Consider the following 57,671-nt stretch of genomic DNA (forward strand, 5'->3'; position numbering starts at 1 on the left):
TATTGTGGTGAATCCGGTTAAGCTCCGTGAGACAAAGCGGCCAATTGCGGAGGCTCGACCGCTTCTGCGTTCAGATACCAGGTCATCGGCTTCGTGATCCGAACCTGCATGAAGTGCCCGACCCAGTCCTTCGGTCCTTCGAAGTGAATCAGCTTGTTCGAACGGGTCCGTCCGGAGAGGACGTTCGGATTGTTCTTGCTCTGGCCTTCGACGAGAACCTCGACCGTCTCCCCGACGAGCTGCTGGTTGCTCTTCAAGCTCATCTCGGCAATCAGCGCGTTCAGACGGCTCAGGCGCTCCTGCTTCACGGACATCGGAACGTTGTCCTCCATCGCGGCAGCCGGCGTGCCTTCCCGAGGGGAGTAGATAAACGTGTACGCCATGGAAATTCTGGTTTCGCGCACGATGGACAGCGTCTCCTCGAACTGCTCCTCCGTCTCGCCAGGGAAGCCGACGATGATGTCGGATGTTAGAACCGCGTTCGGGATCGCCTCTCGGATCTTGCGTACCAGCTCCAGGAACTGCTCTCTCGTATACTTCCGGCTCATCCGCTTCAGCACCTCGGTGCTCCCCGATTGGAAAGGCAGGTGAATCGCCTCGACCAGATTGCCGCCCTTCGCGAGCACCTCGATCAGATGATCGTCGAAGTCGCGGGGATGCGAGGTCGTGAAGCGAACGCGCGGAATGTCGATCGAACGGATGTCTTCCATCAGGTCGGCGAACCGGTATTGGCGATCCGCGAAGTCTTTGCCGTAGGCGTTCACGTTCTGTCCCAGGAGGGTAATCTCCTTGAAGCCTCGTCTAGCCAGGTCCCGCACTTCCGCGATCACGTCCTCCGGAAGCCGGCTTCTCTCCTTGCCTCTCGTATACGGCACGATGCAATACGTACAGAATTTGTCGCAGCCGTACATGATGTTGACCCAAGCTCTCATTCCGTCGCGTTTCTTCGGCAGGTTCTCGATGATGTCGCCTTCCTTGGACCACACCTCGATGACCATCTCCCGGGAAAAAACGACGTCGCGAAGAAGGTGCGGAAGCCGATGGATGTTGTGAGTCCCGAAGACGAGATCCACGTGCGGGTGCTTGCTCATCAGCCGGTTCACGACCGCCGCCTCTTGGGACATGCAGCCGCAGACTCCGAGAATCAAGCCCGGCTTCTCCTGCTTTAAGGTCTTGAGATGGCCGAGCTCTCCGAACACCTTGTCCTCCGCGTTCTCGCGGATCGCGCACGTGTTCAGGAGGATTACGTCCGCCTGCTTCCGGTCCTCGGTAGCGGCGTAGCCCATCTCCTCGAACAGGCCCCGCATTACCTCGGTATCGTGCTCGTTCATCTGGCAGCCGTAGGTCATGATGTAATAAAATTTATCCCTGCCGAAGTCCCGCATGTCTTCGGGAATGGCATTATCGTAATGAATCCGAATCTCTTCCTTGCCCCGCTTCTTCTCATCCTTGTAGTCAGGGGCGGACTGGATCTGGATATGGCGGCCGTTCAGTCGGAGTGTCGTCTTGCCGTCCTCTTCCCGAATCACCTTGGCATCGCTGAAGTCGAAGTACTTCGAATAATCCTTGGTCTCCTTCTTCATCTCGGTTACGCTTCCCCCTCATCAAGCTGTCAGCGTTGTCATCCTTGCAAAGCGTTGCTCCGAAAAATTATACCATTAGAGCGGCGCGATTGCCATTGCCTGCCTTCTATTTGACGGCAAAAAGACGAGCTCTCGCTCGCCTTGACCGTTCTCTGCGTCGGTTCGCTGCTCCGATTACTCGATGATCTCGCCGAAATCGCCCGTCGACACGCCCGCCGCGTTGCCCTCGTCGGTATCGATATGCATGTCCAAAGCGAAATCGGGCGATACGCGCGCGATGACGTTCTCGAACACTAAGCCTCGCTCTCCGCCTACCCTGACTTTAAGCAGCTGCTTGTCCGAGATGCCCCAACGCTCGGCGTCCGAGGTGTGGAAATGAATATGCCTTGCGGCGATAATGACGCCCTTCTCGACCGTCACTTCCCCGGCGGGACCTACGATCCGCATGCCGGGGGTGCCTTCGATATGGCCGGATTCGCGAACGGGCGCGGGAATGCCGAGCGAGAACGCGTCCGTCTTGGATACTTCGAGCTGGGTTGCCTTTCTGGCCGGACCGAGAATCCGTACCTTCGGGAAGGAGCCCTTCGGTCCATATACCGCTACCGTCTCGTTCGCGGCGAATTGACCGGGCTGGGAGAGAGGCTTCATCTCCGTCAGCTTGGCGCCTTGGCCGAACAGAATCTCGATATGCTCCTGGCTGAGATGGATATGGCGCGCCGAGACGCCTACGGGTATTTGCCGGGTTTCGTTCATGGTAATCCTTCCTCTCTTCTGTCGATACGCTAGGAATCGTCTATACGAAGCCATTATAACCCAAACGGCGGGCTATGGTTCAAGCGGCGACAACTATTCACATGCCGTCCATAGAGTTGTCGGGGATTTGCCTTATTCTCCGCAAAAAACAGAGGAAGGATCGCTCCTCCCCCTCGGTTTCTCGGTCGATTCGATTATTTGAATTCCGCCAGCAGCTTGTCGAAGTCGCCCGCGGACAGCTTCAAATCCTGCTTCGCCAGCGCTTCCTGCCTGAAGCCGACGGCCAGATCCTCGTACGATTTGCGTCCCTTGTCCTGATAGATCAGACCGGTCAGCATGCCGCCCGTCTCCATGATCTTGTTCATGGCGGCGACGCGGTTCGACGGGTCGTAATCCTCGAATTGGTCGAGGTTGACGATGTTCTCCTTGAACCAGTCGTACGTGTTGATCTTGTTGAAGGTCACGCAAGGGCTGAATACGTTGATCAGCGAGAAGCCCTTGTGCTGCAGCCCGGCTTCGATCAGAGCCGTCAGCTGCTTCAGATCGCTCGAGAACGACTGGGCGACGAACGTTGCGCCCGCGGACAGCGCGATCTCCAGCGGAGACAGCGTGGACTCGATCGAGCCCTCCGGCGTCGACTTCGTCTTGAAGCCTTCGGCGCTGCGCGGGGACGTCTGCCCCTTCGTCAGGCCATAGATCTGATTGTCCATGACGATGTAGGTAATGTCGAGGTTCCGGCGGATCGCGTGAACCGTGTGGCCCATCCCGATCGCGAAGCCGTCTCCGTCGCCGCCCGAAGCGATGACCGTCAGCTCGCGGTTGGCGAGCTTGACGCCTTGGGCGATCGGCAGCGCGCGGCCGTGAATGCCGTGCAGGCCGTAAGCGTTGATGTAGCCGGAGATCCGTCCCGAGCAGCCGATGCCGGAGATGACCGCGAGCTGCTCCGGCTCTAGGCCGACGTTCGCCGCCGCGCGTTGAATGGCCGCCTGAACGGAGAAGTCTCCGCAGCCCGGACACCAGTTCGGCTTGACGTTGTTGCGGAACTCTTTGAATGTCGCCATTTTATCTCAACTCCTTGCAGGCTTTTTCGATCTCGGACGGCAGGAACGGCGTCCCGTCGTACTTGAGCAGGTTCTCGATCTTGTCGTGATAGCCGACGTTCTGCTTGATCAGGTTCGCCAATTGGCCGGTCGCGTTGTTCTCCAGCACGACGACCTTCTTCGCGCTCTTCAGATGCGGCTCCAGCAGATCGGAAGGGAACGGATGCAACTGGCGCACCGTGACATGATTCGTCGAGATGCCTTCCCGATTCAAGCGGCCGCGCGCCTCGTCGATCGTGCCGCCGGTCGAGCCCATGGCCACGATCAGCAGCTCCGGAGCTTCGTTCGGCGCATCCGCCTTGACGGCGTTCGCGATGCGCAGGTTGGCGAGCTTGCCGAGGCGCTTCTCCATCATCTTCTTGCGATTGATCGCGCTCTCCGACGGACGTCCTTCCTGGTCATGCTCGACGCCGGTCACGTGATGAATGCCGTTCTTGGCGCCGGGAAGCACGCGGGGAGATACCCCGTCCTCCGTGAATTCGTAACGTTTGAACAGCGCGTGCTGCTCCAGCTGCGGGAGCTCGTCGGTCACGAGCTTGCCGCGCTCGATTTGGATCTTATCGTAGTCGAGCGGTTCGCACGATTGCTTGCCGAGCGACAGCTGCAGGTCCGTCGCCACGATGACCGGAACCTGGTATTTCTCCGCCACGTTGAACGCCTCGATCATGTCGTAGAAGCATTCCTCGATCGTGCTCGGGGCGATGACGACCTTCGGAATCTCGCCGTGCGTCCCGTAGATGAGCGCGTTGATATCGGATTGCTCCTGCTTCGTCGGCAGGCCCGTCGAAGGGCCGCCCCGCTGCGTATCGATAATGACGAGCGGCGTCTCGGTCATGCCGGACAGGCCGATCGCTTCCATCATCAGGGACAGGCCGGGTCCGGCGGAAGCCGTCATCGTGCGCACGCCCGCATAGTTCGCGCCGATGGCCATCGTCACCGCGGCGATCTCGTCTTCCGTCTGCACGACCGTGCCGCCGAACTTCGGCAGCTTCTTGATCAGATACTCCATGACCTCGGACGCCGGCGTGATCGGATAGGCCGACATGAGGCGGCAGCCTGCCGCGAGAGAGCCCAAGCCCATCGCTTCGTTGCCGATCATGAACAGCTTCTGCTTGCCGTCGGCCGGCTCCAGACGGAATTCGTCAAGCGGTCCTCCCGCTTGCTCCAGTACGAATTCCGCTCCGCGTTTGACCGCTTCGACGTTCTTCTCGACGACGGCCGGACCCTTGCGTCCGAATTCCTCTTCCACCGCTTTATTGAATACCTCGAGCGGCAGCCCCAGAAGAGCCCAGGAAGCGCCGGAGGCGACCATGTTCTTCATGAGCGAAGTGCCCAGCTCTTCCGCGATCGCGGTGATCGGAACGGCGAACAGCCGCGCTTCGACGCCTTCGGGAACGGTCGGCGAGAACTTCGCGTCCGCCACGACCACTCCTCCGGGTCTAAGCTCCTTAGCGTTCAGATCGATGCTCTCCTGATCGAATGCGACCAGGATGTCCAGATCGTCCGATATCGCCCGAATGGGCATCGTGCTGATCCGGATCTTGTTATTTGTATGTCCGCCCTTTATACGCGAAGAAAAGTGACGATACCCATAGAGGTAATAGCCAAGCCGATTAAGCGCGGTCGAGAAAATCCGGTCCGTACTCTCTACCCCTTCCCCTTGCTGGCCGCCAATTTTCCATGACAATTGACTGATCACAGTGTCATCTCCTCTTGAACTCTGCTTCGACAACGGATAAATAAATATTTTAATCGATACTTAAGTTTGTTATCAACCAAATAAATTTTATGATTCCGTCCCATAAATTGCAAGCGTTTCGATGGAAAAGCAACGATAGCTCTTTCGCATGAAATCCATGTATTTGCGGTATGAATCAAGCCTGCAATCATTACCTTTTCGGTAGATTGTCGCTCAGATATCGAGTCGCGTTCCCGCTCAAGAATCCGTTTACAAGAGACTCCGGATATCGCTTCAAGAGCGCGTCCGCCAGATCGGGATATTGGCCGGGATGGGCTAGTCCGTCTACGTAAAGCTCGATCCCGTCGAAATCGGATCCGAACGCGAGATGGTTCGCTCCGCCTAACCCGCAGATATGCTCGACATGCCTCAGCACGTCGTCGATGCGAGCCACCGGCTCCTTCGTGAGAAAATAAGGGACGAACGTGACTCCGATCAGCCCGTCCGCTTCGATCAAGGCGCGAAGCTGCTCGTCCGATAGATTCCGCGGATGGTTCAAGATGGCTTTGGCGTTCGAATGGGAGGCGAAGAACGGCTTCGTCGCAAGCTCCTTCAGCTCCCAGAAGCCTCTCTCGGAGAGATGGGACACATCTATCAAAATGCCCAAACTCTCGCATTCTTTAACAAGCTGCCGGCCCGCCTTCGTCAATCCTCCGCCGCGGGGCTCCATCGCTCCGTCCGCCGCCCAATTCGCGCGATTCCAGGTCATCCCGAGCAGACGCACGCCAAGGCGGTGAAGAAGCCGCAAGCTCCACCATTGCCCTCTTAAACAGTCTACTCCTTCGAGGGATAGCAGGGCTCCCATGGCCCCCGTCCGGCGAGCCTCCTCCAAGTCCGCCGAGCTGCGAATCAGCTTAACTCCCGGCTCCGTGAGCACCTTAGACCAGAACAGCTCAGCCTGATGAAGCGCGGTCTGAGGCTCCATGGGCTCGTCCTCCGGAACGAAGATAGCGAATACCTGCGCGGCTACGCTCCCTTCCTCCAATCTAGCCCGCGTTACATCCAGCTTGCCTTGCCCCTCGGGATGCATGTTCAGCTTCGGATCCTTCTGAAGTTTATACAACACGTCGCAATGCAAATCCAGCACTCTAGGCATTTTTCCATCCTCTTCCTTCATCTTACGGATAAAGTGATCAACAAAAAACCTGTTGCCATAGATCCGACCGCAAGGAATCCGTCTTCCTTGGATCGTCTCCTCTAGAACAGGTTGAAAAAGCAGCGATCTTCATGGACTTAGCGAGGTTCTACGATCAGCTTGATTGCCGTCCTGTCTTCTCCGTCGATTACGATATCCGTAAAAGCCGGGATGCAAATCAGATCCACTCCGCTAGGAGCGACGAATCCGCGTGCGATTGCGACCGCCTTGATCGCCTGATTAAGCGCACCTGCACCGATGGCCTGCAATTCCGCGCCTCCGCGTTCGCGTAAGACGCCGGCCAGAGCGCCTGCAACAGAGTTTGGATTGGACTTTGCGGAAACCTTAAGAACTTCCATGACGAGTTCCTCCTCAGGCATCAAAGGATGGGCCCACTAACGGATACATATTCGGTGGAGATGACAATAATTCCTGCTGCTTAAGAACCGCATCGGTCACTAATATGCGAATTATTCAGAATGTTTGCACGAAAGTCCTAAGCGATCCTATGTTCTCCATGACCCAAGACCCCCTGAAACGCCAAAACGCGATCGCTTTCGCGTCGCGTTCTGCTTGCTGCCTCAAATAGAGGGATTCGTTATTCGGCAATCCAAGTATCCTCGTCCACTCGGATCTTCTGGATCTTCGTCGCTTTGCCCGTGGTTTCGTCGATCTCCACGCACAGGCCGCTCAGAATCCACTTCGTATCGGCAACCTGGAACCTCGTCGGAAGGCCGGTCAGGAATTTATAAAGCACGTTCTCCTTCTCCATTCCGAGAACCCCGTCGCGAGGTCCGGTCATACCGGCATCGGTCAGATAGGCCGTCCCCCCCGGAAGGATGCGATCGTCGTTCGTTTGGACGTGGGTATGAGTTCCGACGACAAGCGACGCCCGTCCGTCCAAGTGCCAACCCATCGCGATCTTCTCGCTCGTCGCTTCCGCATGGAAGTCGACCAGGACGCACTTCGTCTTCTTGCGTACTTCTTCGAGAATCTCGTCCGCCGCGCGGAACGGGCATTCGGACGGCGGCAGGAAGGTGCGGCCGATCAGATTCACGATCGCCAGCTCCTTGGAGCCTGCCTTGATGTAAGTATAACCTCGTCCGGGCGTTCCGGGAGCCAGGTTCGCCGGACGAATCATGCGCTTCTCGTCGTCGATGAATTCGAAAATCTCGCGATTGTCCCAAGTATGGTTGCCCATCGTGATGCCGTGGACGCCCCAATCGAACAAATCTCGCGTGATCGAAGCGTTGATCCCGCGCCCTCCGGCCGCGTTCTCTCCGTTCGCGATAATGATATGCGGCTGGTATTTATCTTTTATCCAAGGCAGCAGCCGCTTCACCGCGTCGCGGCCGACATTGCCGACAATATCGCCTATAAATACGACTTTCATCGCTTACTCTCCTCCATTATCGGGTACAAAAGGGAAGAAGTGGCCGCGCTGATTGCCGCAGCCACTTCTTCATCCTTCCCGAAACTTACTTGGCGTACTCGACCGCACGCGTCTCGCGAATAACCGTTACCTTGATATGTCCCGGATAATCGAGTTCTCCCTCGATCTTCTTCGTGATGTCGCGGGCGAGTCGGAACGCTTCCGCGTCGTCGATCTTCTCCGGCTGCACCATGACGCGAACCTCGCGTCCGGCCTGGATGGCGTAAGATTTGTCTACACCCTCGAACGATTCGGAGATCTCCTCCAGCTTCTCGAGTCGCTTGATATACGTCTCGAGCGTCTCGCGTCTTGCTCCCGGCCGGGCCGCGCTAAGCGCGTCCGCGGCGCCGACGAGCATCGCGATAACCGAGGTCGCTTCCACGTCGCCGTGGTGCGAGGCGATACTGTTGATGACAACCGGGTGCTCCTTGTACTTCTTCGCCAATTCGACGCCGATCTCGACATGCGAACCTTCCACTTCGTGGTCGAGAGCCTTGCCAATGTCATGCAGCAGGCCGGCGCGTTTGGCTAGCGTGACGTCTTCCCCGAGTTCCGCTGCCATCAATCCCGTCAGATAAGCGACTTCCATCGAGTGCTTCAGCACGTTCTGTCCGTAGCTCGTCCGGAATTTCAGTCTTCCCAGAATCTTGATCAGGTCCGGGTGCAAGCCATGCACGCCCACTTCGAACGTCGCTTGCTCTCCATACTCCCGAATTCTCTCGTCCACTTCCTTGCGCGATTTCTCGACCATCTCTTCGATGCGGGCCGGATGGATGCGTCCATCGGCAACCAGCTTCTCGAGAGAGGTGCGGGCAATCTCGCGGCGGATCGGATCGAATCCGGACAGAATAACGGCTTCCGGAGTGTCGTCGATGATAAGATCTATCCCCGTCAGCGTCTCCAGTGCTCGGATATTCCGTCCTTCGCGACCGATAATGCGTCCCTTCATCTCTTCGTTAGGCAACGATACGACCGAGACGGTCGTCTCCGCCACGTGATCCGCGGCGCAGCGTTGAATCGCGAGAGAGATGATATCGCGGGCTCGCTTGTCGGCCTCTTCCTTAGCTTGCTGTTCAATATCCTTGATCAGCTGCGCGGTCTCGTGGCGCACTTCCTGCTCCACCGTCGAGAGGATGAGTTGCTTGGCATCCTCCATCGTCAGGTTCGAGATTCGCTCCAGCTCGCTGATTTGTTGCTTATGCAGCGTTTCGATCTGATCTTGGATCTCTTCGACTCGTTTCTCCTTGCTGGCGACTTGCTCCTCCTTACGTTCCAAGGCTTCGATCTTGCGGTCCAGGGATTCCTCCTTCTGCACCAGCCTTCTCTCTTGGCGTTGGATTTCGTTGCGCCGTTCGCGAATATCGCGTTCGGCTTCATTACGGAGCTTGTGCACCTCGTCTTTGGCTTCCAGCACCGTCTCCTTGCGAGCGGCATCCGCTTCCTTCTTCGCATTGTCGACGATCTGGCGGGCTGCCTGCTCAGCGCTGGAAATCTTCGCTTCCGCAATGGATTTGCGTACCGCATAACCGATCCCAAAGAAAAGCGCGCCAACAACGATGACGATCAAGACCCAAATCCAGCTTGGCATGGTCTTCACCTCCTCGTTGCATCACCAAGGCAAACGCTTGGGATACTTATGAAATTGTTGGCCGGTTTCTAAACCGAATTAATCTTGTGTCGGTAAAAAAGTCGAAAATTCGTGCTCCGAATCGTTTTTTGGAAGGAAAAAGGGTTCGGAAAAAGGATATGGAATACAGCTTCATTGTATCTTTTGTGAAAATGGATTGTCAAGCAAAGCAAAACTAGCCGTGCCTTATCCTTCCAGTTCCGTATCTCTTCCTTCTGCAGACCTATTTGACAAGCGTACGGGCTTCGTCAAACAGCTCTTACCCGCCCCGGATTCCTACAGGTCCTCGTACGAATCTTCGAACGCCGAGTCCAGCTCGCCGCCGTCCTCTTCATCCCAGGAAGAGGCTCTTCCGCGGGCGTTGTCTTCCTCTTCGAAGTGCCGGGCCGCATGACGAACCGCTTCGACCGCGATCGACGTCGGATATCCTCTGCGCAGCAGCATGCCGAGCAGCTTATGCTCCCTTTCGCGTCTCCGCTCTCCTTTGACGCTTGGCCACTTCTTAAGCGCGAATTCCATGGCGGCGTTGCGCTCCACGCCGGACTCCAGAGAGGAGATAGCCGTATCCACGTCCTGCTTCGCCACTCCGCGGCTTCTCAGCTGCTGCCTCACGAGCCTGCTGCCTTTGCGCTGATTCGCCACCTTCTGCTCCGCGAACCTTGCGGCATAGTTCGCATCGTCGATCAGACGGTGCTTCGCCAACCGGTCGATGCAGCCGGCGATCGCTTCCGCTTCGAAGCCCTTGCGCTTAAGCGCTTGTTCCAGTTCTTTTCTCGTTCGGGCCTTTCTGTCCAGAAGCAAAAGCGCGGAACGGTACGCCTGCTCCAATTGCTCCGTTCGCTTAAGCCCTTCCCATTCCTCAAGGGTCAAACGCCTTCCCTTCAGCAGCCTCCAGGACACCATCGTATCCTCATGTACCTGAATAAGCTCGCTCTCTCCGCCATTCTGCGGGACGACGGCGATTCGGTACATCGAGGATCTTCGGGCATCGGCTTCGATCCCGACAACGACGGCATGGACGGCGGAAGACTTCTCCCCATTATTCAGGTTGCCCTTCCTCCCTGCATGCTCATCCATCCCTAATCCCTCCTGTGCACGATCGGCAACCCGGACGGAATGCACGAAGGGCATCCGCCGGTTAGCGGATGCCCCTCTCCCATTCTTCTTAGCCCAGGTCGCCGAACTCGGTATCCTCTTCCTCGTCGTCTTCGGCAGCAAGCGCCGCTCCGGCCGCGACGGATTTGCTGATCGCGTCCGAATTCAAGGTTTGGTTACGAATCTCCTGCTCGATCTGCAGAGCCAGAGCCGGGTTATCCTTCAGGAACTGCTTGGAGTTCTCGCGGCCTTGACCCAGCCGCTCTCCGCCGTACGAGAACCAAGCTCCGCTCTTCTGGACGATGTCCAATTCGGTTCCGATATCGATGATGCTGCCCTCGCGCGAGATGCCGGCGCCGTACATGATATCGACTTCCGCCTGCTTAAACGGAGGAGCTACCTTGTTCTTCACGACCTTGATGCGGGTCCGGTTGCCGACCACGTCGTTGCCTTGCTTGATGGATTCGACGCGGCGTACGTCGAGGCGAACGCTCGCGTAGAACTTCAAGGCGCGTCCGCCCGGAGTCGTCTCCGGATTGCCGAACATGACGCCGACCTTCTCGCGAAGCTGGTTGATGAAGATCGCGATGGCCTTCGACTTGCTGATCGCCCCGGAGAGCTTGCGCATCGCTTGGGACATCAGTCTCGCCTGCAGTCCAACGAAGGAATCGCCCATGTCGCCTTCGATTTCGGCCTTCGGCACGAGAGCGGCTACGGAGTCGACGACGATGATGTCGACCGCTCCGCTGCGTACGAGAGCTTCGGCGATCTCGAGGGCTTGTTCGCCGGTATCCGGCTGGCTGAGCAGGAGCTCGTCGATGTTGACGCCCAGGTTGCGGGCATAGATCGGATCCAGCGCATGCTCGGCGTCGATGAATGCCGCTTGGCCGCCGGCCTTCTGCACTTCCGCGATCGCGTGCAGTGCGACGGTCGTCTTACCGGAAGACTCCGGTCCGTATACTTCGATAATACGTCCCCGCGGAAAACCGCCTATCCCCAGGGCAATATCCAACGCAAGCGCTCCGCTTGAGTAGGTTTCTACTTGAAGCTGAGCTTGCTCTCCCAATTTCATGATAGAGCCCTTGCCGAATTGCTTCTCAATCTGGCGCAGTGCCATCTCTAATGCGGCGCGACGATCGGACAACACACCCACATCCTTATCTCTTTGATAGTTTTATCATACCTTTTTTTGATCCGTTTGCCAAGCATTTTGCGAACATTCGTTCGATTAATCTCTATAAAAAAACCGCAGCAAAGTAATCTTCGCTACGGTTCTTCCGCAACTTTCTACCTCAATTTATCATATGAGACGAGCGTTGGCAAGACTTTTTTAACGGAATTTGTATGGAATTCGATTGGATTCGACATGTATCGTCATACATTTTCCCCAAAACCCAGTTACTAAGACTCAAAAAGCGGAGAACGTTCGCCCTTCATGTTCCTCCAGCGAGAATCCAAGCGCGATTGCGGACTAGTCAATCTATTCAATCTGGCCAAATCAAGCCGAACTTGCTGAACATGAATTTTCATGTTCATTTAGCGTTTTACGGCCGAATCGAGGTAATGAACATGAATTTTCACGTATAATTAAACACTTTCGACCGAAACGGCGCGAATAAGCATGAAAAATCATGTACAACGCAGTAAAACGATTATTCAAGTCGTCATGTACATGAAATATCATATTTATGAACCGTTTCTCTGCAACAATTCGAACAAGCTCGTCTATCCAGCCTCCGCTTGTTTGCTCATTGGTTGTTATTGTCCCAAACATTCGAGCGATGTTGAATGACAGAATCAACGATCCTTCAATCCTTCAATCCTTCAATCCTTCAGTCCACCAATTCTGCAATCCTTCAAATCCATCAACGCCGCATTCACGCGAAAGGACCTCGCCTTCCGCCGCCAAGCGGAAATCGAGATCCTTCTCCTTTGCCTTATTTCAGCCCGTAAAACGTTACCGCTCAAACCCGTTCATATTCAGCCACAGAAAATATAAGGCCCTTTTGGTAGCGCGAATGCGGATGCCTTCCCGGTCTCCCGACAGCTGCAGCTTCTCCACCTTCGCCGGCTTGCCCTTCTCGGCCAGCCCGACGTAGACGAGCCCGACCGGCTTCCCTTCGGATTCCGCGGGGCCCGCCACTCCGGTTACCGATACGGCGAAGTCGCTGTCCGCGGCGCTCCTCATGCCTTCCGCCATCGCGGCGGCGGTCTCCTCGCTGACGGCGCCGGGCGCTCCCGGCCCTTCGAGAAGCTCCATCGGCACCCCGAGCTGCTTGTGCTTAACGCCGTTGCTGTAGCTGACCACGCCGCCAAGGAACGCATCCGCGCTTCCCGGCACCGTCGTCAGCGCGGTCGCGATCATCCCGCCGGTGCAGCTCTCCGCCAGCGTCACGGTCTGCCGCCTGCGCGTCAGCAGGCGGATGACGGCCGCCTCCAGGGGAATATCCTCTTCCGCGTAGAGATAGCGCTCCGTGCGCGCCCGAATCGCCTGCAGCGTCGGCTCCAGCCTTCTCGCCGCTTCTTCCCCGGAGCCCGCCTTCGTCGAAACTCGAACGCACACTTCCCCTTCCTTCGCATACGGGGCGATCGTAGGGTCCGTCTGCTCCCGAATCAGGTCGATCAGCAGCTCCTCCAGCGCCGATTCTCCGATGCCGGCGAACTTCAGCATGACGGAATGTAGAACGTCCGCTTTGCCCATCAGCTTGCGCAGCCAATCGGACGCGTCGTTGTCGAACATCGGCTTCATCTCCCGCGGCGGTCCCGGAAGAAGCAAATAATGCGTGCCGTTCACGGACAAGGCGTTGCCGATCGCAAGCCCCGTATCGTTGCGGAGCGGCTGCGCTCCGTCGATCAGCATCGCCTGCTTGCGGTTGCTCTCGATCAGGGCGGCTCCTCGGCCCGCGAACATCTCTTCGATTTTGCGCAGCGTAGGCTCGTGAAGGCCGATGCCCAGGCCGAGATCCGCCGCCAACGCGTCGCGGGTCAGGTCGTCCTGCGTCGGCCCCAAGCCCCCCGTGAACACGAGCAGATCCGCTCGGCTCCGCGCCGTTTCGATCGCTTGGCGGATTCTCGTCATGTTGTCGCCCACTACGGTCTGATAATAAACGTCAATGCCCAGCTCTGCCAAGCCTTGCGACAGATACTGGGCGTTGGTGTTTACGATCTGGCCGAGGAGCAGTTCGGTTCCGACTGCTATGATCTCAGCTCTCATAACGAATAAACGCTCCTCTTATTTCCCGAGATTTTGAGGTTGGTTCGGCGTTTCGACGATCAGGCTCTTGTTCTTGACGAAGTAGTCGATGCCGGAGTAGACGGTAATAATCGCGGCCGCCCATACGACGATCGTATCGACCGGAATATGGAGATATTCGAACGGCAGATTGTTCAGCAGGAGCACCACGATCATGACGATCTGAATCGTCGTCTTCCACTTGCCCCACTTGCTGGCCGCCACGACGACGCCGTCTAGAAGGGCGATCTGCCGCAGGCCCGTTACGGCCCACTCGCGGCTGATGATGACGATAGCCACCCAAGCGTCAAGCTTGCCCATCTCGACCAGAGAAATCAGCACGGCTCCGACCAGAAGCTTATCGGCCAGCGGGTCGAGCAGCTTCCCCAGATTCGTGACGATCTTGCGCTTCCGCGCGATGTAGCCGTCCAGGCCGTCCGTGCTGGCCGCTAGAATGAAGAGCAGTAGGGCGAAAATCTGGTTGTACGAGATCGAATAGCTCCCCAGCGTCAGCGGATTCACGTCCAGCTTGACAAGAAGAAAGAAAGCGACGATCGGAACGAGGAAAATACGCGCCAGCGTAATGCGGTTTGCAAGATTCACGCGAATTTCCCCCCGATCCGTCTGTGGCCGTCGCGCGGACCGAATCCGCTTGATACCCGCGAACCCCGGCCGCCGTAAGATGGAATAGAGCCGTTAATCACAATCATCGGTGCTTGCCCCCAAAAAGTTGTCCGGACCATCCCCGAATTGCGGGACGTGATTGGAACCCAGTATATTCGAATCGCCGTGATAGTGTCAAAAAAACCCAGTCGTTCTTAGCGATAATTGACGAACTGCAATTCGAGAGGAAGACCCGCCCCGCGAAGCAGATTCATCGCCGCTTGCAGATCGTCCTTGCTCTTGCCGGTTACCCGCAGCTGGTCGCCTTGGATTTGGCTCTTGATCTTCAGCTTGGAATCGCGTATCAGGATGTTGATTTTCTTAGCGTTGTCCTGATCGATGCCTTGCTTCATCTTAATGAGCTGGCGAACCGTGCCTCCGGAAGCCGCCTCTACCTTGCCGTAATCCAAGTTCAGAATCGGCACGCCTCGCTTGATGAGCTTGGTCTGAAGAATGTCGATGACGCTCTTCAGCTTGTACTCGTCGTCGGAAGCGACATTTATCGCTTCTCCCTCGAGCTTGATGCTGCTCTTGCTTCCCTTGAAGTCGAATCGCGTTTCGATCTCTTTAATGGCTTGCGTAACGGCGTTGTTCACTTCCTGCATGTCAACCTTGGATACGATGTCGAACGAATATTCCGATGCCATATGTAAAAGTCATCCTTTCCGACGAATTATCATTTTTTATTATAAACATTTTCCTAGCGCAAGTAAAAACCTGCTTCTGTCCATTCGGCTCGAACCCGGGCGACAAACGACGAAAGCCCCGTCGCGGGGCCTTCTTGCTTGAAGCATTTAGCGGATACGGGCCGGCGAGCGGAACATATCGAGAATTCCCAGTACGATCCAAGCGAGCCCGAATCCCAGAATGCCGTAACCATACGCATGAGGCGTCATGTACCAGCCCAGCAGGCTGACGATGATGCCGATCGCGCACACGATCCAGCTTGTCGCCATTTGCTTAAATCGCCCCTTCGGTCAGATGATGTCAGCCGTCTCATCTTGCCCAAGTCGGGAGATCCTCATACAAGCAGGTTGCCCTTATTGCTGCTCGGTGGTCGAGTCCGTCGTAGTGTCCGAAGAAGCCACCGGAGTGAACAGGAACTTCTTCGACCCGCCCTTGTCGCCGTCCTCGACCGGAATGCCGTCGATCGTGATCTCGATATTGCTCGCGTTGCCGACGTTGACGTAGAGCGGCTTGTCCTCCAGAGTAAAGGTCAGCTCCTCTTTCGTCTGCGGAGTTCCGTTATAAATATACTTGCCGGACCTGCTTCCTTCATTGACGCCGACCCAGCTCTTGTTCGACACGATCACCAGCTCATGGGCGCCCGCGGGCGAAACATCGTAGTGCGCCACCCCTCCCGACGTCGTCTCGGTCAACGTCAACGTAGTAGCCGGAGGAGTCTCGCTTGCCGGCGGCGTGGAAGAAGCGGGCGGCGGCGTAACCGTAACGGACGAGGAGGGAGACGGAGTCGGGGACGGCATCTCCGTCTCGTTCGTGATATCGGTATCCCGGTCCGAATCCTGCGCCTTGGAGTTGCTATTCTGGTCGATAAAATAATAAATCAGCGCTATGATAAGGAGCGGGAATAGCCACATCAGCAAATTGACGGCAAGCTTGCCCCACTTATCGTTATGCTGGACCGAGCGGCTCTTGGGTTTGATCATCGCTTCCGGAGCGGCCGTCTCCGCCGCCGTCGGCTTGGGCAATTCCTTATGATAGAGGCGAAGAACTTCTTCGGCATCGAGGCCGACGGTCTCCGCATAAGTCTTTACGAACGCCCGAACGTAGAAGGAGCCCGGAAGAACTTTGTAATCCCCGGTCTCGATCGCCTCCAAGTATCGCTTGCGGATCTTGGTCGCTTCCTGGATATCGTCTAGCGTATATCCCCGCTGCTCCCTTGCCTTACGCAGCAGCAATCCCAAATCCGACATCGGTCCCACCTCCTACAAGGGCTTTATCTCTAAGGATGTATTCTTGGCGCATGTTGACTTCCACGGTTCAACTTCCTATCTTCGATATTCATAAATGATGGCCGTTCAGAAATCCCCGTCAAGGCCGGCGGTCGTGAAATTCTCGTATGTAATTTCCTCATCCGGAGTGTTGCGCAGTTCGATGATGCAATCGAAAACGTCATAGTCGAATTCGGATTCCCGAACGAAAATATCCGGGTGCTCGATCACCTTCGTCGACGGCATCGACATGATGTCCTGCAGCAGCATGTGGTGTTTCTCGTTCGATCGGATCGTGCTGACGATTCCGTCGATAATGAACACGTTGTTCGCGTTCATCTCTTCTTCGGATAGTTGGCTGCGCACGGTCTGCCTCAGCAGAGTGGAAGAAACGAACGCCCAGCGCTTGTTCGCGCATACGCTCCCCGCGATAATGGACTCCGTCTTGCCGACGCGAGGCATCCCCCTCAGCCCGATAACCTGATTGCCTTCCTTCTTGAACAATTCGCCCAGGAAGTCGACAAGCAAGCCGAGATCGCTCCGTGTGAAGCGAAACGTCTTGCCGTCCGAAGAATCCCGCTCGATATAGGTTCCGTGCCGGATTGCCAAAATATCCGTTAAGCGAGGCGGTCTAAGCGTAATGATGGAAATATTCTCGACCTTCGTAAGCATCTTACCCAGAAGCTCGATTTTCTCATCGTCGTCCGTCTGAAGCAGAAGGCCGCGCGTCCGGTCCTCGACGCCGTTGATCGTAATAATATTGACTTCAAGCATCCCGAGAAGGGACGCTAAATCGCCAAGCAAGCCAGGGCGGTTCTTATGAATCTTATATTCCATGTACCATTGTTTCTTCTCCATTGCGCACCTCGATAATCGGACCCTTAGCCTGGCTGCCCTGAAAATTTACAGTCCCATAATTCATTCTACAAAACTCTTCATTATCCTGCAAAAAATTATGGGCAGTTTCCGACTTAGGACCTATATTTTCTTTTTCATGCCCAAACGGCTCCGCCTTGGATGGCGGAGCCGCCGACGCCGGATGAGCGCGTGACTCGATTATGATGAGCGCTAAGTCGCTGCGAACTAGGTGCGCTGAGCCAGCTTAACCATAAGGCCTGCGATCGTTTTGCGTTCGCTTTCGTCGCCCGCGTCCCAGAGCTCCTTCAAGACCCGCTCCTCATCGTTCTGAGGGTCGACCTTGTTGTCAAGGAACTCGCCGATCTCGTAAGCGAGCTTAGAGATCGCGTCCTCGCCGATTCCTGCGCTCTTGGCGGCTTCCACTCGATTGCCCAGAAATTTTTTCCACGTGTCGAAATTGCTCAGTACGTTCGACATTGAGCAGCCTCCTGCCTGGATTGGGATTGTGCTACGAGGATAATATGTCCCATAGGCAAAAAGGCTATTCGGCATCCGGACGAACGAGCGCTTGGATAATAATTGCAGTCAGATCCGCCATCCTCCGGTCAACTCGACGATCTGTCCGGTTATGTAATCGGCCCGCTCGGAGGCCAGGAAGGCGACCAGCTCCGCCACTTCCTCGGGCCTCGCGAAGCGGCCTAGCGGGATTTCTTCCAGCAGCTCACTGCGGTCCTCGGCGGAGAGCGATCTCATCATGTCGGTATCGACGGCGCCGGGAGCGACCGCGTTCACCGTGATTCCGAAAGGCGCAAGCTCTTTGGCGAGCGCCTTGGTGAAGCTGTTCAGCCCTCCCTTGGCGGCGGAATAAGCGACTTCCCCGGCCGCGCCGACGGACCCCCACACGCTGGAGATATGAATGATCCTTCCCCATCTCTCCCAGGACAAACGGGGTCCGAACAGCTTGGCCAATCGATACGCGGCGGTTAAGTGAATCTGCAGCTGCGCGTGCCAGTCCTCCTCTTCCGTCTCGTCGAGCAAGCCGTAGTGGGCGGTGCCCGCGCTATGGACGAGGATCGATGGGCTCCATCCCTTCCGGTCCAATTCTTCCTTAAGGCCCGCGATCGAATGACCGTCCAGCAGATCGGCCCGGATGCGAAGAACTTCGGGGGCTCCCGCATCCAGACATTGCCGCTGAACGGCTTCGGCGGCCGCCTGGGAAGCGCCGTAATGAAGGACGATGCGATTCCCTTCCGAAGCGAAACGCAGCGCCACGGCGGCTCCTATGCCCCTGGATGCTCCGGTAACGAGCACCGTCCGGGGCGAAGGCGAAGTCTCGCCCACCGTCAATCTCCCCGAACGATCGAAGCCGACATCCGGGAAGGATTGACATGCTCCCGCAGCCTGGCGTTCAATTCGCCGATCGTCAAGCTCTCGTACGCTTCGACCAGCTTGAACAGATCGCCGCCCCGGCTTCGGTAACGGGTAAATTCGCCCGCGATCGCCTCCGGGCTGTTCAGCATCCGCAGATAGGAGCCGATCCGCTTCCGCCTCGTCCTCTCGAAGATGCGCTCGTCGATGCCGCTCTCCGCAGCTTGGCCGAGCGCTTCGGTTACTCGCTTGATCAGCTCGTCGGGATCTCTTGTCTCTCCCCCGATTACGGAGAAAGAGTACCCCGGTCCGGTATTGTATTCGTAGCCGAAGCCGTCCGAGATCAGGTTGTCGTCATACAATTCCTGGTACAACGGAGAGCTTGCGCCGAGCAGCGATTCCAACATGAGCTTGCTGGCCAGCTCGCGGCGAATCGCCTCTTCCCCCCGTTGCGGCCCCGGAATTTCCTTGTAGCCGAACATGCACTTCGGCAGGGATACCGGAAGCTTCGTCTCCAATCTTGGGGTGCGCACCGTTTCCGGCTCCTCGTCGAAGAACCGTTCGATCTCTCCGCCCGGACCGAAGGTTTTCCTTGATTGATTCGCCTTGATCCGTTCCATCATCGCTTCGGCATCTACCCCGCCCACCAGGAACAAGCTCATGTTCGACGGATGGTAGAACGTGTTGTAGCACTCGTAGAGCATCTCCTTCGTAATGGAGCGTACCGATTCCGGAGTGCCCGCGATATCGATATGCACCGGATGCTTCGTATACAAAGCTTCGATCAAGCCGAAGTACACGCGCCAATCGGCGTTGTCCCGGTACATATTGATTTCTTGGACGATAATGCCCTTCTCCTTCTCCACGTTCTCGTCCGTAAAGTAGGGGTTCTGGACGAAATCGAGCAGCGTCTCGACGTTCTTCTCGATCGACTCGGTCGCCGAGAACAGATAAACCGTGCGGTCGAAGCTCGTGAACGCGTTCGCCGACGCGCCCTGCGAAGCGAACGTGGAGAAGATGTCCCCTTCCGGTTCTTCGAACATCTTGTGCTCCAGAAAATGGGCGATGCCGTCCGGGACCCGGACTTCGTCATGCCCTGCCCGCTTAAAGCGGTTGTCGACGGACCCGTAGCTGGTGGCGAAAGTGGCGTACGCTTTCGTGAATCCGGGCTTAGGCAGAATAAACACGTCCAGCCCGTTGTCCAGCTTCTCGTGAAGAAGGGTTTCCTGAAGCTGAGGATATTCTTCTTTAGCCATTGGCAGCCGCCTCCTTCCGATCCCTCAGGAAGTAGATCGTATCCAATCCGACTCGGTTAGCGGCAGCCGTCACTTGCTCGGGGGAGACGGACGTCACGTCCCGCAGCAGGCTCTCTCCCGTACGGTTCGAGCCGGACAGCACGTTGTTGAAGTCGAAGGCGATCCGTTCGAACGCGGAATCCTGAAGCTCCCGCAGCTGATTGGAGAGCATCGCTTTCGTTCTCTCCAGGTCCTCCGGCGCGAAGCTTCCTTCCTTCATGGCGGCAAGCTGCTCCCGAATGATACGGACCGCTTGCTCGTAATTGTCGATCTCGATGCCCGATTGAATCGTCAGAAGCCCTTTGTGGCCGTCCAATCTGGAGGACGCATAGTAGGCCAGCGAGGCTTTCTCCCGAACGTTGATGAACAGCTTCGAGTGCGGGAAGGCTCCCAGAATGCCGTTGTAGACGAGCAGCGCCGGATAATCGGCGGAAGCGTAGCCGATGTCGGTTCGAAGCCCCATGTTCAGCTTGCCCTGAGCGACGTCAAGCCTCTCCACGATAGTCTGAGGCTCGGCGCGCGGAGCGCGGAATTCCGGTTCGGAATAAGCGACCGGACTTCCGCCGGGAAGCTGGAAGGAATCCTTCGCCAGCGATTCGATCTCTTCCAGGGTCGTGTCCCCGGAGACGTAAAGATCGATGACGGCTTCGCTCAGCCAGCTCCGGTACTCCGAATAGAGGGAAGCGGCATCGATGCCCGCCAGCTCCTCTTTGCGGCCCAGCGCGAGAAGCCGGTACGGTTCGTCCTTGCACATCTCCTCGGTGCACCGCTCGCTGGCGTAACGAATCTTATCGTTGATGATCGCTTCGATTCGTTTGGCGATCGTGCGTTTCTCCGCTTCCACGTATTTCTCGCGGAAATGGCCGTTCTCCAGCGCGGGAGACGTCAAAGCTTCTCCGAGGAACTTGATCGCCTCCTTCAGAAGCGGCTCTTCTGAGGAGACGAATCGGTCGTTGATGATGTCCAGGCGCATCTGGACGATCTGATAATCGCCTCTCTTGTACAGATCGAAGCCGAAGCCGGCGCCGTACAGATCGTCCAAACGTTCGCGGAAAGAGATCGTCTCCGGATAGGAGCTCGTTCCCCTGCGCAGCACAAAAGGAGTAAGAGCGACGGAAGTCGCCCTCGATTCCGTTAGAGGAATCCCAACGAATAGGGATAAAGAGAAGGTCTTAAATCGTTTCGTCGGCAAGACATGCAGCCGCATGCGACCGATGGAGCCTCGCTCGAATTGTTCCGTTATCAAGGCATCATACCCCTTCGAGTCATTTCCAATTCAGCCCCATTCTACCCCATGGCCAAGCATGAAGCAAATGCTTTAATCGACGAGGCGAATCCTTCCGCGTGCATTCTCTAGTCGCAGAATATATGCTTGCCGATCGTCTTGCGCTGCGGACGCGTCCAGATCCACTTGGAGGTAGCCGTCTCCGGATTGAAGTAGTACAGGCAGCCGTCGCTGGGATCCCAGCCGCTTAGAGCGTCCTTCACCGCTTTGTAAGCCGTCTCGTTAGGCGTCAGATAAATCTGGCCGTCGGCTACCGCCGTGAACGCGCCCGGCTGGAAGATGACGCCGGTGACCGTGTTCGGGAACTGCGAGTCTCTTACCCGGTTAAGAATGACGGCGGCCACCGCAACCTGTCCTTCGTAGGGCTCGCCCCGGGATTCGCCGTACACGGCGTTCGCCATGATCTTCATGTCCGCCGCGGTAATGCCCGCGTGGTTCGACGCCGGCAGCTCCTCGTTGCCCGGCGCGGCGGCGCCCGCATTGCCGGCTCCCGCTCCGGCGCCCGCTGTGCCGCCGCTGGACGGAGGAAGCTCTTCGGCCGTCGGCTTGTAATCCTTCGTCGCCTCCCAGAGCTTCAGCTTCGTCTTCCCGCCGACGACCCCGTCCGCCTTCATGCCGAACTTCCATTGGAACCATTTGACGGAATTCAGCGTCGTCGCTCCGAATTGCCCGTCCACCTTGCCGCTATAGTAGCCCAAATATTTAAGGCGCCCTTGCAGCTCGTAAATATCTTTGCCGGAAGCCCCCTGCTTCAGAATCGCGTTGCTGAAGGTTGTCTCCGAATGCCGCACTCTCTCCAGGGAGTAGAGTCCAAGCAATCCGATGACGAGACACACGGATAGAATAACCAACCGATATCTCACGTATAGTCACGCCTTTCCCTGTCATGTAATGAGCTTGGCCGAATGGCTTAGCCGCATTCATGAACATTAGTATGAGAAAGGGAATCAAGGCTTATTCAAGCGATTCGGGGGATAAAAACAACGGCACAGGGACGCATATTCCCTGTGCCGCCAGGCATCATGACGAGATTCGATTGTTGGCTTGGTACTGCTCGAGCGAGACGAGCACTTCGCGAGGCTTGCTTCCCTCGTAAGGCCCGACGATTCCGCGCGCCTCCATGGAGTCGATCAGCCTCGCCGCGCGAGTGTAGCCGACCCTCATTCTGCGCTGCAGGAGCGAGACCGAAGCCTGCTTCGCTTCGAGCACGATCTGGACCGCTTGATCGTACAGCTCGTCCAACTGCTCGTCCCCGCCCGCGTCCGCGTCTTCTCCGACCTCCGGCACGAGCTCCTCGTCGTAGATCGCTTCCGCCTGTCCGCGAACGTGGTTCACGACCGCTTCGACCTCGGCGTCGGACAGGAACGCTCCCTGCACGCGAATCGGCTTCGAGGAGCCCATCGGCAGGAATAGCATATCCCCTCGTCCGAGCAGCTTCTCCGCGCCGACCATGTCGAGGATCGTGCGCGAATCGACCTGGGAGGACACTCCGAACGCGATGCGGCTCGGGATGTTCGCCTTGATGACGCCGGTGATGACGTCGACCGAAGGACGCTGCGTGGCGATGATCAAGTGGATGCCCGCAGCGCGCGCCATCTGCGCCAGCCTCATGATCGCATCTTCGACGTCGTTGGCGGCAACCATCATCAAGTCGGCAAGCTCGTCCACGATAACGACGTAGTACGGAAGCACTCCGTCCGGATTGTCTCCGCTGATCATCAGGTTGTTGTAGCCCTCGATATTTCTCGTTCCCGACTTGGAGAACTTCTCGTACCGCTTCTCCATCTCGACCACGACCTTCTTCAAGGCGAGAGCCGCCCGTCGGGGATCGGTAACGACCGGGGACAGCAGGTGCGGGATTCCGTTGTATACGTTCAGCTCGACCATCTTCGGGTCGATCATGAGGAACTTCACTTCGTCCGGCTTCGCTTTATACAGGATGCTAGTGATGATGCCGTTGATGCAGACCGACTTCCCGGAACCGGTCGCGCCGGCGACAAGCAAGTGAGGCATGCGGGCCAGGTTGCCGACGATCGGCTGGCCGGAGATATCCCGGCCGAAAGCGATCGACAAGCGGGCCTGCGCGTCATGGAACGCTTGCGTCTCCAGCACCTCGCGAAGAGTAACGACGCTGACCTCGGAGTTCGGAACCTCGATGCCGATAGCGGACTTGCCCGGAATCGGCGCTTCCATCCGAATGTCCTTCGCGGCAAGGGCGAGGGCGATATCGTCGGTCAAGCTGACGATCCGGCTGACCTTTACGCCGACGTCCGGCTGAAGCTCGTACCGGGTAACGGCAGGGCCTCGCGCCACGTCGAGAACCTTGGCGCGGACGCCGAAGCTCTCCAGCGTCGCTTCGAGCTTGCGGGCCGTCTCCCGATTGTCGGCGATCGAGCCGCCTTTGCCGGAGCCTTGCGGCTTGCTCAAGAGATGCAGCGGCGGCAGCCGGTAAGGCTTCTTGGGTTTATGTACGGGCTTCGGCGGCGCAGCCGCCGCGGAGTCTTCGTCCTCGCCCGGTCCATGCGTCTCCGCGTTATGCGCATCCGGAGAGGGTGCCTCATGGTCATACCCGGAATCCGAATGCTCCTCGTCCGCGTATTCCTCCATGCCGTCATGCGGATACGCGTAAGGCCCGTCTTCCGCTTCCGCCGATGGTTCCGCTTCGTGGAGCGGGATATTCAGCGGATTATCGTCATATTCGTCTTCATGGGCCGGCTCCGCCGCCGCGGACGGCTGCGCCTCCTTCTCCTCTCCTCTAGTGAAGAGGCTCGAGAGCTTGCCCGTCGCCTTGCCGGGGTCCTTATCGGACTTCTTGAGATTAACCTTCGGTCCTTCGGCCGCATGATAGAGGATCGGTTCGTCCTCCCACTCTTCTTCCTCCGGCCGAGCGGCATTCGCCTCTCCGGGCTTGCCGTGAAAAAACTGGAAGAAGATCGGCTTCTTCTTCTCTTCCGAGGACGACGGACCTTCCTCCATCGGATCGTCGTCATCGGGCACCGCGAGCACGGGCTTGCTTTTCCTCGTTTCCTTAACGGGAATTGCCCTTGCGGAGACGGATTTGCGCCCCGTAGACAGACGAGCGACCAGAAGCGGCGCGAACCTCTTCAGGAGATTGCGGATCCCGCGAACCATATCCACGTAGGACTTGTTCGAAATAAGCATGAGCGCGATCGCGAACTCGATCAGCAGGACGAACTTCGAGCCGTAATTGCCGAATAGCCAATACAGGATCGAATATTGAATGGCGCCTACGAGGCCGCCTCCGATATCCATCTCCCAGATGCGGACGTCTTGCTCGACCGGCCCGCCCCAAATCTGGTCGTAGAGCTGATGCAGCGTCTGGCTGAAAATCGAATTCGGCGTCACCGCCCCGATCGGCCGAAGCCTCGAATCGATAAAGCTGATTCCGCTCCAGAGGGCCAAGGCGCAGCACAGCAGCACGAAGCCGCTTCTCCTCGACGTCCACCCCTTCGGCCAGGACCTCTTGATCATGACGTACAAGCCAAGCCATATGCCAACCAAAGCTAATAAGAAATAAAATTGCCCAAGCAAATAGCCGAACAGCTTGGATAACGAACGGCCTCCGGCCGCTTCCCCATACAGAGCGATCACAGAGAGGGTAATGAGGAGGATGCCGTAGATTTCGTATTTAAGGCTTGTTCTGGCCGAGGCCTTCTTGCGTTTACGCTTGGCCAAGCATGCCACCTCCCGACACAACATTATACCACAGTTGGTCGGGCTTTACATGATAGAGGAAGTTTGGTAATCGCTTGGGGCCAGCTCCCGCCGGCTTAGGGCTTCGGCCCCATAATAGATCAAGCTGCCGGGCGCATAGCTCGGATTCAGATACGTTTCGAGCGGAGCCGACACCAGCCGAACCAATCGGCCCACTCCGGGCGACAGCGGGGAGAGCAGCATCGTCATTCCCGTATGCTCGATCTCGATCAGCGGTCCGGGCCCGTTCTCCCATCCCTCCATCACTCTTTCGATCGGCATGCTCGTATAAAGAATCATGCTCCTCCCTCCCCTATGGCAGCCTCGACGCCGGCGGGAACGGGTTGCGAACCGATTGCGAAATTCGATGCCGCCTTGCGTTCGGCGATGCGTTTGTTAAGCTCCTTGAGGGCTTCGCCGATCCCGCCGATCTCGTCGATCAAACCGTCGTTGACCGCTTCTTGGCCGATGACCGTCGTTCCGATATCCCTGGTAAGCTCACCCGTCTTGAACATGAGCTCCTTGAACTTCTCCTCGGAGATCCTCGAATGGGACTTGACGAAGCGCGTGACTCTTTCCTGCATTTTCTCCAAATATTCGAACGTTTGCGGAACGCCGATGATGAGCCCGTTAAGCCGAATCGGATGGATCGTCATCGTCGCCGTCTCGGCGATGAAGGTATAATCCGCGGATACCGCGATCGGTACTCCGATCGAATGCCCTCCCCCTAGAACCACCGCGACGGTCGGCTTGGACAGCGAGGCGATCATCTCCGCGATGGCAAGCCCCGCTTCCACGTCTCCGCCTACGGTATTGAGCACGATGAGCAGGCCTTCCACCTTGGGATTCTGCTCGGCTGCTACCAATTGCGGGATGACGTGCTCGTACTTCGTCGTTTTGTTCTGCGGCGGAAGCATCAAATGCCCTTCGACCTGGCCGATAATCGTCAGACAGAATACGTTCGATTCCGCCGGGGGAACCGATACCTGTCCCAACTGGACCAAGCTCTCCGTAGCCGCTGCCTGCTTGCGCGCTTCCTCTCCCGTCGCCGGCTGCTCCGCCTTCGTTTCCGGCGTTGTTTTCTCGCTCATCTGTCTATCCCCTTCCCGTCCATGTCCTCGATATTTCGAAGATTGACATAGTATGGACGAAGGTTCGCCAAATATTCGGGCCGCCCGCGACCGAATCCGCGCGTTCCTGAGCGAGAGGGAGAAGCGGAATAAGGATATGCGCGCAAAAAGCAACCGCCCCTCTTCCGGTAAGAAGAGAGGCGGTTGCCCGTTGCTTGAGTGTGGGGTGTTGCAGATAAAGCTTATACTTCCATAATGATCGGCAGGATCATCGGTCTTCTTCTTGTTTGTTCGAATAAGAAACGGCCGAGCGAATCCTTGACGTTGGTCTTCAGAGACGCCCATTCGTTGACGTTCTCGCTCATAAGCTTCTGCAGCGTACCCGTCACGATACGGTTCGCTTCTTCAAGCAGCCCTTCGGATTCCCGTACGTAGACGAATCCGCGGGAGATGATATCCGGTCCCGACATGATGGCGCCGTCTTGCTTGGAGAGCGTAACCACGACGACGAGAATTCCGTCTTGCGACAGCAGCTTGCGGTCGCGCAGCACGATATTGCCCACGTCGCCGACGCCCAAGCCGTCGATCAGCACGTTGCCGGAAGGAATCTTGCCGGCCTTGCGAGCGACCCCGTTCTGGATCTCCACGGTGTCCCCGTTGTCCACCAGGAAGATGTTCTCCTTCTCGATGCCCACGGATTCCGCCAGCAGGCCGTGGTGACGAAGCATCCGGTATTCCCCGTGGATCGGGATAAAGAACTTCGGACGCATCAGGTTAAGCATCAGCTTCAGCTCTTCCGCGCTGCCGTGACCCGAGACGTGAACGCCCGTGACGGACCCGGGCCCGTAAATGACATGCGCGCCCAGACGCATCAGCTCGTCTACCGTACGGCCGACATAACGCTCGTTGCCCGGAATCGTGTTGGCCGAGATGATGACCGTATCGCCGGGGAGAATGTCCACCTTGCGATGCGTCGATCTCGCCATTCGGGTGAGCGCCGACATCGGCTCGCCTTGGCTTCCCGTCGAGAGGATCGCCACGCGATCCGCCGGGAGCTTGTTTACTTCTTCGGGCTCGATCAGCATGCCTTCCGGAATGTTCAGGTAACCCAGCTCGGAAGCGATGCTGACCATGTTCACCATGCTTCTGCCGATGACCGTCAGCTTGCGGCGGGTTTCCGCGGCGGCGTCGATGATCTGCTGAATCCGATGCACGTTGGACGCGAAGGTCGCCACGACGACGCGCTGCTTCGCGCTGCGGAAGATGGCGGTCATCTCCGAACCGATGCTGCTCTCCGACGGCGTAAAGCCCGGACGCTCGGCATTCGTGCTGTCCGAGAGAAGAGCCAGGACGCCGCGGCTGCCGATCTCCGCCATGCGCTGGATATCCGCATGCCGATCGTTCACCGGCGTATGGTCGAACTTGAAGTCTCCCGTATGGACGACGACGCCTTCCGGAGTCTCGAGGGCAATGCCGACGGAATCCGGGATGCTGTGGTTCGTCCGGAAGAAGCTTGCCTTGATCGTCCCGAATTGAATCTCCGAGTCGGGATCGATCAGGATTCGTTTCGTTTCGCCCAGAAGTCCCGCTTCCTTCAGCTTGTTCTCGATCAGGCCGAGAGTCAGCCTCATTCCGTACACCGGGACGTTCAATTGGCGCAGAACGTACGGCAGCCCGCCGATATGGTCTTCGTGACCATGGGTTACCAGTATCGCTCTTACTTTCTCGCGGTTCTCCGTCAGGTAGGTGATGTCGGGAATGACGACATCGATTCCGAGCATCTCCTCCTCCGGGAATTTCAGGCCGGCGTCGACGATGACAATGTCGTTGGCATATTGAACCATGTACATGTTCTTCCCGATCTCGCCGGCGCCGCCTAGCGCTGAAATGATTAATTTGTCTTGGTTGTTCTTCTTGGACAAGTCTAGTACCTCCTACATTAGTTCGACGATCCCGCTCCTATGGAATTGTCAAGTTGCAAAATATGGCCGCACCCAATCACTCATTGTTTATTATACATGAAGGGAAAGATTGAATTCAACCGCCGTTTCCGGCGTCCAATCCCCTGTGTATTCGAAGTTATAGGCAGAATGAAGCCGCCTTCATGCTTATTTATTATTCCGCGATAAGCTTGCGAATGAACTCCGCTTCTTCGTCGGTAGGCCCGGCAAGCGGGAGACGCACTCCTCCGACGGCGATTCCCTTCAGCTGAAGGGCATACTTGACCGCGACCGGATTCGGTACCGGATGAGGGCACTGGAACAAGCCTTTGAAGATAGGAAAAAGACGGTTGTTGAGGTCGACCGCATCTTTTACGCGGCCGTCGAGGTAGGCGGAAATCATCTGCTTCATGTCGGCTCCGACCAAATGACTCGCGACGCTGATAATGCCATAGCCGCCGACGGCAATCGTCGGGAGGGCAATCCCGTCGTCCCCGGAATAAACGGCGAAGCCTTCCGGAGCCCCGATCACCAGCTCCGTAATCTGCTCGATCGAAGCGCATTCCTTCGTCGCGACGATGTTCGGAATGGCCGCGAGACGAAGGGTGGTCGCCGCGGACAAGCTGGCGACGGTCCGGCTCGGGACGTTGTACAGAATGACAGGCAATCCCGTCGATTCCGCGATGGCTTTGAAGTGCCTGTACATTCCTTCTTGGTTAGGCTTGTTATAATACGGCACCACAAGCAATGCGCCGTCCACTCCGGCCTTCTCGGCAATCTTCGTCAGATGAATCGAATGATCGGTGTCGTTGCTTCCCGTACCGGCGATAATGCGGCAGCGTCCCGCCGCGCGCTCGACCGCGAAGCGGAACAGCGCTTCCTTCTCGTCGTCCTTAAGCGTAGGGGATTCGCCGGTCGTTCCGCATACGACCAAGCTGTCCGATTTCTGTTCTTCGATCAAGTAATCGATCAGACGACCCGTCTCTTCCCAATTGATCCTCAACTGCTCGTCGAACGGGGTTACCATCGCCGTAATCAGCCGTCCAAAGCTCATTGTCCTTCCTCCTCTAGGATGGTTCCGTCACTTGAATGAATTCTCTTTTCTGAAAAATACGCAAAGTCTAAATCTTGTCTATCCTTGTCTATTCATATAGCTCCCGCATAGGCTTACGCTCTCTGCCGGTTATAACACGTCGTTCAAACACGCAGCCGCATTCGGCGAACTCGCCCCTATCGGGTAGGGGCGAGATGCAGGCCGAACGCGGCGTGCAGCGCCTGCAGGGCAGGCACCATATCGTCTTCAGCCACCAATACCCAGATCGTCGTATTGGAGTCCGCCGATTGCAGAATGGGAATATTGGCCGCCGTCAACGCTTCCACGATTCTCGCCATGACTCCGGGCTCGCCGTTCATTCCGCCTCCGATGACGGAGACCTTGGCGCACCCCGAACGGACCCTCGCGCTGAACCGCATCTCTTCTAGAAGCCGTACCGCCTGAGGCGCGTCTTGATCCGTCACCGTATACAGCACTCCGGCAGGAGTGACGTTGATGAAGTCCACGCTGATCCCGCTCAGCGCCATCGCCCGGAATACGCGCAGCTGAACGTCGGACGGACCGTTATCGGTCTCCACCGCAAGCTGGGTAACCCCCTTGACGTGAGCCAAGCCGGTTACGGTTCGATCGGTCCACCCGCCTTGCCTGCGGACGGAATCGGCATGCGTGACGAGCGTTCCCAGCCCTTCCGAGAAGGTCGAACGGACGCGGACGGGCACCCCTGCCCTCATCGCGATCTCGACCGCGCGGGGATGGATCACCTTGGCACCGTTATAGGCCATGTTGCAGATCTCTTCATAACTTACCATGGCGAGCGGCCGCGCTTCGCTGACCATCCGCGGATCGGCGGTCAGGATGCCGTCGACATCGGTATAGATATCGACGATTCCGGCCGGAAGAGCCGCTCCCAGGGCGGTTGCGGAAGTATCGCTTCCTCCCCTGCCCAGCGTCGTGACTTCCCCGTCTTCCGTCGCGCCTTGGAATCCGGCGACGACGACAACCTTGTCTTCTTCGAGATACTCCAGAATTCTCGCGCTATTCACGTCGACGATCCTGGCAAAACCAAACCTGGCATCCGTGCGGATTCCCGCTTGGCCGCCCGTCAGGGCGACCGCCGGAATGCCTTCGCGATTAAGCAAGCTGCACAAAGTAGCCGCGGAGATCAATTCGCCGCAGCTAAGCAGCAGGTCCTTCTCTCGATCCGGCAAAGAATTGCCGTTCTGGGCTATCCAATCCAGAAGCGTATCGGTGGCGTACGGCTCTCCTCGCCTTCCCATTGCGGAGACGACGACGACAAGCCGGTGGCCCTCCGCTTTCTCGCGCCTGATATGACGGAGGACGTGCTGTCGACTGTATTCGTCCGACAGCGACGTCCCTCCGAATTTCTGTACGATGATCATCGCTCTCATCTTCCTTCCAGACAGCCAGAGTGGAAGTCCAAAGCAGCGAAGAGAGTCGAATCTTTATCCCTAGCGTTCAATATCATATGGCTCAAGCGTACAAGAATCGCTCGATAAGCATCGGTTGGAGCTGTTTGCCTTGCAGAGCCGCTTCGCAGGTCTCCATGACCAAATCCATCCTCGCCACGAGGGAGTTCGGCTTGGCCTGCGGATTATCCTGACCGAACGGAACGAAATAAATGTTCTTGGCGACAAGCAGCTTCGCGATGTTCGCGGCATTGAGGCCAAGTCCGTCGTTCGTCGAGATCGCGAGCACGAGCGGACGCAAATTGCGCATCTGCGCCTTGGCCGCCATAAGGACCGGGCTATCGGTCAACGCGTTGGCCAGCCGGCTGGTCGTGCTCCCGGTGCAAGGCGCTATGGCTAGCACGTCTAGCTTCTTCGAGGGTCCGAGCGGCTCCGCGTCTACGATGGATGAGATAAGTTCGTTGCCCGTTATTCGCCGCAGCTCGGATTGCCAATGCTCCGAGGTTCCGAAGCGCGTATCCGTCGTCATGATGGTCGAACTGACGATCGGAACGACGTTCGCGCCCGCATCCGTGAATCTCTGAATCTGAGGCAGCACTTCCTCTAGCGTGCAATGGGAACCGGTCAGCGCGTAGCCGACGGTCACTCCCTGCCAATTCATGGTTCATTCCCCCGTAGTCGTTGATCTTCCAGCAACATCTGGATAAGACCATTCGCGATAATTCGACCGGCAGTCTTCGGAGCGACGATTCCCGGCAATCCGGGAGCGAGCATTGCCTTGATTCCGCGCTTCTCCGCGAAGCGAAAATCAGTGCCGCCCGGCTTCGAAGCAAGGTCGATTATAACCGCGCGCAGGGGGAGTCCCGCGATCACCTGTGCTGTGACTATCATATTAGGTATCGTATTAAAAAGCAAGTCGATATTCCCCGCCTGACGCGCCAAATCCGCCATATAGAAGGGCTCGAAGCCCATCTCGAACGCCCTTGCGTAAGTCTCCGCCCGCCGTACTCCGGTCTTCACGCGAGCGCCCAGAGCTTGCAGCGTCCGGGCCATCGTCAGGCCCGTTCTGCCGAGTCCGAGCACCATGCAATTGGAGCCGTGGATGGTGATATCGGTATGCTGAATCGCCATCATCAAGGCGCCTTCCGCCGTCGGGATCGAATTGTAGATGGCCACGTCGTCCCTCTCGAACAATTCGACAAGCCCGAGCTGATGGCTGGCGCATAGCTTCTTTAAGTACCCTTTCGCCATGCCGCAATAAATCCGGCAGGCCGGGGGCAGATTGCCGATGAACGCTTCGGTCAGCTTCAACTCCTTATCGGTAAAGATCGCGGAGATCGTCCCGTCGTCCTCCGTCCCTACCGGAGGCAGCACCAGCGCATCCGCGTTGCGCAAGGCTTCCTCGGTCCACTCCGCCTTCGTTACGCCCGGAAACGGAGTATCCAAGCGGTCGAATCCGATGATCGTCACCGTCGCGTCAAGCTCCGTCAGGCGGCGGATGACCTCCAACTGCCGAGCGTCGCCTCCCGCGAGAACAACGTTCACTCCCGTAAGCATGACGTTCCTCCCTTCAAGCCGCCAGTATCGCAGCACATAGCTATCTTATGCGTCCGCCCATCGCCGGGTGCGCGCTCTTCCAGACAACAAGAGCCGCGCTCCCTCCTTTATCGGGAAAGAGCGCGGCTCTCGATTATCGCGGAATCCAATCTTATTCGAATTAGCGGCCGGTACGGAATTTCTGGGCGTGAGCCCTCGCGTCGTCGACGCTGGTCACGCGGTTGCGGCTCCATTCCAGCAGAATCCGGTCGATGTAGCGGAAGTGAAGCTTGCCGGCGAAGACGGATTCCTTGAGGGCGAACAGAATCAGCTCGTTCGGGTACCCGTCGTTGTCCATCCAGCCGTTGATCGTCTCGACTTCCATCGGAGTGAGCGGACGCCCGAACTCCTGCTCGAAGACGCTGAACAGATTGGGCTCGGCCGTCGCCGCGGCCGGAATCGGCCGGTCGGACCCTCGCCTCGGCGCGGAGGAATCGTCCGGCTCCGGTCCGCCTAAAGGCAATTCCCCGGCCGCGAGCAGCGCGGCGATCTTCTGGTACAAGCCGTTTAGATTGTATCTCTCCGCTTGAACGCCGGTATTCGGATCCACGACCTCGTCGATGCTGACGAAGCCGTTCTTGACCAGCTTCTGCATCGCATGGCCGATTCCGTCCGGAGAAGCGCCGAGCCTGACTTGCAGCTGCTCCATCGTCGGGAATTCATTCTGCTCGAGCTGGCGGTACGCCATAAGCTGAATGATCATCATGCACTCCGTATCCGTCAGTTTCAAGGAGCGATAACTGCGCAGAAGCGCATAAGGCAAGCTGACAGCGCCGTCCGTATACGCGGCGGCCAAACCTTGCGCAAGCGCGTTGCGATCGTTCAAGGACAAGGGCTCATCTCCTCCTTACGTAGTTGACGCGCCGTAACGACGCTTAAGGCTCTCTCGTCTATTCGGCTTTCAGAAGGCTGTACGTATCGCGAGCGATAAGCAGCTCCTCGTTCGTAGGAACGACAAGCGCTTCGACCTTCGAGCCGTCTCTCGTAATCCGGCGAGTCTCGTCGGAGCGGACCTGGTTGCGTTCTTCGTCAAGCTCGACGCCCAGGAACGTCAGCCCTTCGCATACCTTCTTGCGGAGCGGGGCCGAATTCTCGCCGACGCCTGCCGTGAACAGGATGACATCGAGGCCGTTCATGGCCGCCGCATAGGCACCGATGTACTTGCGGATGCGGTAGGTATACATCTCGAACGCCAAACGGGCCGACTCGTTGCCTTCCTCCATCGCTTGAACGACCTCTCTCATGTCGCTGCTGATGCCGGAGATCGCCATGAGTCCGCTATGCTTGTTCAGCATGGAATTCACTTCGTTCAAGGTCAGATCCTCTTTGCCGATCGTATAGGGTACGATAGCCGGATCCAGGTCGCCGCTGCGCGTCCCCATCATGAGTCCCTCGAGCGGAGTCATGCCCATGCTCGTGTCGAACGATTTGCCGCCCAGAATCGCGGTGCAGCTGGCCCCGTTGCCGATGTGGCAGCTGACGATCTTGAGCTCTTCGATCGGCTTGCCCAGGAACTGCGCCGCCTGCTTGCTCACATAATCGTGCGAAGTGCCGTGGAAGCCGTAGCGGCGGATTTTATGCTTGTTGTAGAGCACCATCGGAATAGCATATAAATAGGAAGACTTCGGCATCGTCTGGTGGAAAGCCGTGTCGAAAACGACCGCCTGCGGAACGTCCGGCAGGTTCGCCTCTACCGCGAGTATGCCCATCATGTGCGCCGGATTGTGAAGCGGAGCCAAATCGAACAGCTTCTTGATCTCCAGCTTCACGTCCGCGTCGATGAGCACCGACTGCTTAAACGACTCCCCGCCGTGAACGATCCGATGGCCGACCGCTTGAATGTCGTTGATGGATTTAAGCACGCCGAACCGTCGATTCGTCAGCATGTCCAGCACCTTGCGAACCGCCGTCGTATGCTCCAGAATCTCGCTGACCTCGCGGACCTCCGGCTTCCCTTCCACCTCGTGGGTGAGAATGGAGGAGTCCATGCCGATCCGCTCGACCCTTCCTTTGGCCAGAACGGACTCGTCGACCATATTGTAAAGCTGATATTTGAGGGAGGAGCTTCCCGCATTGATGACTAACACGTTCATTTAGAGGCGGCCCCCGTCCTTATCGTATTGGAAAAACCCTTCGCCCGTCTTGACCCCGAGCTGACCCGCGCGCACCTTCTTTTTGAGCAGGATGGAGGGTCTGTACTTGAGCTCGCCGTATTCCCGGAACATTCTCTCCAGGGCGGCCAGTACCGAATCGAGTCCGAAGCGGTCCGCCATCTCGAGAGGCCCGTGCTCGAACTGGTAGCCGATCCGCATGGAAGCGTCGATATCCTCCGGCGAAGCGACCCCTTCCTCCAGAAGATGGAGCGCCTCGTTGATTAGAAGGCAGATCAGCCTTGTCGTGACGAAGCCCGGCGATTCGTACACCATGACGCCCTTCTTGTTCAGTACCCGCTCGACGAAATCCTTCGTCTGCTGGAACGTCTCGTCCGACGTCTGCAGCCCGCGGATGATCTCGACCAGATCGATGCGGAGCGCGGGATAAACGAAGTGCATGCCGATGACCCGCTTCGGACGGTTCGTCTCCGCGGCAAGCTCGGTCAAGCTCAGCGTCGACGTATTGCTCGCCAGAATGGTATTCTCCGGAAGGATCGCATCCAACTGGGCGAAAATCTGCTTCTTGCTCTCCAGCTCCTCCGAGATCGTCTCGATGACGAGATCGCACTCGGCCAAATGCTCGAGCGACGGCTCGGTATGTATGCGATTAAGAATTAATTTCTTCTCGGCTTGGGTAATCGCCCAGCGCTCGATCTGTCGATCCAAGCTGGCTTCGATGGCTTGCATGGCCTGCTCCAACCGCTCGTGCGTCTTCTCCGCCAGATGCACGTCCAGTCCCTTGACGGCAAGCATCTCCGCGATGCTCTGCCCCATCGTGCCGGCGCCCACGACTCCAATGTCACGAAACATATGATTCCTCCACCCGTGAATCTCTATTTTTCTCTAGTAACGCTTCATGGCTCCCTTCCATCTTATCATATTCGACCATCTTCACGAAATCGACGAAGTCAAGGAGATCTCGTTACATATCTTTGAAAAGAATGCCTTTCGTGATCGAAATTACATACAGCTGCTCCAGCAAGAACGAGTTCTCCTCTTCCGTCCCGACAGACAGCCGCAACCATCGATCGAGCCCCCAGCCGTGGCCGGGGCGAACGATGACGCCGCGTTTGAGCAGCTCCTCGTAGACGACGCCCGCTCGCTCTCCGATCTCGGCAAGAACGAAGTTGCTCATGCTCTCCACGTACGGAATCGATAACCGCGCCAATCCTTCGTACAGCTGTCTCCTTCCTTTTTCGTTAAGCCGGCGAGAGGCTTCGATGTGCTCCTTGTCTCCTAAAGCGGCCAGGGCGGCCGTCTGCGCGAGAGCGTTGACGTTAAACGGTTCTTTAACGCGAAGGATCGCTTCCATGATGCTCTCGGACGCCGCCGCGAAGCCCACGCGGATTCCCGCTAGCCCGTAAATTTTGGAGAACGTATGCAGCACGACGACGGGGTAACCGGCCGCGATCAAATCCATCCCGTCCGTATAGTCCGCAGCCGAGGCAAAATGCGAATAAGCGGCATCGATGACGAGCAGCACTCCTCGGGGCAACCGGTCCAGCAGCCTGGTTAGCTCCGTTCTCGGGAGGTACGTGCCCGTAGGGTTGTTCGGCGAACAGAGATAAACGAGCTTGGTTCGTTCGCAGACCTGCTCCAGGATGTCGTCGACGGAGTAACGGAACCCTTCGCGAAGTGGAACCTTAACGATAGCGGCCTCCATCAGAATGGCGCCGAATTCGTATTCGCTGAAGGTCGGGGAAGGAAGAACCACCTCATCGCCCTTCTCCAGATAGGCTTCGGACAGAAGCTTTATGAACTCGTCGCCGCCGTTCGTCGCGATAAAATGGGATTCCGGCAGCCGATAATGCTTCGACAGAGCGCCCACCAGCTTGCGCGCGCGATCGTCCGGATACCGGTGAAGCTCAGGCAGCAGTTCCCTCATGGCTTCGAGCGCCTTGGGAGAAGGCCCGAGCGGATTCTCGTTGGAAGCCAGCTTGACGATTCGGTCGAGACCGTATTCGCTTTGCACTTCCCATATAGGCTTGCCCGGCGTATAGGGCGTCATTCGGTCAAGCGCCGCTCTCGCGGAGATGGGATTCGGATTCGGGTTCGGATTCGGTTGCATGGTCATCGGTATCGGATCCTTTCTATTCGAAAATCTGGTTAAAACCTTCATCACTATAACTCGATAATATAGTAATGCGTTAATTTAGTAAAGTGTCAATGTAAAAAAGCGCGGTAGCCTGGATGCCACGCTATCCGGCTCGGGGAATCGTTTCGTCATATCCGCTTGCTCACTCTTTCCGACAAAACGCAAAATGGCGGCTAAGGGAATCAGTCCCTATAGCCGCCATTCCGGTATTGACGCTTACTTCAACGAGGAAGCCGCCTGAAAAATCTCGTTCACCTTCGTTACCCACTGCTCGGTGTACTTCTGCTCGACCGACCATTGCACCATGACGACGGACTCCCCGGGCTCCAGTTCGATATCCAGGGCGCCAGCCGCCGCGTTCTCCCGGCCGTAAGGATAAACCTTGACCTCCCGATCCAGCACGACGGCGAGCACCTGCCGGTTCGACGACGTATAAGCGTCGCGCGCCGATGGCTCGAGGCTGCGAATATCGTTCCAATCGATCGCGAGGGAATTGTCGCGCGCCACCGATTCGGGCAGCTCGAGGCTGCTCTCCTCTTCCGTTGTCGTATTCAGCGCGCGGAATTCGGACGAGCCGCGATAGACGGTCCCGATCCAAGCGCCCGCTTGGCGGACGATGGACCACTGCTCGTTCCCGGTCGGCGAAGCCTCCGTCTCGCTATCCTGGTTCAGTACCTGCTCCAGAGTCGTATGCGGCTCCGTCGCAGGGTCAAATGGAATGCCCATCGATTCGCTTAGCTGTTTGACGCTCTTCACGAAGCGGAATTCCGAACCGCCTGCTCCCGAAGTCGAACCGACGGCCTCCGGGGAAGCCTCCTGAGCGACCGCGACGTACTCATGTCCTACGTAGAGCAAGCGCTCCGAGCTCAAGCCTTCGCGCATCGGCGCTTGTTCCGGCACGGCAAGCAGCTTCTTGCTGCTGTACGCTTCGTAAGCGGTAATGTTCTGCATCGACGAGCTGCCGTCATCCGCCGTGCCGTCGAGAAGCCAGAACGATTGGTTGTAAGGCATCACGATGCCTTCGCCTTCCGCGGCGACCTCCAGCTTCTCCTCCCCTTCCGGGGCTACGAGCAACGTGCGGTAGGAGCTGACGGTTCCTCCGTCCGGCGTGTCTACGTCCTTGCGAAGGCCGATCAGCATGGCCGTCTCCAGCGGCTCTTCTTTCTTGGCGAGCTCGGAGACGCTCATCTGCGAAGCCGAAGAGGGCTCGTTCAACCGATTCGCAAGCCATTGCTCCTTGCCGGCTCCCGAATCGGACCATTGCCAGATTCCCAGTACCATGGCGACGATCAGAACCGCCGCCGCGCTCCCGACCGCCCAGAAGCCGCGCGGACGAGAGCGGCGGCCGGGACGGTCGAGATTCGCCTCGATCCGCCTGCGCAAGCGCTCGTCGAAGCCGCCTCCCGGGAAAGGGCCGTCGGCCAGCTGCTCCCTAAGCTCTTTATCGGTTGGATCCATGATCGTTCTTCTCCTTCAACTTCGATAATTTCTTGCGGGCGTGGAACATGCGCGACTTGACCGTTCCTTCGGTTACGTCCAGCATATCCGCAATCTCTTTGAGGGTTAACTGATTATGGGCGTATAAAATAATGACCTCCCTATACTTGGCCGGCAGTTGCAGGACCAGCTTCCACATGTCGCTTAGCGCTATGTTCTCCATGACTTCTTGTTCGGCCGACCGCCGTTCCCCGGTTTCTCCCACCCAATCCGTCAGCGTCACCTTGCGGAAAAACGCCGAGCGCTGGAAGTCTATCGCCGTGTTGCGGGTGATCGTGAGCAGCCACGTCTTGACCGAAGCGTCGCTTCGGAAGCCGTGCAGGTTCTTGAACACTTTGATGAAGACTTCTTGCGTGATATCGTCGGCCATTTCCCTCTTGCGGGTGATGCTATACGCGTAGTTCCATACTTCCCGTCCGTAAGCGGTCATCAGATCGCTAAGCAGCGCTTTCTTGTCCGCGTGGTCGGTCATGTATTTCAAATAATCGAAGTTCGCTTCGGAATTCAAAACCGTCCCACCTCTTTGTTTGACGATACGATTGCTCTATCGGTTCACTAAATCTAAAATAATTCTAAAATTTTTATGAAGTCGATTAAGATAATTGCGTTATTCTCTATTTATGCTAACACAATTTTCCATCGCTTGGTTGCGAGCCGCAGGAAAAAACCATTAATATTTGACGATTTAAACCGACTCGAGGTTCCATTATCCCGCAAAATTCCCGAATATAAAACAAGCGCCTCCGTCCGCGTGCGATCGGAAGCGCCAAATTATTCGAATTTACGCGGCGACAGCTTTAAGCTGTTGCCTTAATTGTTCGCCGGACAGCGTCTCTTCGCGGATTAAGATGTCAAGCATCTTGCGGAAGGTGTCCATATGTCCTCCGAGCAGGCTTCTCGTTCTCTCGGTAAGCTCGTCGAGAATGGCGGCGTTCTCCTCCGCCCATTGCTCGGTCGTGATCGCTTGCGGATGAACGATGCCCAGGCTCGACATCCCGGATTCGATCAGCGTGCGGGCGATATTCGTCGCTTGCTCGAAGTCGTTGCGCGAGCCCGTGCTTCTTCCTCCGTAATTCAGCTCCTCCGCCACCGCTCCGCCAAGGGCGATCATGATCTGCTCCTCCAGGAATCTCTTCGTATAGAGATAGCTGTCCTGCTGCGGATTGTGCCGGACGTAGCCGAGCGCTTGTCCGCGAGGCGTAAGCGAGACTTGAGCGACGCTGCCGGGCCGAACCGTCTCCGCCACGATCGCGTGTCCGAGCTCGTGCAGGGCTACCCGCTCCCGCTCTTCCTTCGTCGTCTCGCGATCCATCCGCTCGCCCATCATGACCTTATCGATCGCCTGCGCGAGGTGGGACGCGAGGATCTCTTCACGGTTGTCCCGCATCGCGTATATCGCCGCTTCGTTCATGACGCTCTCCAATTGGGCTCCCGAGAAATTAAACGTCTCGTCCGCCACCTTCGCGAGCGACACATCCGAAGCGAGCGGCTTGTTGCGGGCGTGAAGCTTAAGGATGTGTTCGCGGCCGGACTTGTCCGGAAGGTCCACCTGGATGTGCCGGTCGAACCGTCCCGGACGCAAGAGCGCGGGATCCAGCAGCTCCTTGCGGTTCGTCGCCGCGATGAGCAGGATGCGCGGAAACTCGCTGCCTTGAATGCCGTCCATCTCCGTCAACAATTGGTTCAGCGTTTGATCGTACTCCCGATGCTGGCCGCCATCCCGCTTGCCGCCGATCCCGTCGATCTCGTCGATAAAGACGATGGCGCTGTTCAGCTTCTGCTTGGCCGCTTGCTTGCGAGCCTCTTGGAACAGATCCCGAATGCGGCCGGCGCCGACGCCGACATACATCTCGACGAACTCGCTGCCCGATGCGGCAATGAAGGCCGAGTGCGTATGCTGGGCGGCAGCCTTCGCAAGAAGCGTTTTCCCCGTTCCAGGAGGGCCCGTTAGCAGGATGCCCTTCAAGGGACGAATTCCGAGCTTCGAAATCCGGTCTTGCTTGACGAGAAAGTCGAGAGCTTCCGTCAGCTCCCGTTTCGCCTGCTCCTGCCCGCCGATATCGTCGAAGCTCAGCGTCTGCGGAGCTCTGGACGGAGCTTTCTTGGCCGCGGCGCCCATCGCCAAGCCGCCTTTGGAGCGGGCAAGGAACAGAAGGCCGGCAACCAGCAGCACGCCGAGAAGCAGCGGCATGGCCGGCAAGCCGGAGAAGATCAGAAAGATAAACAGAATGGGGAGAAATCCGACGGCGATCTCTTTGCCGTAGTTACGCAAGTTACGCATTCGGCCACACCCCCATCTCCTGGGCCTGGCGAGGAAGAATGACGTACTTCGCCGCGTCGCCCAGCTTTAGGCTGACGTAGACGTTCGTGTCATCCATCTCGGTGACGGCGGTCAGACCCGGGACTTTCTTCGCCAGCGAATCCATCGCGTCCTGAACGCCGGAATATTCCCGATGTTCCATCGATTCGGCAACCCCGAACAGCGCCGATCTCCAAGCCTTCTCCAATTGTTCGTTCTCAGGCTCGCTTACGACCAGCTCCAGTTTCTTGCCGCCGATCGATCCGGAGCCTTCCGTTTCCACTTTATGATAAATATCCGCCAGGTCCGCGTCCGATGACAGCTCCAGCTTCAGAACGACTTTATTCACGGAATTGCTCGTTTCTGCCGATACCACTCCGGGCAGCGAGGAAGCTACCTTCTCGAGCGGCTTCTCCACTCCGTAATGTCCGTAAGCGTACCATCCTCCGAACAGCAGAGCCGCGGACAAGACGGCAGTAATCGCAACCGGCAAGATTCTCAATTTCATACCGCAATGCCCTCCTAATAGGTACGTATTATTAGTTGTATATCATGGAATCCATACTCTATGGCGACAACTTCGTACAACAAGAATTATATCATGATCGGATGGACAATTCGTCCGCTAATGGTTGGCAGGACTGCCAGCGGCATAGCCTCGAATAAGAAAAAACCAGAGCCGCGGCAGCTCTGGCTAATTCGATTCATGGTTATTTGCCCGGAAGATCGTACGTCTTCAGGTGCTTTCCCGACTGGAATTGATAGAAATCGATCGCTTGCCTCTTCGTTTCGGGATCGCTGACATAGCGAATCTCCCATGCCGGTTGATTCTGGAACCATCCGGGGAGAATTCGCACGATGTTCGTCCCTGGATGCTGAAGCCGGAATTGGGAGACGATCTGGTTTTCATTATAGCCGCCGGAGAGCTTCTCTTTGACGACTTCGTTTGCTCTCTCCCAGACCATCCACTTCTCCCCTTGCTCATCGGTCCCGGCAACGACCCATACGGTTTCTTCCCATACGTGCTTGTACGTTCCGTCGATCTCCTTAAGGCCGGCTTCCGTCTTCGCTATTCGAATCGCTTGGCGCTCTTCCGCGGTATAATCGGAATCCGCCGATCGAACGTAGACGAAGAAAGCGACGCAGAGGAATACAAGAAAGCCGATGATGAGCAGAGCCCAGCGCCAAGGGGGAATCGCATGCGATCGGCGTCGATTCTCGGTTCGGCTCAGACTCATGTTCATCCGCGAAGCCTATCGAAGCAGCGCTGCGCTTCATATCGAATCCGTTCGACGTCCAGCGTCAGCAATTCGCGATCGCGAAGCAGCTGCTTCCCGTCGACCCACACGTGGGCCACGTCTGCGCCGGATGCGGCATAAACGAGATGGGACACGTAATCTGTCGCCGGCACGAAGTGCGGCTTGCGAATGGAGACCCCGATCAAATCGGCTTTCATGCCGCTCTTAAGCATCCCCGTTACGCCTTCGAGACCGAGCGCCTTGGCTCCGTATACCGTCCCCATCCGCAGCGCTTCCGCCGCGGGAACGGCCGTCGGGTCGCCGGAGACGCCTTTGTGGAGAAGCGCGGCAAGGCGAATCTCTTCGAACAGGTCCAGGTTGTTGTTGCTCGCCGCGCTGTCCGTTCCCAGAGACACCGTTACGCCCGCGCGAAGCAGCTCCGGCACGCGGGCGACGCCGCTCGCCAGCTTCAGGTTGCTCACCGGATTATGGGATACCGCGACGCCGCGTTCCGCCAGAAGGGCGATCTCCTCATCGGTCAGATGCACCGCATGGGCCACGAGCGAAGGTCCCGAGAACAGGCCAAGATTGTCGAGATGCTCGACCGGACGGGTACCGTAATCCTTCACGTTGGCGGCCACTTCGGCGGCCGTCTCCGACATGTGGGTATGAAGCGGCAGATTCAGCTCGCGCGCGGCGGCGACGATCCGTTCGATGTAATCCGGCGGGCAGGTATAAGGGGCATGAGGCGACATCATGACTTGAATGCGTCCGTTCGCCCCTCCATGCCACCGCTTCGCGAAGCCGACCGCTTCGTTCAGCTTCGCCGTCTGCACGTCCGGCGGACACAAGCCGATGACTCCGCGGGCGAGCGTGGCGCGCAATCCCGACTTATCGACAACCTCGGCTACCCGGTCCATATGATCGTACATGTCGAGGAAAGTCGTCGTGCCGCTGAGAATCATCTCGGCGGCCGCCAGCGAGGTTCCCCAATAGACGTCGTCTCCGGTAAACTTGCCTTCCATCGGCCACATGTGGTTTTCCAGCCAGTCCTGCAGCGCCAGATCGTCCGCCAACCCTCTTAAGAGGGACATCGCCGCATGACCATGGGTATTGATAAGACCCGGCAGGAAGAGGTGCCCCGTTCCGTCGACTTTCTCCGATGCCTGGTCGCGGATCTCCGCCGGAGCCTCTCCTTCGCCCATCGCCGAGATGACGGTTCCTTCAACGGACAGCCACCCTTTCAAGATCGGCTGCTCCGGATTCATCGTTACAAACAACCCATTCTCGATTAACCAACGCGTCATTATCCTCTGTCCTTTCGTCCTCAACCCTGATCGTTGTCGCTTACGTTCTCGTCTTCATTATCCATGTAATAAGCCAAGCTGAGCAAGTCCGCCGTAAAATCCGTATGGTGAATCCGGACTCCGTCGGGAGTTCGAAGCACCGTGGGGGCAAAATTCAAAATTCCGCGGATCCCGGCCGAGACGAACAGATCGGATACTTTCTGGGCTTCGCCGGCGGGAACGGTGATGATCCCGATGCTGATGTCCTTCTCCTTAACGGTTTCTTGCAGCTCGCTCATCGGCTGTACCGTCAGACGATTCATCGTCATGCCGATCTTGGAGGGATCGGAATCGAAGACGGCGACGATCTTGACGTTCTCCTTCATATTGTAATTGCACAGCGCCCGGCCCAGATTCCCGGTGCCGACCAAAGCGACGTTCCGCGGCTGGTCCAGCTGCAGGATCTGGCGAATTTTCTCGATGAGATAAGAAACGTTATACCCGACGCCCTTGCGGCCGAAGTCCCCGAAGTAAGCGAGATCCTTCCGGATCTGGGCCGGGTTCAGGTCCAGCTTCCGCCCCAGCTCCTGCGACGAGACGGTCTGGATGTCCGTGCTGTTTAATTCGCTTAAGTATCTAAGATAAACCGGCAGTCTCCGTACGACCGCCTCGGATATTTTTTCCGGCTTCATGACGATTTGCCCTCCTGAGACTTCGGCTGCGATTCGGCAGGCTTATCCTCCGAGATGTCCAGCCATTCCTTTACTCTTCCTGCCAGGCCGGCATTCGGCAGATGCTCCATCTTGGGACCCGGCAGCGAATAGAGAAAATATTTGCCGTAGTTCGTGTCGATCACCCGGGTGTCGTAAATAATGACGATGCCTTTGTCCGTGGCCGTCCGTACGAGCCGTCCGAAGCCTTGCTTGAAGCGGATGACCGCTTGCGGCAGCGACAGCTTCATGAACGGATTTTTCTTCTCCGCCGTAAGGCGCTCCGACTTCGCTTCGTTCACCGGATGATTCGGCGGCTGGAACGGAAGGCGGACGATAGCCAGGCAAGTGAGGGCGTCGCCCGGCAGGTCCACTCCTTCCCAGAAGCTGCTTGTCCCGAGCAGAACGGAGTTCGACTGCTCTTGGAATTGCCGTGTCAACCGGCTTCGGCTGCTGCCGTCGATCCCTTGCCCGAGCACTTCGATCCGACTCGGCGAGAGCATCTCCTTAAGCGGCGCGTACACCGTCTTCAGCATCCGGTGGGACGTGAAGAGAACGAGCATCCGTCCTCCGGTTACCGAAGCGACTTCCGCAATGGACTTCGTCAGTGCCTCTATGAATTGCGGATCTCCGTCTCTCCCCCGAATGTTCGGAAAATCGCGCGGGATCAGCACGAGAGCCTGCTCCCTGTATTTGAAGGGCGAAGGAACCTGCGCGGACTTAAGACGGCCTTTCTGCTCGGCTTCATCCAGTCCCAGCTGCTCCTTCACGTAATTGAAGGTCTTGTCGACGGTGAGCGTTGCCGAGGTCAGGACGACGCTTGCCTTGCGATCGAACATGCCCTCCTTGAGAAGGCCGCTGACATCCGCCGGCACGCCGTACATGACGACGGAACGGCTCCGGTACTGCGTATGGCCCTCTACCCAATAAACGAAGTCTTTGTTCCCGAACGTGACGAACGATTGCAAGTCCGCCCTTGTCTGAGCGAGTTCCTTGACGCTTCCGCTCATGTCGGTCAAGACGCCTTGGACCGTCAGCTCGTCCGTTCTCTCCCGGATGTCTACGATCAGCTTCTCCATCGGGCGAATCAGGTCGCTGAGCAGCTGCACGACGTTGTTCCCGTCCACCGACAAGGCATCCCATCCGTCCGGAAGCTGATCCGGCTTAAAGCGGTAGGATAAGCTGCCGCTTTCGTCGGAAGAGGCATGGGAATAAAGAAAGCCGAACAGCCGGTCCATCCAGATCTCCCAAGCTTCCCGGATCGAATGAACCTTTGTCGCCGCCTCTTCGAGTTTCTCGGTCCATGCCGAAGCGTACTCGTCGCCGGAGCTGGCCATGAGGCTCATTAAATGAGGGATCTGGCCGTTGCGGGCATCCTTCCACAGCCTTAGGAGCGGCGCGAGCAACGCTTGATAATTCGTCCTCTGTCCCAGATGGTGGCTGGCCACCTCTTCCAGGTGATGGGCCTCGTCCACGATCAACCGGTCGTAGGACGGAAGCAGACGATTCTCCGCGCGCATGTCCGTGAATACCATCGCATGGTTCGTGATGACCAGATCGGCCTTGTTCGCGTCCTGTCTGGCCCTATGGTAGAAGCACTTGCGGAACCAAGGGCATTGCCGGTTCAAGCAGGAATCCGCATCGCTCGCCACCGAGTTCCATTCGTCCTTGGAACGGCCGCTTAAGTTAAGCTCCTCCGCCTCGCCCCGCTCGGTCTCGCTTAGCCAGACGGTCATCTGCCCGCGCGTGACGAGATCGTCTTTCGACAGGGCTGTCTCGGGAATCTGCATCTGCTGCTCGAATTTGCGCAGGCACAGGTAATTGGATCGCCCTTTAAACACGGAGGCCTTAAAGGGAACCGGAAGCACCTGCTGAAGCAGCGGCAGATCGCGCTGCCTGAGCTGTTCCTGCAATTGGATCGTGTGAGTGCTGACGACGATTTTTTTGGATTCCTTTAATCCATAATACAGAGAAGGAAGCAAGTATCCGAGCGATTTGCCGGTTCCCGTCCCCGCTTCGACCAGCAGGTGGGAATCCTCGTTCAGCGCGCCGAACACTTCGCCGAACATCAGCTCTTGGCCTTGGCGAGACTCATAGGAAGGATGGAGCTCCTTCAGCCTCTCCTTGACGCCGCTTAGAAAATCAGGAAACTCCGTCTCGGCGAGCTGTTTGACCGTCTCTTGCTCCTGCTCGGCGGCCGCCCCGCGAGCTTCTTCGTCTTCCGTCCAATCGCCGACGCTAAGCGCGAATTGCCGGTAATATTGGTAGTCTCCTTCCGCGAGAAGAGGATTCATCTCCCGGAACGCAGTCGCTTCGGCGATCAGCCAGCCCAGATCGTTCCGGTCCGGATCGAACAGCGTGGCCAGCCGTTGCAGCGTAAGAAGGGGAAGCGTACGAAGCCGCTCCAATCCCTTGAGGAACAGCTCGGCGGTCGAGACGGCGTCGCTATCCGCCTGATGCGGCCGATCGTGCCCGATTCCGAGGCTCTGGGTAAGAGCGCCGAGCCGGTAGGACGGCATCGAAGGGAACATCAAACGCGATAATTCGACCGTATCGAGCACGCGCCCGGCAAAAGGCAAATAGCCGCTCTTATCCAGGGCGGCTTGCAAGAAGGAGACATCGAATTCCGCGTTATGGGCGACGATGACGGCATCCTGCAGCAGCGGGACAAGAGCGGTCAGCATCTCGTCTATGTCCGGCGCATCCTTCACGGTCTCGTCGTCGATGCCGGTCAGCTTCGTGATCCATTCCGGAATGGGCTTGGACGGTTTGACGTAGGAAGCAAATGGTTCTCCGATCGTTCCGGTATCGTCTATGAGGGCTAACCCGACTTGAATAATTTCGTCTTGCTCGGGAGAAGTTCCCGTCGTTTCAAAATCAAGAACGGCGTATATCATGCCTGCCTTCCTTTCCTGGCGGGTCATCCGCGCAGAGGATCGGTGCAGCCGCAAGTTCAAGCCTTCACGAGCGTCTGCATCTCCAGGGTTCCGAATTGCAATTGCAATTGGCCGGAGCGATTCCTGCACGATTCCAGATTGCGGCGAGGATCCTCGAAGCTCGGATCGGCTTCGACCGCCTTCCGGAAATAAGTTTGAGCTTGGTTCAGATTCGCGTATACCGCTTGAACGCACCCAAGCGCATTGAACGCGATCGCCTGCAGCTTAGGTTCCTCCGTTACGGCGGCGATCCATTGGAAATGGCGCTGGGCGTCCTCGAATTCGCCTAGGTGCATGCGGCACATCGCAAGGAAAAGCCTGGCGACGTGAAACTCGGGCTCCAGCGTCAACGTCTCCTCGAAGTGATGGGCTCCTTCCCGGAACATCTGCAGCTGGAAATATCCTTGTCCCTTCGTGTACGGCCGCCACATCGGAAGGTTGTCCAGCTTGCTTGGGCCGGGGGACGCGGAAGCTCCATGCTTCAGATCCCGATACACGGACATCTTGTCCTCGAACTGAAGCCATAACTCAATAATATCATCACTTAGCGCCTTTAACACGTTCCACTGCTGCTCCAGCTCATTTTTTTGTTCGGGCGAGGCTTCCGGATAACGTCGAATAAGATCGTCCAGAGTGTCGTTCAAAGCGGCGAACCATTGCTGGATCATTCGTTATCTCCCCCAATCGCTTCGGCTATGCTCATTCTGCGTTCCGAGCGGGGGTTTCATACGCTTTACATGACGGTCGAATGAGGCTCTTCCGCCAGCAACTTAGCCATTTTGTTGCCTTCGTCCATAATCGCGATCTTCGGCCGATGTTGCCGGGCTTCCTCTTCGGTAACGAACGCGTAGGCAATGATAATAACGATATCTCCAGGTTGAACGAGCCGGGCCGCCGCGCCGTTCAGGCAAATCACGCCCGATCCCCTAGGTCCGGGAATGACGTACGTCTCGAGCCGGGCTCCATTGTTGTTGTTGACGATCTGGACCTTCTCGTCGGGAAGAATATCGACCGCTTCCATTAGATCCTGATCGATCGTAATGCTCCCGACGTAATTCAAGTTCGCTTCCGTAACGGTCGCGCGGTGGATCTTGGACTTCATCATTTGGCGAAACATGGTCGAGTTCCCCTCTCAGGCTTGTGGTAACAGAATGTTGTCGATAAGCCGCGTCTTGCCGAATCGCACGGCCAGCGCCACGAGTACGGGACTTGTTGCGGCGAGTTCCTTATTCTCCTCGATGGCCGTCAGGGAAGGATAATCCACGACCTCCACATATTCGATATCCGCCAGAGGCTGACGGGAGATCGCATCGCGAATTCGTCTCGACAGCTCCGCCGCGGCGATTCCGCTTTGTACCCACTCCGGCACTTGCATAAGAGTCCGGGAGAGTACGAGCGCCTGCTCTTTCTCTTCCGGAGACAAATACACGTTGCGCGAGCTAAGAGCGAGACCCGAAGCTTCCCGCACGATCGGGCAGGGAACGATTTCCACCGGAAGGTTCAAATCCTCCACGAGACTTTGGATAACCGCTACTTGCTGCGCGTCTTTAAGGCCGAAATAAGCGCGATTCGGCTGCACCAGATTGAACAGCTTCGTGACGACGATGGCGACTCCGTCGAAATGTCCGGGCCGGGAAGCGCCGCAGAGACGCTCCGTTACTCCCGACAGGCTGATCGTCGTAAGAGGGCGCTTCGGGTACATCTCGGCAACGCTCGGCATGAAGATCAAATCCGCTCCCGCTTCCGCGGCAACGGCCCGGTCTCTCTCTTCATCGCGAGGGTAACGGTCAAGATCCTCCGTCGGTCCGAATTGCAGCGGGTTCACGAACACGCTGAGCACGGTAAAGCCGTTCTCGCTTGCGCTGCGGCGGATCAAGCTCGCATGTCCTTCATGCAGGTAACCCATCGTCGGCACGAGGCCGACCTTGCCTGCCGGAGCTTGCTTGCGGTATTCGTCCAAGCGAGCGCGCAGCTCGGCGATCGTACGTACGACGGTTGGCGCGGATAACGTGGCTCTCACTTGGCTCCACCTCCATATAATTTCTCCGAGATAAATCGGCTTGCCTCTTCATCCAGCGGGAAAGCATGCTTTTCTTCCGGAAAAGCCTGATTCTTCACGTCCTGAACGTACTCGCCGATGGCGGTACGGATCGTATCCCCTACATTGGCGTAGGTCTTGACGAACCGCTTGTCGCGTATATTCGATCCATATCGGATTAAGTCATGATAAACGATAACCTGACCGTCGCAGCCGCGTCCCGCCCCGATGCCGATGGTCGGAATGTTGACGGAACGGGTGACCGCCTCCGCGATCGGCTCCGTTACGAGCTCGAGCACGATTCCGAACGCGCCGGCTTCTTCCAAGGCTTTGGCATCGGACAGAAGACGCTCGATCTCCTTCTCGACCTTGCCTTGGATCTTGTAGCCGCCGATCTGCAGCACCGATTGGGGAGTAAGCCCCAGATGCCCCAGAACCGGAATGCCCGCGGAAGTCAGCCTGAGAACCTCTTCGGCCAATTCGGCGCCGCCTTCCATCTTCACCGCGTGGGCGCCTCCCTCCTGCATGATCCGGGCCGCGTTGAGCAGCGTATCCTGAGGAGTCAGGCGGTATGTGGCGAAAGGCATGTCCGTGACGATCATCGTATTCGGCGCGCCCCGCACGACGGACTTCGTATGATAAATCATGTCGTTCAGGGTGACCGGTACGGTCGTATCGTAGCCGAGAACGACGTTGCCGAGAGAGTCGCCGACGAGAATGAGGTCGACTCCCGCTTCTTCGGATAACTGGGCTGCCGGATAATCGTAAGCGGTCATCATGGCAATCTTGGTTCCTTGCTGCTTCATCGTCTTCAGACGAGGCGGAGTTAAGGCGTGCTTGGTCATGTGTGATATCCTCCTTATAAAAACAGAAAAAACCTGTTATTCGCCCATGAGCAAACAAAGGTTTCCATTCAGCAGGAGCGCTTCACGTCCTTCTGTCTCGGTCCCTTGGGCTCAGAGCAGAATCCGCCGCGAATCATCACGGTATTCACTTGGTTCTTCCATTGGCGGGCAATGATCGCCCATCATGCTTGTATCGTATCCGCAAGTGCAATTCGTTAACCGATACCGCCTTGCGCAATCGATTATAACAGAAAATCTCAAGTCCGTCCATGAGGCAAAATGGTTAGAAAGAACTAGGATGGGCTTTCCTTCCTTGCTTAAGCCTTCTGCTGCCCATCCTGTCCCGCCGCGGGTTCCCACGGGTTGATCTCCGCCGAATAGACCGTCTGCATGCCTCCGTCCGGCGTCTCCACGATCAAAGCCCCCGTCTCGCTGATGCCTCGCGGAATTCCCTCGATTCGCCCGCCTGCGGTCATCAGCGCCGTCGGCTTGTTCAAGTTGATGGAGCGGGCCTCCCATAACAGCCTTATCGGCTCGAAGCCGCTGGCGTTAAACACGGAATAAAGCTCCTCGAATTCCTTCAGAATCTCGGCGATCAGCTCGATCCGGTCCAGAACCCGTCCGCTTGCCATGCGCAAGGACACCGCTTTGGCCGCGACTTCCTCCGGGTAGTCGGTCTCCTCGAGATTGACCGAGATGCCCATTCCGACGACGACATACCGGATCCGTTCGTCCTCCGTTGCCGATTCCAGCAGAATCCCGGAAATTTTGCGGCCGTCTATGAGCAGATCGTTCGGCCATTTGATTCCGATGTCAAGCCCCGTTACCCGCTCGATCGCGCGATTCAGCGCCACCGCCGCGAGAAGCGTGAGCTGCGGAGTCTGCAGCAGCGGAACGTTCGGACGAAGCAGCAGGCTCATCCAGATTCCTTTGCCGGGCGGCGATACCCATGACCTTCCCATGCGTCCCCTTCCCCGGTTCTGCTGCTCCGCGACGACGAGCGTCCCTTCGGGCGCCCCGGCTTCCGCCAGATCGCGCAGCACGTCTTGCGTGGAGGCGACGACCTCGTGCACGTGAACGTTCCGCCCGAACGTATGGGTCTTTAGCTTCAAGGAAAGCTCGACCGGCGAGATTCGGGACGGGCGCTCCAAGATCCGATAGCCTAGACGGTTAACCGCCTCGATCGTGTACCCTTGAGCCTCCAGCTTGCGGATTTGCTTCCAGATCGCCGTTCGGCTTACGTTTAACTTCTGGCTGATCTCTTCTCCCGAGACGAAGTCCCCTTGCTTCTCTTCCAATAGGGATAACAGAGTCGGCGCTTCGATTCCCATCCTGTCTCCTCCTTTCCTGTTAAATTAGACATTCTGATCCGTCCAATGCCGTTTGGCTTCGGCTTTCAACGCTTGCGCTTCGTTCTTCAGCTTGTTCAAGGCGACAAGCAGAAGGAGCCGGTTCAGCTCCTCGGAGATCCACGGCCCCGCTTCTCTTCCGAGAAGACGAACCAGCTCATCGCCGCGAACGGCAAGCTCCTTCACCGTGGCAGCCGACATCTCCCGCAGCCAAACGTCGGCCCGCTCGATACCGACTCCCGAATCCCATTGTGATCGATCGACAGAGGGAAAAGCCCTTGCGATCGCGATGTAGTCGGCCGCCGATTTTACGCCGTATCGGAGAACGGCGGCCGTCCATCTCTCGCGATCGATCGGCTTTCGCGATTCATCCAGATAACCTCTCAAAGCGGCGATCGCAGACACTTCGGCAACGCGCCGCGAGCTGAACTTCAGCTTGCGCAGCCAGTCGTCGGCTTGGGCGGAATCCGCCCCCGCCAGCAGCAGGACGGCCGCCCAGCGAAGCTCGACCCTATCGAGCCTATGCCAGCCGGCTTCCGTCCCTTCTATCGCCGGCAACGGAGGATACAAGCTTTCCTTCGCATGGGCAAGAAGGCCGCTTGTCCGAAGCAGACGAATCGCCTTGGACGGGTGGAGGCCGGCCAGCATCTTGTCCAGCTCCGAGCCCACTCGTTCCATCGCGATCCGTTGTAGTCGCTCTCTTTGGCTAAGGATGCCTCTCCAAGCTTCCTCGTCGATCTCGAAATCGAATTCCGCCGCGAAGCGGATTCCTCTCAGCATCCTCAGAGCATCCTCGCCGAATCTTTCCCCGGCGGCGCCCACGCAGCGAACGATTCGGCGCTTCAAATCCTCTTGTCCCCCGAAGGGATCGATCATGACGCCGTTCGTGCCGTACGCGATGGCATTGACGGTAAAATCCCGGCGGGCAAGATCCTCCTTCACGTCCCTGACGAACGCGACTTCATCCGGATGCCTGGAATCGCTGTAGGACGTCTCATGCCGGAATGTCGTCACCTCGAAGGCGGACTCTCCGATTAAGACGGTCACCGTTCCGTGCGGCAAGCCGGTCGGAACGACCTTGGGGAAGAGAGCCATGACCTGCTCGGGAAGCGCGGAAGTCGCGATGTCGATATCGTGGAGCTCCCGGCCGAGAAGCCGATCCCGAACGCAGCCTCCGACCAGATAAGCCTCGTGGCCCGCCGCCTCCAAAGCGGAAGCGACGCGAATCCCTTCCTCCCAAATCGCCTCTTGCCGCGGCATAGAACCCGCTCCCCGTCCATTACGCATTTAAGCCTCGCACAACGGTACCGGAACGTCCGCATCGACGCCCAGCACCCGGTAATAGATTCGCTCGTATTCCGCCGTGATCCGGTTGTTGCAGAAATCCGTCCGCGCCCTATGAAGGCAAGCCTCGCGGAAGTCCGCATACAGCTTCTCGTCCGTAAGCAGACGCACGGCATAGTCGGCCATCAGATCCGTGTTGCCGATCGGCGCCAGATAACCGGTCTCGCCATGAATGACCAGCTCCGGGATCCCGCCCGCTTCCGAGCCGATCGTCGGCACGCCGCAAGCCATCGCTTCCAGCGCAACGAGCCCGAAGCTTTCTTTTTCCGAAGGCAGCAGCATTAAGTCGGCTAGGGAAACGACCTGAGCGACGTCGTCCTGCTTCCCGAGCAGGTGAACCCGGTGGCTCAGTCCCATGGCATCGATCTTCGCTTGGATCTTCGGCAGGTCCGGGCCTTCTCCGACGAGAAGAAGGCGGCTCGGAATGCGTGCCGCGACCTTGGCGAAGATATCGACCACGTCCCCCGTCCGTTTGACCGGCCGGAAGTTCGAGATATGCATAAGGATTTTCTCTCCGGGCTCCGCGAATTCGGGTCTAAGCTCGGAAACGTCCCTCGGATAATAAATTCTCTTGTCTACGAAATTGTATGTCAGATCGATCGGCTCCTCGATGTCGAGAAGCTCGCGAGTCTCGCGGATCAGATCCCGGCTGACCGCCGTCACCGCGTCGCTGTTGCGAATGCCGAGGCGGATGATGTCCTTGAGCGATTCGTCCTGGGCGAGCACCGTGATGTCCGTGCCGTGAAGCGTCGTCACGACCTTCAGATGATCCCCCGACATCTGCTTGGCGAGCAGAGCGCAGATCGCGTGCGGGACGGCATAATGAACGTGAAGAAGATCAAGCTGCTGGTTCCGGGCAACCTGATGCATCTTGCTCGCCAGCGAGAGGTCGTAAGGAGGATACCGGAACACGTAATAATCCGACACTTCGACTTCGTGGTAGAAAATGTTCCGGTGGAACTTCCCTAGCCGGAACGGGATGCTATGGGTAATAAAATGAATCTCGTGACCTTTCTCCGCGAGCAGCTTGCCGAGCTCCGTAGCGACGACGCCTGAGCCGCCAAGCGAAGGATAACAGGTAATTCCGATCTTAAGCGGTCGGTTCATGCGAACTCCTCCTTCCTACATCTTATTCCCCGGATGCTTGCGTTATTTCCCTCGGTTCGACAGGAGGAATCAGAAGCGTTCGACGACCGCCGGTCCTTTGGCGATGAAGCCTTCCGCGTAACGGAACTTCTTGGGCTGTCCGAACAGGCGGTCCCTGGCTTCCACGTTCTCCAGATAGCCTTGAGTCAGAGGCGTTGCCACCCAATCGCTCTCGCGGGAGGAAGGCTCGAATTGCGAACGATAAGCCCTTAGCGCCGCCATCTTCTCCGTCTGAACCTCGCTGATATCGACGACGAATCCGGGAGTATGTACATCGTTGATAAAGTAATAGTAGAACATTTCGGGAGTCCAAGCGGGACTCTCCGGCAAGTATCGCCTCAATTTGGCGTTAAAAATCGCTTCCTCGACCATCCTGCCGCACTGGATATGATCCGGATGGCGATCGATTAAGTAAGGGGCGAACACGACCCTCGGCCGCAGCTCGCGAATGGAGAGGACAAGCTTGTCCAATTGCTCGGGGGAGCTCGCAAGCCCGCGATCCGGCAAGCCAAGATTGCGCCGGACCGTTAAGCCTAGAATCTCCGAGGCGGCTTCGGCTTCTTGCTGCCTTGTCTCCACGTCGCCGTTCGAGGACATCTCCGCATAGGTAAGATCGATCAGGCCGACCTTCTGGCCTGACCGGGCCGCCTTGATCATCGTTCCGCCCATGCCGATCTCGGCATCGTCCGGATGGGCGGCGAAGACGAGCAAATCCAATCCGTACTCGCTCATTCTTCGATTCCCGGCTTGTATTTATGGACAAGCTCGCGCCAAGCGAAGTCGCCTCTCTCCAGGCACTTGACGAGCAGCTCGGCCGTCGCGACGTTGGTCGCGACCGGAATCCCCTGAACGTCGCACAGCCGGAGCAGCGCCGTAATATCGGGCTCGTGCGGCTGAGCCATGAGCGGATCCCGCAGGAAAATAATCAGGTCCATCTCGTTGGTCGCGACCAAGGCTCCGATCTGCTGGTCTCCCCCGAGCGGTCCCGACATGAAACGGTTGACGTTCAGCGAAGTGCTCTCCATGATGCGCGTTCCGGTCGTGCCGGTCGCGTAAAGCTTATGCGGCTTAAAAACATGCTCGTAAGCGATCGTGAAGTTCACCATCTCGTCTTTTTTACGATCGTGAGCGATTAACGCAATCTGCAGCATAAATGGCATACTCCCTTCCCCAAGAAGAAATTAATCTAGAAAATGCTCGAAGCCGTATACCATGCCCGTCGTGCTCATGACCTTCTTGACAGCCGTATTCACTCCCGGCATATAGCCGGCTCTCTCGTAGGAATCGTGCCGAATCTTCAACGTCTGCCCGTGTCCGCCGAAGACCACCTCTTGCTGGGCGAATACGCCCGGCAATCTGACGCTATGTATGCGGAAGCCGTTATAATAACCGCCGCGGGCTCCTTCGATGACTTCCTCTTCGTTCGGATTGCCTTGCCTGAGCTCTTGGCGCGACTCCGCGATTAATTCCGCCGTCTTAATCGACGTTCCCGACGGCGCGTCCAGCTTCTGATCGCCGTGGTATTCGATAATTTCGACATGAGGTAAATATTTCGCGGCCGTTGCGGCAAACTTCATCATAAGGATGGCTCCTATGGAGAAGTTAGGGGCGATCAGCCCGCCGATTCCTTGGTCTTTGCAAAGCTTGTCCAGCAGCTCGATCTGCTCCGGCGTGAACCCCGTCGTTCCCATGACCGGGCGGACGCCGTGCTTGATGGCAAGCTCGGTATGCGGAAAAGCCGATTGAGGGTTCGTGAAGTCGACAAGAACGTCCGGGCGGGTTCTGGCAAGAGCCTCCTCCAGATCGGGCGAGACGACGACTCCCGTGTCCGGCTTGCCGACGAGGGAACCCGCATCGACCGGTCCGCACGATCTGGCTACGGCTGCCGCGAGCTCGAGCCCGGAATCCTCCAGCACCATTCTGACCACTTCTCGACCCATGCGGCCGGATGCTCCTGCCACCGCTACTTTGATTCGTTGCGACATCTGGTTCACCAATCCTTCTTGTCTTTGTTGAGAGAATAAGTCTGTTTCAGCAGCAGGCGCCGCTCCGTTCTCGTTTCTCTTAGAATCCGCTTCGCTTCTTCATTATTCGGTTGCAGGTGAATAAGCTCTTTAAACGTCTCTATGGCGATGCGATACTGTCCCGAATACCGGTAGGCCAACCCCAGGAGCAGCTTGGCTTCGCCCGACAAGGGATCCAACCGGACCGCTTCCTTCAACAAGGGAACGGCCGCGTCCGAATCCGGCGGAGCTTGTTCCAGCAGCTCCTTGGCGCCCGCGGACAGCTTGCGCGCTTCCAGCGTTCTCAGATGCAGGACATAGGCGGACTCGTCCGGCGCCAATTCGACGGAACGCTTGGCATAGCTCAACGCTTGTTCCAGCTTGCCGCTTCTCGCCAGGGTAATCGAAGCCCGGTACCAATAGGAAGGTTCGTCCGGCTCCGCCTCCACGGCTCGGCGAAACCATTCCTCCGCCGCTTCGAAATCCCCGGTTAGAATATAATGGTATGCTTGTTCCAGACACTCTTCCCCGTTCATGCCGACCATCCTCCTCTCCGCTCGGGGATGGTACAGCATATGAATGCTAAGGTTCTACGGTGTCCTTCTTCGTCCACCTATTCGCGTCCCGGGTATTGAATTTATGCATGACGCGGTTATGCGCCTCGGTCAGATCGATACCGAGCGAATTCGCGAAGCAAAGCACGATGAACAGCACGTCTCCCAATTCCATCTCGACGGAATTGTCGGCCTCATCCGCTTTTTTGGGCTTCTCCCCATAGGTATGATTGACTTCGCGCGCAAGCTCGCCGACTTCCTCGGCCATGCGGGCCAGCAAGGCTAGCGGCGAGAAATATCCTTCTTTGAATTGCGATATGTAAGCGTCGACTTCCCGTTGAATGTCGGCGAGCGACTTCTGTGCCAGTGGCTTGCCGGCAATCTTCGATTCACCCATAGGCTTCTTCCTTCCGAATAAAGTCGAATTGAACTTGTATCATTCCTATGTTAGCTTAAGATGCAGGCAAAGACAAATGCAATTTCGGATGAGGTGACCCGTTAAATGAAGATGGGAACGTGGAAGGAAATGTTGCGCAGATGGTTGGGGTTGATCGCGGGGACCGCCCTGTATGCCTTCGGAATCGAATATTTTATTCTTCCCAACACCCTTATGGAAGGCGGAGTTACCGGGATTACCGTCCTGCTCCAATACGCCTTCGGCTTTGCCCCGGCCATTACCTCTCTCCTGTTGAACATTCCGATCTTCATCCTGGGCTGGCGGCAGCTTGGCCGCGAATCGACGCTGTATTCGATTGCCGGCACCGTTCTCCTATCTGTTTTTCTATGGCTGTGGAGCTTCGCGGTGGATCAAAAATGGATCGTTCCGTTCGTCTCCGAGAAAGACTTCATCCTCGTCGTTCTCTATGCCGGCGTGACGCTCGGATCGGGACTCGGGCTTGTGTTTCGTTCGGGGGGAACGACGGGGGGCGTCGACATCATCGCGCGTATCGTGCATCGTTGGCGCGGATGGAGCATGGGCCAGATCATTCTGGCCATGGACGTCGTCATCTTGGGCTCGTCGCTGCTCGTCATCGAGACGGAGAAGGTGCTGTACACGCTCGTCAGCGTCTTCATCTCCTCCAAGATCATCGACTTCATTCAAGAAGGCGCCTATGCGGCCAAGGCCTTCACCGTTCTCTGCTCCGAGCCGGAGAAGCTGGCTTCCAGCATTACCAAAGAGCTGGATCGAGGGGTGACCTTGCTCCCTGCCGTCGGGGCCTATTCCGGCCAGAACAAAATGATGATCTACTGCGTCGTCAGCCGATTCGAAATCCGCAAATTAAAAAGCCTTGTCCGCCAGCACGACAGAAAGGCTTTTATCATCATTACGGATGTGCATGACGTTCTCGGCGAAGGCTTCAAGGAAGATTGACGGCAAGCCGGCTCCGGTTATCGAAACCACCTGTTGGCGGCGTCCGAGCGGTTCTTGCTCGCCTCGCTCCTCCTGCCGGGATGCATTCGTTCGAACCGGAACCTTCTCCAGCCCGCCCAAGATAGTATCGTTATAATGAAGGAACCGATCGTAGCCGTGATGCCCCAGGAAGGCGGCGCCAGCGGAACGACGTTCGTCGGCGAGCCTTCCGCCTGCGGAAACAAGCCCGCGATAGCGTCCTGGATATGCCGGCCCAGATCGTTCGCCAAGTCGGACTGCGGCTGTCCGGAGGATAGAAGCCTATCGGCGTAGCGCAGGACCGAATCCATCCGTTCGACGGCGGAAGGCTCGGCTTGAAGCGAGGCGGCCGCACGGATGATTCCGTAATGGCGGGATAAGCGTTCCAACGCGTCTTTCGGAGAATCCGCGTCTTCGATCGCTTCGATCAACGCTGCCGAGTCTTGGCTAAGCACCGTTTGGTATTGATGCCACAACGGACGGGTAGGGTTCGCCAGAGCGTCGGCGGCCATACGAACCGAACCGGCGGCTTGCTCGATTCTCGCCTCGTCCGGAGACACGGCTGTCCACGCCCTCTTCATCTCCGCGACGCTCGCGGCCAGAGAGCTGATGCCTTCGGCGTTGGGGATCCGGCTCATCGGAAGCTTCCTCAGGCTTCTCTCCACTTCCTGCAAGGCCCTTGTCCCGCCTAACCGGTCTCCCTTGCGGACCGAATCGTACAGCGCCTCGGCTGCCGAGTAGAAGGCTTGAACCGCCGCGTTCGAAGGCTCGGCTTGAGGCTTGACCGCTTCTGGCTTGACGGCTTGCGCCTCGCCGCTCCCGCCTCTCATGACCGTCGCCGCGACGGGAAGACCCGCAAAGAAGAGAGACA

55 protein-coding genes (1 of these 55 only partly in view) are annotated in these 57,671 nt (G+C 57.5%); 1 reads left to right on the forward strand and 54 read right to left on the reverse strand.

Annotated elements, in window-relative coordinates; translation table 11 throughout:
• Positions 1-17 precede the first annotated feature (17 nt).
• The 53 genes from miaB to H7B67_RS14665 all read right to left on the reverse strand — a co-directional run bounded on the left by miaB (position 18) and on the right by H7B67_RS14665 (position 55,807).
• Positions 18-1,583 carry a tRNA (N6-isopentenyl adenosine(37)-C2)-methylthiotransferase MiaB gene (gene miaB / locus H7B67_RS14405; protein WP_185120549.1) on the reverse strand — a complete coding sequence of 522 codons (1,566 nt, stop codon included), beginning with the start codon at positions 1,581-1,583 and terminating at the stop codon, positions 18-20.
• 174 nt (positions 1,584-1,757) lie between these two features.
• Positions 1,758-2,336, reverse strand: coding sequence for a phosphate propanoyltransferase (gene pduL, locus H7B67_RS14410; protein WP_185120550.1), 579 nt, complete (start codon positions 2,334-2,336; stop codon positions 1,758-1,760).
• Positions 2,337-2,530: 194 nt separating this feature from the next.
• Positions 2,531-3,397: a 2-oxoacid:ferredoxin oxidoreductase subunit beta gene (locus H7B67_RS14415; protein WP_185120551.1), complete on the reverse strand. Its 867-nt coding sequence runs from the start codon at positions 3,395-3,397 to the stop codon at positions 2,531-2,533.
• Position 3,398: 1 nt separating this feature from the next.
• Positions 3,399-5,135: a 2-oxoacid:acceptor oxidoreductase subunit alpha gene (locus H7B67_RS14420; RefSeq protein ID WP_185120552.1), complete on the reverse strand. Its 1,737-nt coding sequence runs from the start codon at positions 5,133-5,135 to the stop codon at positions 3,399-3,401.
• Positions 5,136-5,325: 190 nt separating this feature from the next.
• Positions 5,326-6,270 (reverse strand): dipeptidase, encoded by a 945-nt coding sequence (locus H7B67_RS14425; RefSeq protein ID WP_185120553.1) that lies wholly within the window; start codon positions 6,268-6,270, stop codon positions 5,326-5,328.
• Positions 6,271-6,407: 137 nt separating this feature from the next.
• A complete protein-coding gene (locus H7B67_RS14430; protein ID WP_006211249.1) occupies positions 6,408-6,668 on the reverse strand; it encodes a stage V sporulation protein S in 261 nt (86 codons plus the stop codon).
• 239 nt (positions 6,669-6,907) lie between these two features.
• A complete protein-coding gene (locus tag H7B67_RS14435) occupies positions 6,908-7,702 on the reverse strand; it encodes a TIGR00282 family metallophosphoesterase (RefSeq protein ID WP_185120554.1) in 795 nt (264 codons plus the stop codon).
• Positions 7,703-7,787: 85 nt separating this feature from the next.
• Positions 7,788-9,329 carry a ribonuclease Y gene (rny, locus tag H7B67_RS14440; protein ID WP_185120555.1) on the reverse strand — a complete coding sequence of 514 codons (1,542 nt, stop codon included), beginning with the start codon at positions 9,327-9,329 and terminating at the stop codon, positions 7,788-7,790.
• Positions 9,330-9,644: 315 nt separating this feature from the next.
• Entirely contained in the window at positions 9,645-10,445 is an 801-nt protein-coding gene (locus H7B67_RS14445) for a regulatory protein RecX (protein ID WP_185120556.1), read from the reverse strand.
• An 88-nt stretch (positions 10,446-10,533) separates the two neighbouring features.
• Positions 10,534-11,607 carry a recombinase RecA gene (recA, locus tag H7B67_RS14450; protein ID WP_185120557.1) on the reverse strand — a complete coding sequence of 358 codons (1,074 nt, stop codon included), beginning with the start codon at positions 11,605-11,607 and terminating at the stop codon, positions 10,534-10,536.
• Between the two features lie 813 nt (positions 11,608-12,420).
• Positions 12,421-13,677, reverse strand: a complete 1,257-nt coding sequence (locus tag H7B67_RS14455; protein ID WP_185120558.1) for a competence/damage-inducible protein A — start codon at positions 13,675-13,677, stop codon at positions 12,421-12,423.
• Between the two features lie 18 nt (positions 13,678-13,695).
• On the reverse strand, positions 13,696-14,298 hold the full coding sequence (gene pgsA, locus H7B67_RS14460) for a CDP-diacylglycerol--glycerol-3-phosphate 3-phosphatidyltransferase (protein WP_185120559.1): 603 nt from the start codon (positions 14,296-14,298) through the stop codon (positions 13,696-13,698).
• 215 nt (positions 14,299-14,513) lie between these two features.
• Positions 14,514-15,005, reverse strand: a complete 492-nt coding sequence (locus tag H7B67_RS14465; protein ID WP_185120560.1) for a YajQ family cyclic di-GMP-binding protein — start codon at positions 15,003-15,005, stop codon at positions 14,514-14,516.
• A 147-nt stretch (positions 15,006-15,152) separates the two neighbouring features.
• Positions 15,153-15,314, reverse strand: a complete 162-nt coding sequence (locus H7B67_RS14470) for a hypothetical protein (RefSeq protein ID WP_185120561.1) — start codon at positions 15,312-15,314, stop codon at positions 15,153-15,155.
• An 84-nt stretch (positions 15,315-15,398) separates the two neighbouring features.
• Positions 15,399-16,292, reverse strand: coding sequence for a helix-turn-helix domain-containing protein (locus tag H7B67_RS14475; protein WP_185120562.1), 894 nt, complete (start codon positions 16,290-16,292; stop codon positions 15,399-15,401).
• Positions 16,293-16,397: 105 nt separating this feature from the next.
• Positions 16,398-17,168, reverse strand: coding sequence for a DUF3388 domain-containing protein (locus H7B67_RS14480; protein ID WP_185120563.1), 771 nt, complete (start codon positions 17,166-17,168; stop codon positions 16,398-16,400).
• Positions 17,169-17,393: 225 nt separating this feature from the next.
• Positions 17,394-17,645, reverse strand: a complete 252-nt coding sequence (locus tag H7B67_RS14485) for a DUF3243 domain-containing protein (protein WP_185120564.1) — start codon at positions 17,643-17,645, stop codon at positions 17,394-17,396.
• A gap of 108 nt (positions 17,646-17,753) precedes the next feature.
• Entirely contained in the window at positions 17,754-18,509 is a 756-nt protein-coding gene (gene ymfI, locus H7B67_RS14490; protein WP_185120565.1) for an elongation factor P 5-aminopentanone reductase, read from the reverse strand.
• Positions 18,510-18,511: 2 nt separating this feature from the next.
• On the reverse strand, positions 18,512-19,792 hold the full coding sequence (gene yfmH, locus H7B67_RS14495) for an EF-P 5-aminopentanol modification-associated protein YfmH (protein WP_185120566.1): 1,281 nt from the start codon (positions 19,790-19,792) through the stop codon (positions 18,512-18,514).
• Complete coding sequence (yfmF, locus tag H7B67_RS14500; protein ID WP_245363620.1) at positions 19,785-21,077, reverse strand: EF-P 5-aminopentanol modification-associated protein YfmF; 1,293 nt, start codon at positions 21,075-21,077, stop codon at positions 19,785-19,787. Before yfmF ends, yfmH begins: the two co-directional genes overlap by 8 nt.
• A 107-nt stretch (positions 21,078-21,184) precedes the next feature.
• A complete protein-coding gene (gene sleB, locus H7B67_RS14505; protein WP_185120567.1) occupies positions 21,185-21,979 on the reverse strand; it encodes a spore cortex-lytic enzyme in 795 nt (264 codons plus the stop codon).
• 157 nt (positions 21,980-22,136) lie between these two features.
• Positions 22,137-24,812, reverse strand: a complete 2,676-nt coding sequence (locus H7B67_RS14510; RefSeq protein WP_245363622.1) for an FtsK/SpoIIIE family DNA translocase — start codon at positions 24,810-24,812, stop codon at positions 22,137-22,139.
• Between the two features lie 45 nt (positions 24,813-24,857).
• Positions 24,858-25,130, reverse strand: a complete 273-nt coding sequence (locus tag H7B67_RS14515) for a YlzJ-like family protein (RefSeq protein ID WP_185120569.1) — start codon at positions 25,128-25,130, stop codon at positions 24,858-24,860.
• Positions 25,127-25,921: a ClpP family protease gene (locus H7B67_RS14520; RefSeq protein ID WP_185120570.1), complete on the reverse strand. Its 795-nt coding sequence runs from the start codon at positions 25,919-25,921 to the stop codon at positions 25,127-25,129. The genes H7B67_RS14515 and H7B67_RS14520 overlap by 4 nt, the downstream gene beginning before the upstream one ends.
• Positions 25,922-26,142: 221 nt before the next feature.
• A complete protein-coding gene (locus H7B67_RS14525; protein ID WP_185120571.1) occupies positions 26,143-27,822 on the reverse strand; it encodes a ribonuclease J in 1,680 nt (559 codons plus the stop codon).
• Between the two features lie 193 nt (positions 27,823-28,015).
• Positions 28,016-28,894 (reverse strand): 4-hydroxy-tetrahydrodipicolinate synthase, encoded by an 879-nt coding sequence (dapA, locus tag H7B67_RS14530; protein WP_185120572.1) that lies wholly within the window; start codon positions 28,892-28,894, stop codon positions 28,016-28,018.
• Between the two features lie 176 nt (positions 28,895-29,070).
• Complete coding sequence (dapG, locus tag H7B67_RS14535) at positions 29,071-30,294, reverse strand: aspartate kinase (protein ID WP_185120573.1); 1,224 nt, start codon at positions 30,292-30,294, stop codon at positions 29,071-29,073.
• 91 nt (positions 30,295-30,385) lie between these two features.
• On the reverse strand, positions 30,386-30,982 hold the full coding sequence (locus H7B67_RS14540) for a dipicolinate synthase subunit B (RefSeq protein WP_185120574.1): 597 nt from the start codon (positions 30,980-30,982) through the stop codon (positions 30,386-30,388).
• On the reverse strand, positions 30,979-31,878 hold the full coding sequence (gene dpsA, locus H7B67_RS14545) for a dipicolinate synthase subunit DpsA (protein WP_185120575.1): 900 nt from the start codon (positions 31,876-31,878) through the stop codon (positions 30,979-30,981). Before dpsA ends, H7B67_RS14540 begins: the two co-directional genes overlap by 4 nt.
• Positions 31,879-32,038: 160 nt before the next feature.
• Complete coding sequence (locus H7B67_RS14550; protein WP_342592517.1) at positions 32,039-32,749, reverse strand: DnaD domain-containing protein; 711 nt, start codon at positions 32,747-32,749, stop codon at positions 32,039-32,041.
• 58 nt (positions 32,750-32,807) lie between these two features.
• Positions 32,808-34,010: an acetate/propionate family kinase gene (locus H7B67_RS14555; protein WP_185120576.1), complete on the reverse strand. Its 1,203-nt coding sequence runs from the start codon at positions 34,008-34,010 to the stop codon at positions 32,808-32,810.
• Positions 34,011-34,880 carry a 3-hydroxyacyl-CoA dehydrogenase family protein gene (locus H7B67_RS14560; RefSeq protein ID WP_185120577.1) on the reverse strand — a complete coding sequence of 290 codons (870 nt, stop codon included), beginning with the start codon at positions 34,878-34,880 and terminating at the stop codon, positions 34,011-34,013. It abuts the gene before it with no gap.
• Between the two features lie 112 nt (positions 34,881-34,992).
• On the reverse strand, positions 34,993-36,144 hold the full coding sequence (hisC, locus tag H7B67_RS14565; RefSeq protein WP_245363624.1) for a histidinol-phosphate transaminase: 1,152 nt from the start codon (positions 36,142-36,144) through the stop codon (positions 34,993-34,995).
• A gap of 237 nt (positions 36,145-36,381) precedes the next feature.
• Positions 36,382-37,623 (reverse strand): hypothetical protein, encoded by a 1,242-nt coding sequence (locus H7B67_RS14570; RefSeq protein WP_185120578.1) that lies wholly within the window; start codon positions 37,621-37,623, stop codon positions 36,382-36,384.
• On the reverse strand, positions 37,607-38,170 hold the full coding sequence (locus tag H7B67_RS14575) for an RNA polymerase sigma factor (protein WP_245363626.1): 564 nt from the start codon (positions 38,168-38,170) through the stop codon (positions 37,607-37,609). The genes H7B67_RS14570 and H7B67_RS14575 overlap by 17 nt, the downstream gene beginning before the upstream one ends.
• A gap of 273 nt (positions 38,171-38,443) precedes the next feature.
• Positions 38,444-39,934, reverse strand: coding sequence for an AAA family ATPase (locus H7B67_RS14580; protein WP_185120855.1), 1,491 nt, complete (start codon positions 39,932-39,934; stop codon positions 38,444-38,446).
• Between the two features lies 1 nt (position 39,935).
• A complete protein-coding gene (locus H7B67_RS14585; RefSeq protein WP_185120579.1) occupies positions 39,936-40,469 on the reverse strand; it encodes a hypothetical protein in 534 nt (177 codons plus the stop codon).
• 202 nt (positions 40,470-40,671) lie between these two features.
• Positions 40,672-41,205 carry a cell wall elongation regulator TseB-like domain-containing protein gene (locus tag H7B67_RS14590; RefSeq protein WP_185120580.1) on the reverse strand — a complete coding sequence of 178 codons (534 nt, stop codon included), beginning with the start codon at positions 41,203-41,205 and terminating at the stop codon, positions 40,672-40,674.
• Positions 41,202-42,506 (reverse strand): amidohydrolase, encoded by a 1,305-nt coding sequence (locus H7B67_RS14595; protein WP_185120581.1) that lies wholly within the window; start codon positions 42,504-42,506, stop codon positions 41,202-41,204. Before H7B67_RS14595 ends, H7B67_RS14590 begins: the two co-directional genes overlap by 4 nt.
• A gap of 20 nt (positions 42,507-42,526) precedes the next feature.
• On the reverse strand, positions 42,527-43,177 hold the full coding sequence (locus H7B67_RS14600) for a redox-sensing transcriptional repressor Rex (RefSeq protein ID WP_185120582.1): 651 nt from the start codon (positions 43,175-43,177) through the stop codon (positions 42,527-42,529).
• Positions 43,174-46,092, reverse strand: a complete 2,919-nt coding sequence (gene dinG, locus H7B67_RS14605; RefSeq protein ID WP_185120583.1) for an ATP-dependent DNA helicase DinG — start codon at positions 46,090-46,092, stop codon at positions 43,174-43,176. Before dinG ends, H7B67_RS14600 begins: the two co-directional genes overlap by 4 nt.
• 56 nt (positions 46,093-46,148) lie before the next feature.
• Positions 46,149-46,799 carry a hypothetical protein gene (locus tag H7B67_RS14610; RefSeq protein ID WP_185120584.1) on the reverse strand — a complete coding sequence of 217 codons (651 nt, stop codon included), beginning with the start codon at positions 46,797-46,799 and terminating at the stop codon, positions 46,149-46,151.
• A 65-nt stretch (positions 46,800-46,864) separates the two neighbouring features.
• Positions 46,865-47,248 carry an aspartate 1-decarboxylase gene (panD, locus tag H7B67_RS14615; protein WP_185120585.1) on the reverse strand — a complete coding sequence of 128 codons (384 nt, stop codon included), beginning with the start codon at positions 47,246-47,248 and terminating at the stop codon, positions 46,865-46,867.
• A gap of 15 nt (positions 47,249-47,263) precedes the next feature.
• Positions 47,264-48,151: a pantoate--beta-alanine ligase gene (gene panC, locus H7B67_RS14620; RefSeq protein ID WP_185120586.1), complete on the reverse strand. Its 888-nt coding sequence runs from the start codon at positions 48,149-48,151 to the stop codon at positions 47,264-47,266.
• Positions 48,148-49,014, reverse strand: coding sequence for a 3-methyl-2-oxobutanoate hydroxymethyltransferase (gene panB, locus H7B67_RS14625; protein WP_185120587.1), 867 nt, complete (start codon positions 49,012-49,014; stop codon positions 48,148-48,150). The genes panC and panB overlap by 4 nt, the downstream gene beginning before the upstream one ends.
• A gap of 317 nt (positions 49,015-49,331) precedes the next feature.
• Positions 49,332-50,345: a biotin--[acetyl-CoA-carboxylase] ligase gene (locus H7B67_RS14630; protein WP_185120588.1), complete on the reverse strand. Its 1,014-nt coding sequence runs from the start codon at positions 50,343-50,345 to the stop codon at positions 49,332-49,334.
• A 24-nt stretch (positions 50,346-50,369) separates the two neighbouring features.
• The gene (locus H7B67_RS14635) at positions 50,370-51,623 is read right to left on the reverse strand and encodes a CCA tRNA nucleotidyltransferase (RefSeq protein WP_185120589.1); all 1,254 of its coding nucleotides are present in this window, start codon (positions 51,621-51,623) and stop codon (positions 50,370-50,372) included.
• 27 nt (positions 51,624-51,650) lie between these two features.
• Positions 51,651-52,814 (reverse strand): N-acetyl-alpha-D-glucosaminyl L-malate synthase BshA, encoded by a 1,164-nt coding sequence (bshA, locus tag H7B67_RS14640; protein ID WP_185120590.1) that lies wholly within the window; start codon positions 52,812-52,814, stop codon positions 51,651-51,653.
• Between the two features lie 69 nt (positions 52,815-52,883).
• Positions 52,884-53,585 (reverse strand): bacillithiol biosynthesis deacetylase BshB1, encoded by a 702-nt coding sequence (gene bshB1 / locus H7B67_RS14645; RefSeq protein ID WP_185120591.1) that lies wholly within the window; start codon positions 53,583-53,585, stop codon positions 52,884-52,886.
• Entirely contained in the window at positions 53,582-54,004 is a 423-nt protein-coding gene (mgsA, locus tag H7B67_RS14650; RefSeq protein ID WP_185120592.1) for a methylglyoxal synthase, read from the reverse strand. Before mgsA ends, bshB1 begins: the two co-directional genes overlap by 4 nt.
• Before the next feature lie 30 nt (positions 54,005-54,034).
• Entirely contained in the window at positions 54,035-54,838 is an 804-nt protein-coding gene (dapB, locus tag H7B67_RS14655) for a 4-hydroxy-tetrahydrodipicolinate reductase (RefSeq protein WP_185120593.1), read from the reverse strand.
• A gap of 5 nt (positions 54,839-54,843) precedes the next feature.
• Positions 54,844-55,392, reverse strand: a complete 549-nt coding sequence (locus H7B67_RS14660) for a tetratricopeptide repeat protein (RefSeq protein WP_185120594.1) — start codon at positions 55,390-55,392, stop codon at positions 54,844-54,846.
• A 46-nt stretch (positions 55,393-55,438) separates the two neighbouring features.
• Positions 55,439-55,807 (reverse strand): nucleotide pyrophosphohydrolase, encoded by a 369-nt coding sequence (locus H7B67_RS14665; protein WP_185120595.1) that lies wholly within the window; start codon positions 55,805-55,807, stop codon positions 55,439-55,441.
• A gap of 105 nt (positions 55,808-55,912) precedes the next feature.
• On the opposite strand from H7B67_RS14665, the gene H7B67_RS14670 reads away from it, so the two are divergent.
• Complete coding sequence (locus H7B67_RS14670) at positions 55,913-56,782, forward strand: YitT family protein (RefSeq protein WP_185120596.1); 870 nt, start codon at positions 55,913-55,915, stop codon at positions 56,780-56,782.
• A 17-nt stretch (positions 56,783-56,799) separates the two neighbouring features.
• Here the strand turns inward: H7B67_RS14670 and H7B67_RS14675 are convergent, their stop codons facing one another.
• Positions 56,800-57,671, reverse strand: the 3' portion of a protein-coding gene (locus tag H7B67_RS14675; RefSeq protein ID WP_185120597.1) for a sporulation protein YpjB. 64 nt of this gene lie beyond the right edge of the window; only the last 872 of its 936 coding nucleotides appear in the window; the start codon falls outside the window, past its right edge; it ends in the stop codon at positions 56,800-56,802.

It is taken from the genome of Cohnella thailandensis, assembly GCF_014212135.1.
Classification (GTDB): Bacteria; Bacillota; Bacilli; order Paenibacillales; family Paenibacillaceae; genus Cohnella; species Cohnella thailandensis.

Bases quoted from the DNA above. Each gene is read 5' to 3' on its own strand.
- mgsA (WP_185120592.1), bottom strand. From the start codon at position 54,004: ATGCTGCAGATTGCGTTAATCGCTCACGATCGTAAAAAAGACGAGATG.
- H7B67_RS14470 (WP_185120561.1), bottom strand. From the start codon at position 15,314: ATGGCGACAAGCTGGATCGTGTGCGCGATCGGCATCATCGTCAGCCTG.
- pduL (WP_185120550.1), bottom strand. From the start codon at position 2,336: ATGAACGAAACCCGGCAAATACCCGTAGGCGTCTCGGCGCGCCATATC.
- H7B67_RS14665 (WP_185120595.1), bottom strand. From the start codon at position 55,807: ATGGGTGAATCGAAGATTGCCGGCAAGCCACTGGCACAGAAGTCGCTC.
- H7B67_RS14430 (WP_006211249.1), bottom strand. From the start codon at position 6,668: ATGGAAGTTCTTAAGGTTTCCGCAAAGTCCAATCCAAACTCTGTTGCA.
- miaB (WP_185120549.1), bottom strand. From the start codon at position 1,583: ATGAAGAAGGAGACCAAGGATTATTCGAAGTACTTCGACTTCAGCGAT.
- H7B67_RS14415 (WP_185120551.1), bottom strand. From the start codon at position 3,397: ATGGCGACATTCAAAGAGTTCCGCAACAACGTCAAGCCGAACTGGTGT.
- H7B67_RS14610 (WP_185120584.1), bottom strand. From the start codon at position 46,799: ATGATCCAGCAATGGTTCGCCGCTTTGAACGACACTCTGGACGATCTT.
- panD (WP_185120585.1), bottom strand. From the start codon at position 47,248: ATGTTTCGCCAAATGATGAAGTCCAAGATCCACCGCGCGACCGTTACG.
- dapA (WP_185120572.1), bottom strand. From the start codon at position 28,894: ATGAGCTTTGGACGGCTGATTACGGCGATGGTAACCCCGTTCGACGAG.
- H7B67_RS14455 (WP_185120558.1), bottom strand. From the start codon at position 13,677: ATGAGAGCTGAGATCATAGCAGTCGGAACCGAACTGCTCCTCGGCCAG.
- H7B67_RS14585 (WP_185120579.1), bottom strand. From the start codon at position 40,469: ATGAAATTGAGAATCTTGCCGGTTGCGATTACTGCCGTCTTGTCCGCG.
- H7B67_RS14635 (WP_185120589.1), bottom strand. From the start codon at position 51,623: ATGCCGCGGCAAGAGGCGATTTGGGAGGAAGGGATTCGCGTCGCTTCC.
- H7B67_RS14595 (WP_185120581.1), bottom strand. From the start codon at position 42,506: ATGACGCGTTGGTTAATCGAGAATGGGTTGTTTGTAACGATGAATCCG.
- H7B67_RS14435 (WP_185120554.1), bottom strand. From the start codon at position 7,702: ATGAAAGTCGTATTTATAGGCGATATTGTCGGCAATGTCGGCCGCGAC.
- dpsA (WP_185120575.1), bottom strand. From the start codon at position 31,878: ATGCTTACGGGAGTGAACGTTGTTCTCGCGGGAGGCGACGCTCGGCAG.
- H7B67_RS14485 (WP_185120564.1), bottom strand. From the start codon at position 17,645: ATGTCGAACGTACTGAGCAATTTCGACACGTGGAAAAAATTTCTGGGC.
- yfmH (WP_185120566.1), bottom strand. From the start codon at position 19,792: ATGGCTAAAGAAGAATATCCTCAGCTTCAGGAAACCCTTCTTCACGAG.
- dinG (WP_185120583.1), bottom strand. From the start codon at position 46,092: ATGATATACGCCGTTCTTGATTTTGAAACGACGGGAACTTCTCCCGAG.
- H7B67_RS14560 (WP_185120577.1), bottom strand. From the start codon at position 34,880: ATGTTTCGTGACATTGGAGTCGTGGGCGCCGGCACGATGGGGCAGAGC.
- panB (WP_185120587.1), bottom strand. From the start codon at position 49,014: ATGACCAAGCACGCCTTAACTCCGCCTCGTCTGAAGACGATGAAGCAG.
- rny (WP_185120555.1), bottom strand. From the start codon at position 9,329: ATGCCAAGCTGGATTTGGGTCTTGATCGTCATCGTTGTTGGCGCGCTT.
- H7B67_RS14480 (WP_185120563.1), bottom strand. From the start codon at position 17,168: ATGGAGAAGAAACAATGGTACATGGAATATAAGATTCATAAGAACCGC.
- H7B67_RS14600 (WP_185120582.1), bottom strand. From the start codon at position 43,177: ATGAAGCCGGAAAAAATATCCGAGGCGGTCGTACGGAGACTGCCGGTT.
- H7B67_RS14445 (WP_185120556.1), bottom strand. From the start codon at position 10,445: ATGGATGAGCATGCAGGGAGGAAGGGCAACCTGAATAATGGGGAGAAG.
- dapG (WP_185120573.1), bottom strand. From the start codon at position 30,294: ATGATCATCGTACAGAAATTCGGAGGGACGTCGCTGTCGGACGAATAC.
- bshA (WP_185120590.1), bottom strand. From the start codon at position 52,814: ATGAACCGACCGCTTAAGATCGGAATTACCTGTTATCCTTCGCTTGGC.
- hisC (WP_245363624.1), bottom strand. From the start codon at position 36,144: ATGACCATGCAACCGAATCCGAACCCGAATCCGAATCCCATCTCCGCG.
- H7B67_RS14540 (WP_185120574.1), bottom strand. From the start codon at position 30,982: ATGAATTGGCAGGGAGTGACCGTCGGCTACGCGCTGACCGGTTCCCAT.
- H7B67_RS14630 (WP_185120588.1), bottom strand. From the start codon at position 50,345: ATGGGAATCGAAGCGCCGACTCTGTTATCCCTATTGGAAGAGAAGCAA.
- H7B67_RS14670 (WP_185120596.1), top strand. From the start codon at position 55,913: ATGAAGATGGGAACGTGGAAGGAAATGTTGCGCAGATGGTTGGGGTTG.
- H7B67_RS14555 (WP_185120576.1), bottom strand. From the start codon at position 34,010: ATGAACGTGTTAGTCATCAATGCGGGAAGCTCCTCCCTCAAATATCAG.
- H7B67_RS14660 (WP_185120594.1), bottom strand. From the start codon at position 55,392: ATGAACGGGGAAGAGTGTCTGGAACAAGCATACCATTATATTCTAACC.
- bshB1 (WP_185120591.1), bottom strand. From the start codon at position 53,585: ATGAGCGAGTACGGATTGGATTTGCTCGTCTTCGCCGCCCATCCGGAC.
- dapB (WP_185120593.1), bottom strand. From the start codon at position 54,838: ATGTCGCAACGAATCAAAGTAGCGGTGGCAGGAGCATCCGGCCGCATG.
- H7B67_RS14570 (WP_185120578.1), bottom strand. From the start codon at position 37,623: ATGGATCCAACCGATAAAGAGCTTAGGGAGCAGCTGGCCGACGGCCCT.
- H7B67_RS14475 (WP_185120562.1), bottom strand. From the start codon at position 16,292: ATGTCGGATTTGGGATTGCTGCTGCGTAAGGCAAGGGAGCAGCGGGGA.
- H7B67_RS14425 (WP_185120553.1), bottom strand. From the start codon at position 6,270: ATGCCTAGAGTGCTGGATTTGCATTGCGACGTGTTGTATAAACTTCAG.
- H7B67_RS14465 (WP_185120560.1), bottom strand. From the start codon at position 15,005: ATGGCATCGGAATATTCGTTCGACATCGTATCCAAGGTTGACATGCAG.
- H7B67_RS14590 (WP_185120580.1), bottom strand. From the start codon at position 41,205: ATGAACATGAGTCTGAGCCGAACCGAGAATCGACGCCGATCGCATGCG.
- H7B67_RS14515 (WP_185120569.1), bottom strand. From the start codon at position 25,130: ATGATTCTTTATACGAGCATGCCGATCGAAAGAGTGATGGAGGGATGG.
- H7B67_RS14520 (WP_185120570.1), bottom strand. From the start codon at position 25,921: ATGAGCGAGAAAACAACGCCGGAAACGAAGGCGGAGCAGCCGGCGACG.